Source organism: Parendozoicomonas sp. 2304DJ65-17, assembly GCF_058148445.1.
The window spans coordinates 170,314-212,940 of sequence record NZ_JBYVJV010000010.1 but is presented as its reverse complement, the minus strand read 5'-3'; the positions used below and the strand labels follow the sequence as shown (position 1 = coordinate 212,940).

Genomic DNA, 42,627 nt, shown 5'->3' with positions numbered 1-42,627 from the left:
AGAAGACTCGAACTTCCACGCCCTTACGGACACTAGCACCTGAAGCTAGCGCGTCTACCAATTCCGCCACCTGGGCAGTCTGTTTTTAAGCTTGTCAGTCAAGCTTGCTGAAAAGATGGTGCCCAGAAGAAGACTCGAACTTCCACGCCCTTACGGACACTAGCACCTGAAGCTAGCGCGTCTACCAATTCCGCCACCTGGGCATCTTTCAGCTGCTCAAATCAAGAAACGTTTCGAGTCGTCCCCTGCGAGCGAGGCGAATATTAGAGAGAATGGTTTTTGGTGTCAACAACTTACCGGCCTCATACCGGGGTGGTAATTACCGAAATGGGAACATCCATTGCAAAACGCGGACTTTTGAGATGGCTTCTAATAGCCAAGATCCTGCAATGAGGGAATAAATGGAGGGGGAGTATCCCGATATACTCCCGGGTGCTGAATTCTGTGGGCAAAGCCGGAGGTAGCAAACTTCTCAACCATATCGGAAGGTTTCCGCTCTCCTGCCAGCCGGGCTAATTTGCCAATCTGCTCATACTGCCTATCCCTGTATCGTTGTAAATCCCGTTCAGCTATACCGCTGTCTCGCCAGGTTTGTTCCTGCCACTTCGATGCCCTGAGCATATTCTCTGAAGTCGGAAGGCGGAGTTTTTCAGAGAAAACCTTGGCAATCCAGACGGCCTGATAATAAGCCATCCAGAAAATAATGGTGTAGGAAGGTAGCCCGATAAAAGCGAGCGAGGGGTACTTCGCACTAAAGGTATCCATATAAAGGGGAGAGAGAAAACGATCTCCCAGTTTTAAATCTACGGCTGATAGATCGGGCATGAAAGGAAACTCATAGTCGAAGCCTGTGGCATAAACCACAGTGTCTATATCTTGCAGGGTTGAGCCATCAGCCAGCGTAAGAGAACTCCCCTTTATACTTGTGATTTCCGGATGGAGAGAGATGTTTTGGCGACTCCCAAACAGCTTTTCAGGAGGAGAAAGCCTGTGGTTCCGGCCGCAAAAGAAGATAGTTTTCGCCTCAGGGCTGAGATTGAAACAGATATCATCGCCGGAGTTACTGGCTCCTAATACGGCTACATTCTGACCGGTAAAAGGCTCAGGTTCCCTGTAATACATGCTGTGAAGAATGGTACCGGTGAACGTTTCTGCACCGGGAATATTGGGAATTGAGGGTTTACTGTAATGGCCATTGCAGACAACAACCCGATCAAAAACCTGCTGATGGTGGCTTTGATTTTCATGGTTCAGCCAGTGAACTCTCCACTTCACCTCTTCACTGTCTTTGTTGTTCTGTTCCTCTTTTTCAAGAAGAGTGACTTCACAATGGAATTCAATAAATCGGTGAAGGTCGTACTCAAGAATGTACTGTTCAATATAACGAAACACCGTTTCCCGCGAGGGATAGAGTCTTACCGGTTTGCCATGCTCCTCCGGGTATGTGGTCATATCTCTGAACATCGTAAAGTGCACAGGAAAATTAGTTCGTAAATCCCGGTAAATGGCGCTTGTGGGGCGCTCAGGGTTATTTCGAATATCAGCAACCTGAGAGAGAGGCTGGTAGTTCCATTGACCGCCTATTCTCGGACCTTTTTCGAAACAGGTAACTTGTAAGCCAGCTTGGGAAAGTTGGCGAATGGCTGTGACCCCAGATATACCCGCCCCGATTACTGCCACTGAGATTTTGTTGTTTGAGTCCATAGAATCCAACAGTTTCTGATTTTGTAATCAAAGATAGGCAGGGGTTTGATAGCTGTCCTGTAGAAAAGGTCTTAACGGATTTTTGAAAAACGACTCCGGTAACAAAAAACGTACATAAATCACACAGCGACACATATAGACTCGCCGCGGTTACATACACTGAAAGTGAACGCCCTTCTCTCTCTTGTTCGCTTTGCCTCTTTTTAAATGGAATTCTTTCGGGGACGTCATGATTAACGCCGCTCGTCGACGTGGTCTGCTTGTTGTATCTTCGCTTGCAATCGCTGTTTCAGGTCAGGTTCTGGCCGGTGGTTATGAAAAAGCCACCATGTGGGATGCTAAATACAGTGCACTGGCTGGTGCCGCAACTTCATCGGTTGATAACTCCAGTGCGGTTTATTTCAATCCGGCGGGTTTGGCATTTGCTGATTCCAATGATTTTTCTCTTCATGCTTCTCCTACCTTTTCCCGGATTGATGGTCCGGTAAATGGTTCTGACACCTTTTCTAAAGGTGAAGACCTGTTCGCCATGAACGGTGGTTTTACCGGGCTCTATCAGTTAAATGAAAAGTTCACGCTGGGGTATGGTATTTATGGGGCTGGTGGTTCCATGTCTGAATATGGAGATATCACAACTGGTAAAGGACCATTTGCCCAAACCGGAGATGTTTTAACCAATATCAAAATCATTGAGGCTGGTCTGGCACTGGCTTATCGCATCAATAAAAACTGGTCTGTGGGTGGTACATATCGCCTGACTTACGCGGTGGCTGATATCAATATGGCTTCAGCAATGGGACCTGGTGATGCCGTTGGTGTGAATGTTCAGTACGAAGATATGGATGACTGGAACACCTTTGGTGTTCGTCTGGGAGCCATGTTCCGTTCTGATGATAATCGCTGGGGCTGGGGTATTAATTACCGCTCAGAAGTGGAAGCGGAAGCAGAAGGTGAAGCTGGTTTAGATGTTGGCGGGCAGAATCAATACAGCGGCAGAGATGTTACTGCGAAAACAACGCTGCCGTTCCAGATTTCTACTGGTGTCGATTACCAGCTTACAGATGATGTAACCCTGTTCGGTGAAGTGACCTACAGTAATTACAGTACTAACAAGAGCATTGAGTTCTCTTCTGATGACACGAATTTGCCCGTGAAAGAAGTTCATCAGGAGTGGGATGACCAGTACAACTACCGGGTAGCTGTTGAGTACACTGGCCTGGAAGACTGGGCACTGCGTGGTGGTTATATTTACACGACATCTATCGTGCCAGAAGAGTACGCTTCTCCAACGTTTTCAACCCCTAACTTTGCTCACACCATCACCTTTGGTGCCGGTAGAAGTTTTATGAATGGCAAGGTCGATCTGGATCTGGCGGCTGAATACAACATTGTTGAAAACGATGATGTAAAAGGCGGTGGAATGGCTACGACCTCTTCAGCTGCACCTTCCGGCAGATATGAGTCCAAGGCTTACGCTGTGCACATGTCCCTTCGCTATAACTACTAAGCGTAAACATTCAGGCTGAATAACTGTCAGCCTGAATCTCTTCCCTAATCCGCATACAATGACTGTTTTCAGAAAAAAGCATTCTTGGCAGGAAACAGTATGACTCCCGCAGTTCTGGCAGCCCGTAAAGCTAAAATTTCCCATAAGGTTCATGAGTATGGGCATGATTCGTCGTGTACCTCTTATGGCGAAGAAGCTGTGGCTGCGTTGGGTATTGAACCGGAGCGAGTGTTTAAAACTCTGTTGGTTTCCCTGAATGGTGATCCCAAAAAACTGGCAGTGGCTATTGTTCCTGTTCCCTGCAAACTTGATCTCAAAGCCTGTGCACGGGCATTAAAGGCCAAGAAGGCAGAGATGGCTGACCCGGCAATCGCAGAAAAAACTACAGGCTATGTTGTGGGGGGAATCAGCCCATTGGGGCAGAAGAAACGTTTACCGGCAGTTATTGATGAGAGCGCCAATAACTTTGAAACTATTCACGTGAGCGCTGGTAAAAGAGGTTTGGAAATAGAGCTTTCGATGAAAGACCTTTGCAAGCTGAACGGTGCGAGTTCAGCTTGCATAACACGCCAGGGTTAACCTGCTTTAGGCCATTCTCTGTGGTTGGTATCAATCACAAAATGATGACTGTGCTTTTCTAAAGTTTGACCATCTTTTGCAGTATGAAAGTGTTCCAAAACTTCAGGGTCAACTCTGGGATAGGTTATGCCTGTAACAACCAATCCGCAGAGGCTGAGCCCAGCCATAATCATAAACGATGTTGTTAATCCCAGTGTTGCACTGCTCCAGCCCGCCAGAAGATAAGTGAAGAACCAGCAAAGGTGAGACAGGGAAAAGTTAGCAGCAAAGAAAGCCGGAGAATCGCTCTCCTGACAGGAGCGGGTAATTAATGCCCCGGCCGGAGTTTGAATCATGGATGCACCCATTCCCAGCATCGCCCAGGAAAGCAGAAAGAGTGGCCATGAAGGCTGGGATATTCCTGTAAATAACGCCAACGTAATCACTGAACCGCCAATCAGGATTACTGGGCGAATTTCATACTTCTTCAGCAGGGCTGGCAGCTTCATGGCAACAATCATGGAACCAAATCCCATGGCAGACATAGCCAGTGCAGTTTCTGACTCTCCACCTTTCAACACCTCGTTTACATAAACGACAGTATTAACAATCGCCATGGCGCTGGCACTGGCAACGGCCAGATACGCTGCCCACAAAGCTCTCAGCCGAGGGGTTTTCAGGTAGGAACTGATACCAAACTGCAGATTATCAATAATGCCTTTCTTACGTTCAGGAATCAGTGCCTGTGGCACAACGCTGTAGAAGATCAGCAGGCCTGAAGCGATAAACGTAAGAGCATCGGCAATAAACAACCCTTGGAATGTCATAAATGTTAATAACAAACCTGCAACAGCCGGGCTGAGCAGCTGTTCCAGGTCGTAAGCCAAACGACTCCAGGAAAGAGCTTTCATATATTGGTTTTTATCGGGAAGAATCTGCGGTAACACCGATTGATAAACGGGAGTAAACCCGGCAGAGCAGGCATTAATGCAAAGTATCAGCACATAAACCTGCCATACCTGAGTCACGAAAGGCAGAAACAGAATCAGCCCGGCACGCGCAATATCTAAACCGGCCAGCCACTGTTTTCTGGGAAGTTTGTGAGCATAAGCCCCGATAATCGGAGCTAGCACTACATAAGCAAACATCTTCAGTGCCAGAGCTGTTCCAAGAACGAAGCCGGCCTGATCACCCGCAAGGCTGTATGCCAGCAGAGCAAGAGCAATGGTGCTTATGCCCGTTCCGGCCAGTGAAGTGATCTGAGCTAGAAACAGGTTTCGATAAGTTTTGTTGCGCAACAGAGTGTTCATTCAGGCGATCCTTTTCCCTGATGAATGGAATGCTGGCGTAGCAATACGCACAGCTTCCCTATCTCCAATGTATGGTTCCGGATTGTCCTTATCTGGCCCCATGTATTGATATTTCTCATGGCCTTTGCCACAGATTAGCAGTACATCATTGCTGGTTAGTTCTGCGACGGCTTTGCGAATGGCGAGGCCGCGATCTAATTCAACTTGATACTTCTGAGGAGGTGCTCTCCGCGCCATTGCCTGAATAATGACTACCGGTTTTACGCCCAGAGGGTTGTCGCAGGTAAACCAGGAAATATCAGAATGCTGGCAGCACAGTTCTCCAATATCTTCAGCCTCGGCAAGGCGATCGCCGGTCACCCCTAGTACTGTAATTATCCGGCCGAACGTGTGGCTGCGAGCATTGAGTAAAAGGTTTTCCAGACTGTCACGGTTGTGGGCGTAATCCACAATCACCGTTGCGCCGCTGTTAATACGAAATACTTCACTTCTACCTGGAGTAGGTTGCAGCTGTTTGAGCTGCTCAATCGAAGCATCAATATCCCCTGTGATGGATGAGAGTGCTGCCAGAACAGCCAGACTGTTCTCAATATTGAAAGTAAACGGCAGTTGTATTTCGACAGGATAAATACTGTGATCATGAAGAACCCGGTATTCACCATTGCTGCAGGATGATGAGATATCAAAAGCCGCAAAGTCAGCATTGCTGGATAGAGAGCCAAAGGTGATAACTTCGGCTTTGCCTCTGCAACGATCAATAATCGCAGGAGCTACTGGATCATCTATATTCACGATAGCTTTACCTCCGGGTTTCAGGCGATCAATCAACCTGAGTTTGGATTGGATGTATGCAGTGCGGCTACCGTGATAATCGAGATGATCTTCACCAAAGTTGGTGAAAATAATCATGTCGTAATTAATGACTGAAACCCGATCCTGATCCAGCGCATGGCTGCTGACTTCCATCACATGATGGGTAACACCTTTCTTCCACATCTGGTTAAAAAGATTTAGTAATGAAATAGCGTCAGGAGTCGTATTAATCAGGGGGTGGTGATAATCGGAAAACTCACAGCCGAGAGTGCCGGTATAAGCCGATGGAGACAGTTCATTAAGTAAGGTTTTCAGGCTGTGGGCAATGGTCGTTTTCCCATTGGTGCCGGTTACTCCAATGTTGAAGATTTTGTCCTGTGGGTGTTGATAAAACTGGCTGATCAGACTCACAGATACAGTTAAGTCCGGTGTTTCAATGCAGGGTATGGAGCTCTCAACGGCTTTATTGGTGATCAGGGCAGCTGCGCCCCGATGAATGGCATCTTCAACAAAGTCATGACTATCACTGACTAGCCCTTGCCGACATACGAAAACATCACCATTTGCAATGTTTCTGCTATTGGTTTCAAACTTCCCTTTGATGTGTTGGCGAAGAGTGTTGAGCTGGCTTTGGAACAGGTTTGTTCCGGCATTACTGATGCCCATAGGCAAAGAACCGAATCAGGTGGCTTATCTGAATGGGGAATTGTATGGTGCGCACTTTTATCAGTTAAATCGAACATATCGCTACTAACTATGAGTGATATCAATTGGAAGGGGGTGGATCTCAACCTGTTGCTGAGTTTTGAAGCGATCATGACTCACCGCAGTGTGTCCAGAGCCTCTGAACAGATGCATATTGGTCAGTCGGCCATGAGTTATAACCTTAACCGCTTGCGCAATTTGCTTGGTGATCCGCTGTTTGAACGACAGGGGCACGCTATGGTGCCAACACGCAGAGCAGAAGAGTTAGCGCCAAGGGTTGAACAGGTTCTGGCACTTATCCGGGATGATATTCTCCAACCGCAGGTTTTTGACCCGAGCAACAGCACAGAAAAAATTGTGTTGGGTTTGAATGACTACACCGAGCTGGTGTTTGGTCCGGCACTATTCGATGAACTGACCAGTGAAGCACCTGACTGTCAGATGGTGTTCCAGTCCATTGATTCCGGAAACTGCGAACAGGCTCTGGCAGATGGCAGTATTGATATTGCTATTGGCACGTTTAAAGAATTGCCTGAAAGTGTTGCCCGCTCAACACTTTATCAGGAACAGCACATCTGCCTGTTTGATAATTCCGTGTTGAGTGTTTCTCTTCCCATATCTCTGGATGATTATCTTGCTACACCGCAGGCTATGGTCACGGCTTCGGGCGAGTTGCATAGTCAGGTGGATGCGACTTTGGCTGATATGGAAAGGCAACGTCAGGTTATGCTTGGGTCGTCACGCTTCTTAACCTTGCGACATTTGTTGTCTGGTAGAAGACTGTTGTGTGTCATGGCTGAAATGATGGGACGAGCAGAGCTTTTCTCAGACAATTTAACAATGTCTCAGCCACCCATCGCCATTCCCGATTTTGATATTGAAATGATTTTTCGTAGAAGAGACCAGATGCACCCCCGAATGCAGTGGTTGAGTGCAAGGGTACAGCTGATTATTCAAAATCGAGTCAAGATGCTGCGAGAGCAATCTTAAGCCTATGGTTTGCTGAAGGACTTCTGATAAATATCTTCCAGCCACTGATGGATAAACTTAATAGACACCCTGTTTGCTGGATCTGGCCTGATAGCGGCCAGAGCAACAATTGCTAATTGAACATTCCATGGCGCTTCAGAGTGAGGATTGAACGCTGGTGGCAGAGAATTATCCCAGAGAAATCTGCCGTACCCATTGGCTATCTTCCTTGCCCAGTCACCAAGAGTTTTTCCAGCAACCAGTTTTCTATCGTACTGACTATAAAACTCCTGCAATGATGTATGAGAGTGCACCACACCATCAATATCTTTCCATGCAAGGCCATCTGCATCAGTCAAACCTGGTAGGGCAGTTTCAAGAAGAGCCATGCCTAAACTCCAGATGTCCGACTGTTCTGTATGCCCCTCTTCTTCTGCCCAGTCTCTGTCTACAAAATGACATTCAGGTGCTAAATAAGGATGAGAACCATGACACTGTTCAGATAGTGCGCCTACTCTGGCCGTACTGGCCAGATCGCATAAACGCCAGATGCCGTCTTCACCTAGAAGGAGGTTCTGGTTTTTTATGTCCCTGTGCAGAAGGCCTAATGTATGTAAATGATGAACAGCTCTTACAAGATGAACGGCCATGATCAGGTTAAAGCCAATTGTTCGAGGCTTATTGTGTTCGTAGTGAAGGTCTGCAATAAGGTCAAAAGCGTCTCCTTCCGCCTTATCCATAAGAATGAAGGGAATGTCCCTGATATGGCCTACAGCCCATGGTTTAACGATATTGGGGTGTTTGATAATTGAGTAATTTTTGATCTCTCTTTCTGCGTCGTCTTTCGCTCGTGCACATTGATCTTGGGTTCGGCCTGAGTCCCCTTGCCTTGCGATTTTCAGGAAAGCTGCCTGAGGGATTCCTTCCCACTTAACATGAAAACAAACGCTGTTTTGGCCGGGATAGCCTACAGGGGTGAATGTGGTTTTTGATCCAGGGATTTCTATCTCTTTTCCCAAAAAGTCTTCCCAATCGTCGCGGACTTCTATCTTCTTCCACTCACGCCAGAGGTTGAGAAGATTGTTGAGATGTTGCTGAGTGATGTCTTTTTTCCAAATTCCTTTCGCCCTTACCTGTGGTGGAGGTGGAGGAGGTACTTCCGAAGCAGTGTGTGAATCAATTGGAGTTTGTTTTGCTTGATTCGTCTGCCCGGATGAGAGTGATAATTCCGACAACGGTCCTGTTACTGCTGAAATTCCACCAGAAGAAGATGTGCCAGTAGATGCCTGTGAGTAAGGAGGAACCTGTTGTGCTGATGCGGCTGGATATGCGGGCGGCGTTTTGTCGGAATTCGTATACACGGGTTTTCCCCCAACTCTGTCTGGTAAACCAAAAAGTGTTTGAGGGAATGTTTTCAGAAATGTTCAAAGCAAAAGCTGAAAAGCCGTTGGCTTAGATAACTATGCAGTTACCTTTAATGTGAAGCGATAAAAATAGCTGCGCACTAAGCTTTTTTTGACAAAAAAAGCTGAAGCCTAATGGATAATTTAAAACAGAATGAAACATGCAGAAATGTATTAACTACACCAGAGGTTTAGCGCACGAGCAAGCATAGTATGGAGCATAAAGCCTACGCACTATAAAGGTTTTCAATAGAATTCGACTGATGGGTATAGAGTAGTGGCTAATCCCTTACGGCTGAAATATGACCACGAAATGTTTATCTTAGAAAAAGGTAATAAATCATGTGGAAGATCACTATATGCGCAACATTGCTTCCACGTCACTGTGCAGGGCATTGGGGCGGGTCTGTCAGTTACCCCACTTTCATGCATTGGAAATACCATCGCCTTTTGTGAGATAAGGGAGTATTCTTTGAGTCCATACTCGAATTGTAGAATATTATTCAATCTCCTTTCATCGTGGCTTTCTTCTTCCCTCGGCCACATATTTGTGTCGCATTTTAAACAGTTACCTAAAAGTAGGCTGATAAATTTTCTAGGCTGATCCTTTTCATAACAACCGCACCCGGAATAGTTGAGATCGGATAAGTAGGTACGATGTTTTGAACATAAAGTTACATTAGGTGCCATCCAAGATCTTTTATAGAAGGCCCATCCATGTGTTTTGAGTGAATCTCTCATGCAAGAACCACAAAACCTGTAATACGTCATTCTTCTCCTGCCGCGTCGCAATGTTTTGAAATAAAAGCTTTTCGCTGTAGTTTCGGATTTGAAGCTTCTAATCATCTTGTTGTCTGCTTTACACATTGCTGGTGATATAAGAAATAGTGGCAATAAAGAGTGCTCGTAAAGAAGCTTTTGCTTTGTGGCGTTGATAATTGAGTGGATGTCTAAGCCTATGTCATCAGGGTGAAATGTTTTAGGAGCATGTGAAATTGAATCTAAAAGCCTATTGCTCTTAACTTTCCACCAAGGGTAACCGTGTATGAGCATCTGACGGAAATAGTAAGATACGAAATGCTCCTCTTCGGCAGGCATAAAGCAGTTGATAAGCAATCTCCTTGCAAACTGTTATGGTTTTATTGACATGGACATAGTCGTACAGTCAAAGCAACTCTAGGACCTGCTGAAGTTTGAAGTGCAAGCCCTGAAAGGTAAATAGCATGTGGTATATGACCCATTGGTAGGGATGGAGGGTGCATATCACTAGTGGGAGAAATGATGGGGCGGTTGGTATTGTACGAGTGGGTGAAGTCGAAGCAGGCGTCAAGGATACGCGTCAGAAGAGTATGCACCTCGTCCCAAGTAGACAACACGTATGATTCAAATCACTTGAAAAGTTAGTTGGGCTTCATAGTGGCTAATGTAAATATGACCACGAACAGGTAAGAGCAACGCAAGTTTTTGCCCATTTACAGGCTAGGCAAGGAGATACCGATGTGCGAGGGGGGAGGCATTAGTAACTATTCTTTTTGAGAGTATGTCTCAGAAGAGTATAATTGCTAGATTTTATAAAAAGTATACTGAATGTCAGATAAGCTAACTGCAATTGATTTGTTTGCTGGTGCGGGAGGTTTTTCCCTTGCTGCCCATAATCTAGGAGTCGGCATCCTCGCCTCTGTTGAGTTGGATAGTAATGCAGCCCTTACATATGAAAAAAACTTAGTTGATCGTTTGGGCACTAATACGCAGGTCTTGCCTGAAGATATCAATACGATTGATATCGATGACCTGATGGATCGGGTTAATCTCAAGGCTGGAGAGCTGGATTTATTGCTTGGTGGCCCACCTTGCCAAGGTTTTTCTACTCATAGGATCAATGATGCTGGAGAACATGACCCAAGAAACCAGCTTCTTCTACGTTATTTTGATTTTGTAAAGAAATTAAAGCCAAGGGCATTTCTTGTAGAGAATGTCCCAGGTCTTCTCTGGAAGCGCCATGAAGAGTACCTGAATACGTTTATCAGCCTGTCTTCTGAATATAAATACCAAGTCGTATCAGGAGGCCCTCTGATAATTAATGCACGAGACTATGGGGTGCCACAAAATAGGAAAAGGGCTTTCATTTTAGCTTTTCGTGAGGATGTTAATATACGTAGTTTAAAGTGGCCTCCTACTCCTACCCACTCTAAAAATGGGTTACCTTGGAAAACTGCTTCAGTAGCATTTGAAAAGCCTGCTCAGGCTGTACTAAATAGGTTGGAAGAGAGACTGAAAGAAAAATTTCAGTACTCAGAAGAGCAAGCTAAGTCTTGTGTGGAGGCTTTAGTGTGGGGACAAAAGATTTCAGGTAGTGATCTGTGTAATATCCACATGCAACACTCTGACCTGCTAACACAGGTCTTCAGTAGTACCCCCATTATTGGGGATCGAAGAGAATCTGCGAGAGAGCTGGATTGCCATAAGAGTCATAGTGGGCACAAAGACGTTTATGGACGTGTATATCCTCATATTCCCTCGAATACGATAACGACAGGTTGTAACAATCCATCAAGAGGGAGATTTGTCCATCCGTGGGAAAATCATGGGATAACACTAAGGCATGCCGCTAGGCTACAGTCTTTTCCTGATGATTTCATTTTTTACGGAGGGTCTATGGCTGCAGCAAGGCAGATTGGAAATGCAGTACCCGTAAAGCTTGGGGAAGAGTTAATTTCACAAATTTGTGATCACTTGATTGCGATAAAAGGTTAGTATCTACACTAAGAAAAGAGTAGATATGTCTTAAATTTTCAGGATGAAGTGAGTGAAATATGATTGCTTCAGCAGCTTTCCAGACCCGAGCACGAACAATAGACCATTTGGGTAGGGAGCAGATTGCTGATATCCCTACAGCTGTTTCAGAGCTTTGGAAGAATGCTTACGATGCATATGCTAGGAATGTAGAACTTCACGTATTTGATGGCGATGTTCCCATTGCAGCTATTTTGGATAATGGCCATGGGATGAATCGGAGTGAGTTTGAAAATAAATGGCTAACAGTTGGAACTGAGTCGAAAACCCGTGGGTTTGAAGTCCCCTTAGAAGATAGAGATGGCTTGGCTTACCGCCCCAAACAGGGACAAAAAGGCATAGGTCGTTTATCGAGTGGGGCGTTAGGCCCTCTACTGTTACTTGTATCTAAAAGAAGAAATGATAACTTTATTGCAGCACTTATTGACTGGAGGCTTTTCGAAAACCCATACCTATTATTAAATGATATTAGAATTCCGATAGCAGAGTTTTCTTATAGTCATCAATTAGCTGATGAACTGCCGAATCTTTTTGATGTGATGTTAGGTAATGTTTGGGGCGATTCTGATGATGAAGCCAGAAACCATAGACTTTCTGTTGCTTGGGAGAAATTATCAGAACTCGAAATAGCAGAAGGTATACATGAAAACAGTACAACAAGAAAATCAATTGAAACTACATTAATTGAGGATGTTTTTGGCGAGAGACACTTTAAAGAGTGGTCTGTCTGGAATGGTAGTTCCCCAAAAGGAACTGCAATGTTTATTGCCGATATAAATTACAACTTGAAAGTCCTTCTTTCTAAAAAGCCTATAAGAGAAGCAGAGGATATAGAGGCTCGATCAAGAATTAAGTTCTTTGAAACCCTATCTAGTTTCGTCGATCCCTTTGCCAAGGAAAATGAGCCTAGGGTACTAGATTTCCAATATTTAGCACAGGCCTGGCATGGTGAAATTGCATCACCAATATTAGGAGAGTCTGAAAAGTATTCAGCTGGAAAAGATTTCGATTTGGCAGACTTCGAAGAACTTGAGCATATAGTGGACGGTTCAATTAATGAAGAAGGATACTTTTCAGGTCGCTTAAAAGTATATGGGGAATGGAAAGACTATCAGGTAAAGCCAAAACAGATATATAAATTAAGGAAAAATACAGGGTTTGGTGGATTCCATATACGTATAGGGTCTTTTGAGAAAGAAGTTATAAATACTTCATTAGAAAGTGAACAGTATTATAAGTTGGAAGAAAGTTCCGAGCTATATGGAGGGCTGAGGGTTTATCGTGATGCTTTAAAAGTCATGCCATACGGACGTGTAGATAATGATTTCTTTAGAATAGAAGAACGTAGGACAAAGCATGCGGGTAGGTATTTTTGGTCAAGCCGGAAAATGTTTGGTCGAATAGCTATTACTCGTGAAGGTAACCCCAATCTGAAAGACAAGGCTGGACGAGAAGGCTTTATTGATAATCGAGCAGCACAGATATTTAGGGAGATTGTCGAAAATATTCTTGTCGATTCTGCGTATAAACACTTTGGAACAAACTCCAAGGAAAAAGGTGTTAAAAAGGCAGATATTCGGGAGCAAAAGATTGCAGCTAAAGCTGAAGAAGATCGTAAAAAACTTCAAAAGAAAGAACGTAAGCGTATCCGGACAAGTATTCAGAAGAATATAGAGTCATTAGTTTCACATGTTGAAAGATTGTCAGAGTTAAAAGAAGAGCTAGAAAATAGGAGAGCTTTTGATGAAATAGATGAATTGCAAGCCATAAAGAAGGAGGTCGATAATTATTACAATGCTACTCAGAGTTACTCGCTTAGCCCTATACCAGCTAATTTGGGAACTTTAGAAGAAGATTACCGAAATTATAGAAGTTATGAGCGGTCGGCGAAGGAAATTGTCAAATCATTAACCTTATCCGTAAATAAAGCAATCTCAGAGTCAACTCAAAAGAGTGATTTTGAGAAAGCATATGAAGTATATAGAAGCAAGTTGTCAAGCATTAATAATGCTATTACACGCTATGCTTCTAGGGGCAAAGAAACATTATCAAAGCAAGTATTTGAATTTGAATCTTTAATAAAGCAGTGTCGTGATCAATATAAAATAGCAGTAGAAGATGATCTTCAGGATTTAAAGCTTGAAAAAAACGACCTTAATTATGTATTAGAAAAGCTCGATGAAGAGCATGAGAGAGTTGAAATAGAAAACTCACAAAAGCTCTCGCCCTATATTACTGCTCTTGAAAGTATCAATGATCAGATTGACCTCGAAGGACTTGCTATTCATAGTATGAATGAAGAGCGTAGAGTTCAAGCTGAGCTGAGCCGATTGCACAGTTTAGCGCAGTTAGGAATTACAGTAGAAATTGTCGGCCATGAACTCGTAAGCCTAGATAAAACAATTGGTCATGGGCTAAAAAATATTGCAAAAGGTCCTTTGACGGAATCACAAGCTATATCCCTAGATCATGCCGAGAGTGCTCACAAGACTCTAGTTGAGAAACTAAGTTTCTTATCACCTCTAAAACTATCAGGGGCGAAAGAAGTTAAGTTGATAACGGGATCAAGTATTTATGCCTATGTGCAGTCATATTTTTGTGAGCAGTTCGATAGGGCTGGGATAAACCTTAAAGCTTCTGAATCATTTTTATCATTACGCTTTATGGATATGGTCTCACGAATAAATCCTGTCTTTATTAATCTTGTAAATAATGCTCAATACTGGGTGCAACGGTCTATTGATAACCAAAAACTGATACTTCTAGATGTTCGTGATGGAGAAGTTATTGTGGCAGACGATGGACCGGGTGTGGATCAGGATGATGTTGAACAACTGTTTACACTATTTTTCACACGCAAGCAAAGCGGTGGTAGAGGTGTAGGGCTTTATCTTTCAAAGCAGAACCTCTTAGCTAGCAAGCATAAAATTAGATATGAAACGCGAGAAAGCAAAAAAGTTCTTCCTGGTGCAAACTTTGCGATTGAGTTGAAAGGAATGAAGCATGACTGATATGGTTGGCATGGATGTTAATACTGAAGTTACCTATGAAGATTTAATTCGTGAGGCTTTCATTGACCCAATCCGAAATGTCACAGTGATTGATGATGAATATCCAACCTTGAAGGATCTTCTTCAGGCACATAAAGATGGTGAAAGTGTTAATAGGGCCAAGTTACAGGATAATAATACGAATAGGCTCCTAAATATTATTTCTATGTGCCATGAAAAATACAATTGGAGTGTGGATGTTTTTGATGGAAGATCACCTCAGTTGGGTGGAGAAAACGATGTTCCGTTTCATTTGAATCATAGCGATTTGATCATATTGGATTACCATTTGGATAGTGAGCCACCATCAGATGATGGAGGTAGAGCTCGAAAAATTATTTCAGAGCTGGAAAGCAATAATCATTTTAATATTGTTTTGGTTCATACTAAAGGATTTAATGACAATATAAAATCTGTATATGATGATATTCTCAAGGATTTCTTTTATATTAAAGATGATCATCAGTTTGTGATTGAGAAAAATGTTAAAAAAAGCATAGATGAATGGATATATGATAATGATCCTGATGGCGAAGATTTCAGTTTTGTTAGAAATAATTATTCGGCAACAGACTTTTTGGAATTCTTAGATAATGCGGACAGTATTGGGCCATTTCAAACAAGAAGTACTCGACACCTATTGAGTGATTTTCATGCTGATATTGATGATTTGGCAAATAGCTCTAATTTTGAAAGAGATGAACTGATTAAGTGGATCTTAAGTAGGGAGATAGATCGAATAAAGCGGGGAGCTTTTACACAAAAAAATACAGATTTAACTTGGAAATGGAATGATGACATAAACTTTATCTCGACTGGTAGAGTTTTTCTTTCTGTTATTCGTAAAAACTCTGAAAACCCTGATTATGAGCTGATAGAAAAACTGTATGGGTCCTTATATAAGATGAGTGCATCACCTATGCACCTACTAATGGCAAAGATGCGCCATGAGCTGGATGAAAAAGGAATAGAACAAGCAAGTAACATTGTTAATAATCAATATGCACAGGCAGGATGGCTCTACAGCCTTCTCAAAGATTCTGAAAATAACCCTTTGGAGCATGATAAAGCTATTGATTTACATTGGGAGCAAATTTCTAGATGTACCAAAGATGATCTAAGGGAATTTTCCAAGAAGCTGGTGAAGGCGGTGAAACCAGATAATACTACGTCTAATAAAGAGTCTGTAGCTAAGTTTTTTGGGGGGAGTTTCTCAAATGAAGACCTAATTTGGGGGCATTTAAATGCTTATCGCTGCTCTATACCGATATCAGGTAATGGTTTGACTACAGGAACTATTCTAACCATAGGTGAAGAGTACTGGGTTTGTCTGTCTCCTGCATGTGACCTTGTACCCAATCAGAAGAACTCATGGGGGGAAAGGATTGGGAATGAAAATATTGCTTTTAAAGCTGTATTATTGAAGGAAGAGAAATTAAGCACGGCAAATAAATCTGCACATAAAGGTAAGCATTTATTCTTGAATAAAGGTGATGGAGTTATTGCTTTAAGTTTTAGTGAAGGGGAGAATCCGAAGTGGGATACCTTCTATGCGCGTGGTAAAGGATTATTTTCCGAAGAAAAAGCTTTGGATTTATTTTATCTTCGGAAACAAGTTAAAAGCGAAACAAACCTCAGTTTACAATGCACAAATGCAAAAGCTGTAGCAGAGCTTCGATATGAATATGCGCTGAATTTATTACAACGATTAGGTTCAAGTCAAACTAGAGTCGGCTTGGACTTTAAAAGTAAAGTAGATTTTTCTTAGCTAATAAATAACAGTCTGACTTGATATGTTGGGTTATTCATCAGGTCAGATTGTTCTCAAATGATTGGGTATATATAACATTGATGGAGAATGAATAGGCTTACAAATAATTCATATCCGGTTAAAGTGAGCTCTAGTTTTCTCGAAAGCTGTAAGAGTGAGAGGAAGTTTATCTTTTCTTTTAGTTAACCATCCATGATTACCTAAGAGTTTATCCAAAGCTGTCCGAGATAGCTTCCCATTATGTTTACGCATTAGCGAGTGAACTTGACTGACTAGCTTATTGTCCAAGGCTTGCCAGTCCAGTTTTGGAGGTGGAACTGACTTTGTTGGCTCTGGCAGTATCTGTTCGAACAAAGTTCGCTCATTGAGGTAAAGCCATGCATACGCAGCAGAACAGCTTCTACGGACGTCTCTACGTAAAGCATAAGGGTTTTGACGAAGATAGCGATGTATTTGAGCGGTGTGTTTTCGCCGAGTGGATTCATATCGACATTTTTTTCTATGCTTAACTAGCCCAGAGCATGATGATATTGCCAACTCCACAGTGCCGCTTGAGAGATTTACTCGTCTTGCAATTGCTTTCCTATGGAATCCCCTCCACGCCATTGTGAGTAGTATCTTTTCAAGTTCGAGGGTAAGTTTGGAGTGAGGTGCTCCTGTAGGTATACCATTCTTATTGGCCAGTAATTTAAGGTAGCTACAACTTTTTTTGGTCTTTCTGCTCACCTCTGCCAAAGAAAGCCCACGCTGCAGAAGGTGTAGACATTCACTTGTCACTGAAGGAGAAATGGTCTTTGACCTTAAAGCTTTTGTAGAGACTCTTTTAGGTGTTTCTATGACTTTTTTTGCACTCCCAAAGAGCCAGAAACTAAACAACAAATGCATAAATGGATGTTTGTTATATTTGCCATCAAGTAAACCACTTACGTAAGAAAAATGCCTTACATCATTTGGTAGTATGGTTGTGTTTTGATAACCCAACTGCTGACTGAATTCATAGAGTGAGAGACAGATGTCTTTCCTAGAAAATCTACCATTTGAAGAAACTAGTCCGCGTCTTCTAAGTTCATGAAGGTAGATGTCATTTTTGAAAGTTAAATTCTTTTGGGACACTTGAAGCAAAAAATCCTGAGAGAACTGTGAAAATTTTTTAGAGATATCATTCATAACTGGCGTTTTCACAATACTATGAGGTAGAAAGTTACTTTCAAGTCTATGGCGAAAAGAGATTTCCTGACTTATCAGTTTGGTTCCGTGTATATGGCAAGCTTCAAGGCCTGGAATTTGGTGTGCCCTATGCCAATAAGCAACACCATGCTTATATATGTCTTCCTTGGTACAGTTGCTACACAACTTCAGGTTCATTGCCTCTCGAAAATTATAGCTAGGAATTTGACAGGCTCTAAGAGCAGTAGAACTGTTACCGTTTAAGAGAGATTTCCTAATTAACTTTGCTTGTCTTGGTAAGAAAAAAATAAAAAGTGGGCCCAATGTCTGTTGTAATAAGAGTTGAGAAGGACTCTCTGCTACAAGGGGACTGAGGGCTTTAAGGCCAGCAGTGAGAGTTGGATGTATTGAGGTTTTCCGTGAACCAAAGTAGTCGGTGACGAAATCTGTCGTATGGACTCCAGAGATAGATATGTAACGAACTAGGCGACTAAATAGTAGTTCATCCTTGAATGGGGGAGGTATCAACATAGTTTTCGTTAGCTAAAGTGATATTGTAATAATAGCTGATACCAATATGGATGAAGTGTAAACCTCTGAAAGAGTCAGAGGTTTGGATAATAAATCTATCTTGAGAAATGATTTAATGGGTCATAACAAATAACGCCTTGTTTTTTTAAATAAATCAATGGTTTTTTTTCATTGAGAGAGCGTTGAAATAAATCTGGATCTTTGATTAGTTTTGAGAGATTGACACAATTCTTCAGATCAACTAATGCATCATAAAATTCAGGATGGTGTGGTCTTGTTAAGTCTCCTAATATTATTTCATATGAATAACTGTCAAAATTATTTTTATTTTTAGTGGTCGTTATCTTGGGAGTTTCATTTTTTGATTTACGCTTCGATCGCCTCTGTCTGATGAGATCAAGTTTATCATCTGTCAGTTGACAAGTTGATACATATGCTCGTTCAAGGACGTCTACCGTTATAGTTTCATCACCACTACCTATAACAAGATCCTGAGCCTTTCTGAAGATTCTTGTTGCTATATCCAGAACTCCTGTTGAAAGGTGGTAGAGCTTTTCACTTAGCTTGTCAGAGAGAAGAGTCTTTGTCGAAGTCCATTGTAAGTCCCAAAGTTCTTCGACATAGAAATTCCAAACTTCTGAGAAGGGTAAGCTTTGCATATGCACAAATCCTCCACTCTCAGCACGCCTTGCAACCCTGAACCTTGACTGGAGAATCTCAGCAACTTCAGGATTGCCAGAAAAAATTATGGGTACACCACATCGATTAATGAGGTGCAATAAGAAGCTTAATAAATTATTTGCCCCTCCTGACTTTGCAATACTAATAGCCTGGATTTCATCTATAACCAATATTCCAAGAAAACTAGATTTGAAACGCCTTTCTATTTGATCAAGCAAGGTAGATATATTCTTTTCTGGTTTTGTAACTGTGTTAAGCGCGCGATCCAAGCTGTTTAGAATGTCATGGCAAAGCCCTCTAAGTGTTGAATCATGAGAGCATTCAACATATAGCCAAACAACCTGCTTTAGAGGTAAGGGGGTACCCTGATAGGAAGTGTGCTTTATTACTTGAGGAAAAAAACTAAGAGCCCGAAATATCATTCGACTTTTCCCAACACCACTCTCACCAAGCACAGTTATTGCTGTTCCTTTAGGCTCAAAAATACCTGTTGATGGTTTAATGTCTGGGGCAGACGAGCAAGGGTATGTTAGGTAATATGATGTTGTTGGACTAAACGGGTTCTTAGTTGAGTATCCATCCCTGATTGCAGTTTCAAGCATACGAAAAAAGTCAATGTACTCGGGCAAAGGCTGAGTCAACTGCTTCAATCTAGTTAGAAAACCTTTACGATTTTCTGGTGCAAGCAAGCGCTCATTATCATTACAGTCTGGGTAATGCTCTAGTATCTGAATAACCTGTAAATCAGGGCTTTTGGGAGGTAAAGCTTCAATTAGAGGATTACCCTGATACTCTGACAAGTATGCTGTTGTGTATTCTGCGTCCTGAACAAGCATTTTAGTTCTCTCTTCGCCTACGACTTAAAATAGAATATCTTTCATAAGACTCCTTCCTTTCTAAAACTTCTTCATTGTTATTGTCTTCTCTACTAAATGCATTAGCTATGTTTTCAGCCCTTTTTATCTTTTCGGAAGTAATAGAAGCATCTCTTCGAGATTTTAAATTTGAAAATCTTTCAATCTTTGTTTTATTTTTAGGTGAGACATCTTGCTCTTTCTTTGCATTTAAATTTATTTCTTTTCTCTCGTTATGATCAAAAATATCTTGATTCAAAAAAGAGTTTTTTTGTTCTTTACTCTTTTTCCAGTCCAGCAGATATAAAAACTCTGCTTTTGGTAAATTTTCCAGTATCTTACTTCTTTCTAAAATTCTACATTTTTTATAGCCATCTTTTTCTGATAGCTTTACATATATGAAAGAACTGTTGTCCGCGTCTGCTCTTGCTTCCATTTTCCAACGTCCATTACTCCTTGCAATAGATGCCCAATCTCTCTCACAAACTTCCTCGCATGCGTAATATGCATCGTTATATAAGATTCCGTTGCGGGTCATTGAAACTTCTATTGGGGGAGAAAGCTTTGCTCTAATAAAATTTTCATCCTCAACTCTGAGCGCATGTCGATGCTTTTCTATATGTATTTTCCAGAAATTTAAAGGGCTATGTGGAAGGTCGCCTTGGTGTAATAAAGGGCTTGAAAATGCTAACTCGTCAATAATAGTTCTGTTGATTTTTAATACTGTGCGGATCAGCATTCGAGTTATTTCATCAATAGTATATCGAGCTCTTGCTCTAGGGTCTGGCTCGCCACGTACATAGGCTTTACCTTTGGTAGTCCCTATCAGTTCATGGAGGAGTTCATCATTCAGGGTTTTAAAGCATCGCTCTACTATGCCCTTCAAATCTGGACGGTATGATTCTGGAAATTGTAAGTTAGTTAAGGGGACAACCTTTTCTTCTGGGTTAGAACATACCATTTCACCTCTATCGCAAAGTAAATTAGCGGGTATATGATAACAGGGCCATTCGGCGTCTGTAATTTTCACACCAAATCGTTCACAAAACATTTTCTTTTTAGTAAAAGCATTTACTAAGGCTTGTCTACCTGCTTCCCATGAGGCGTATTCCATCGAAACGTGAAGCCCTACAATCATTCTACTAGCCTTATCTCGCACTATATAAATTATAGGGCGTCCGAGGCAATGATTTCTGTTATATGGCAATACAACGTGGACATCTGCAACAGTTGCATCAATCTCGAAACAACTACCAGGGATTTTGGAATCTTGGGTAGCACTACCAAGAAGCCCTCTGCGTTTAAGTTGCAGCTCCCTTTTGGTACTTCTACTTTTTATGTCGTTTGCAAATAATTTTTTCGTCCAATATAGAAACTGATTGTATGTCGGTATCTTAGGGTAGCTATGTTCAATTTCTGCCTGCTCAACCTCCTTACTATAGAATTCATAGATTGTTTTCTTATAGGCCTTAGCTATTGTAGGCTTGTCTTTTTTTAAATAAAATTTCTTTAATCCTTTTGTTATCTTCTCTCTATGATAATCGGTAATGTTTATTCCTTCGTAAAGGTCAACTGTACCTGATCTTGACGAAACTGGTATGCCTCTTTTCTTTCTATCTGAAGATTTTTTTATTTTCCCCTTGCCGCCTTTATTCTTATGTGCAGGAAGTAGTGAGTTTTTGTCTTGGCCATATTTCCAATAAAGGTTGAGCATCCTATAGATTGTTGACTTTGAGATGTTTAATTTCTTTGCATGATCTGATATTTTTTTGATCCTTTTTTTTGTTGATATTTCAAATAAAAAAATATCATCGTTGACCAAGTCTTTTATTATGTCATAGCGCTGATCTATTTGTGTTTTTTGGTTTTCTGATAATTGTTCTTCTGAATATATAAGATAATCTGGTTTTTTAAACTTAACTCGCTTAGATGATTTATCTTTAACAGAATTTTTGAACTGTGTAATACTAGTAGCTATTGGTTTTTTCTGATTTAAATTATCTTCAATTTTAAATAAAATGACTGTGTCAATGTTAGGTAATAATTTTATAATTCGATATGTTCCAACAGCTACTCCATCTACTTCTGATATTTTCCAGACACTATCTATTTCAATGGACATAGATTGAATTCTCCCGACTTTCTTGGGAAAGTACTTCAATAAATCCAGAACTTTTCATAGGAAATTCGAGATTTACCTTTATGCTTTTTTCCGCAATTAGTGTTTTTAATAAATTCAAACTTTCTTCATGGGTAACTTGAGTTTTGTTAATGAATTTTTCGCAAATAAGCTCCTGAGGTTGCTTCCCTGGTTCTAATAGAGATATTGCAGTGTTCTTAACTTTTTCACTGAATTTCGAATTGAAACCGTGTCGTACTGGATCAGTAGCCCATGCAATATTTTGACTTTGTATTCGCGTTTTATCAGAAGATATGAACTCTGTGAACTTAACTCCCAGCAGCTCCCACCAGACTCTCTCAATATCAATTTTTTCCAATACTCTAATTTTGTTTAGTTCATCTTCTGGTTTTATATTTATGGCTTCATACCAAATACTTCCATTATGAGAACATGTTAAAAGGAAATCTGTCGTCATAACATTCAATGCTCGAGAGGAAGGTACTCGAGGGTGAGCGATACCTAGCTCTTTAGAAATTTTCATTGACAGATCAAGAGGAACCAAGGGAAATTGCTCCCGTATGTCTACAACAGTGTCAGAGAATTCTGCTAAATAGAAAAATTCAGTTTCAAAATCTGAAAGAGTGTGATGCTCTCTACCGGACTTAATACCATTAATCTTGGAAGATCGTCCACGTGAATTTACATCCTGAACTCTGTACCATGGTTTGTAGTCATTCCCTTCACCTAGTCCATACTTTTGCTTTAATGCTCTTTTGAAATCATCATGACTCTGAAGTCTCCGCCCTCGCGCCATACCCTACTACTCCATTCTGTAGGCAGTTTTGCTCTTTATATCTGGTTAGGTTGGTAGAAAGCTACTGAGAGATGGACTACGGAGATCTTTTAGAAAACTAAATGAGGTACTCGTAGTCCAATTGAAAAATAAGTCTGTCGAGCTTTCTACCCTGAAAGCCTCTAAATCATTGAAATAAAAGTGTTTTCTTTTTGAGGCTATCTCTTTAAGAGTATAGATTCACCGAGTTAGGGAGCAACAACTTTTCTCAAAAAACGCATTAAGGTGCCGTTTATTTGACTAGTGTTCAGCTTTTTTTATCGCTACACATTTAAACGTAAAGCCCTGCACAGTGCCCGGATGCCCACGCCCATTGGAAGTTAAAGCCTCCCAGGTGCCCGGTTACATCAACAACCTCACCAATAAAATAAAGGTTATTCTTCAGACGGCTGGCCATGGTTTTGGAAGAAAGCTGGTCGGTATCTACACCGCCAATGGTAACTTCTGCCTTTTTATAGCCTTCTGTACCGCTGGGTTTAATACGGCACTCGGTGAGAACCTGCTCCATACGTTGCATACTCTCCCGGCGCCACTGGCTGGCTTCTTTTTCTTCGCCAATCCAGCCTGCCAGAGCTGTGGCTAAACGTTTTGGCAGGTGCTCACAGAGAATACTTGTGAGAGAAGCTTTCGGGCGGGCAACCTTTTGTTCTTCCAGCCACTGGGCAACATCCACATCCGGCAGCCAGTTGATGGTGATTTCATCACCCGGATTCCAATAGCTGGAAACCTGCAGAATAGACGGGCCACTCAAACCTTTGTGGGTAAACAGTAAAGCTTCCCGAAAGCTGGTGCCGTTACATTCGGTTACCACTTCTGTACTGATGCCGGACAAACCATCAAAGATGGCAAGTTCTTTGGGATCAAGAGTAAAAGGAACCAGAGCCGGACGAACCGGAACAACCTTGTGGTTAAACTGCTTGGCAATCTGGTAACCAAAGTCTGTGGAGCCCATTGTCGGGAAGGAAAGGCCGCCAGTGGCAATAACAAGAGAGTTCGCTTCAACGGCTCCCTGGCTGGTGGCGATGGAAAAACGTTCGCCTTCCAAAGTTTCTACCGATTGGATGTCAACTTTGGTTTCAATGGTGACCGAAGGCAGATCGCATTCGGCTATCAGCATATCGAGAATATCTTTGGAGCTGTTGTCGCAAAATAGCTGACCCAGAGTTTTCTCATGCCAGGCAATACCGTGTTTATCCACCAGTGCCTGAAAATCCCACTGGCTGAACCGGCTTAGGGCCGATTTGCAGTAGTGGGTATTGCTGGAAAGATAGTTGGAAGCTTCAGTATACATATTGGTGTAATTACACCGCCCGCCACCGGAGAGCAGAATCTTGCGGCCGGGTTTCTTGCCATGATCCAGAACCAGAACATTACGCCCCCGCTGGCCTGCAGTCAGCGCGCACATCAGACCTGCGGCACCAGCACCGATAATGACAACATCGCAGGATTGAGGCAGAGACATAACTTCGGATTCCGGAATAGCAAAAGCGGCGAACTATAAGGGCATATGCCTTTCTCTTCTACCGGTAATTCTATCGCCTGAGTACTGCTATCCACCGGCCAAGATTGAGAAGGCTGGCGAGAGCTGCGGCAACATAAGTAAGAGCTGCGGCTTTCAGTACCTGACGGGCAGCAGGTTGGTCGCTGATCATCAGGTAGCCTTCTTCAAGAATCGGCATGGCCTTATTGAAGCTCGCATCGTTCTCTACGGGTAAATTCAGGAATTGCACCCAGACCACAGCAAGCATTCCGATGGCTCCAATAACGACTGTGAGCGCTGTACTTTGAGGAACACGTGTTAACAGGAAAACAGCAGGGCTGATCATCAGGGCAATGGCACTGAAGCGCTCAATAGCCATTGCGGTACGAATTCGTCTTAGTCGGCGCATAAAGCCGGGATGCTGTTCTTTATGCTGCAGAGCGTGCCCAACTTCATGGGTGGCGACAGCCACGGCGGTAATGGATTTGCCTTCGTAGTGCTCAGGAGACAGGGAAACTATGCGTTCTTCCGGGTCATAATAATCTTCGCCAGAAGTTCCCATGCGAACCTTTGCGTCAAGTTCAAAACGCTTAATAAGGTGCTCTGCGAGTTCGCCGCCTGTTCCCTGTAAATCTGATCTGTGGCGACCATGACGCTTCAGTACGTAACGAATCCAGAGCTGTGGGCCAAACACCAAGGCGAGAATAAGTAGCGCTGGTATTGCCAGAACCATCTTTATTTCCTGTTATTGATTCTGTTATGCACCTTAACGCTGGTTGGGTTGTCAGTACAGAGTTTGTCGAAGTCTGAGCAGTCTCCGACAAACCCAAGGTTTGCTGAGAGTGCTAGTTGTCGGTTTCTCTCAAATAGAGCATGCCACTGCCTTTGGTTCCAGTTGTAGCACTCTGCTCATTGAAAATACCTGTCACTTCTGCGGTTCCAGGATCACGCTGGGTTTTTGAATATAGGATGAGTGAAGGCAGGGTCACACCTTCTACAGATGGCTGGAAAGTGTAAGGGTAGTATTCAACGAAGGTGCCATTGTCACGGAAAGTCTTCTGAGGAATCTGCTGCATGGGGGGAACCTGACTGAGTTCACCGGATAGTTTTACAGTTTTGCCGTGCAGGTGATCAACAAGCAGGCTGGTTACGTCCTGTTGTGTATGAAGGGCTATCAGATCATTGCTTTCTACACTTTCTACCGGTGCTGAAAGATTATCGGCCAGTGATAGCCCTGATGTCGTCAATGCTGTGCCAAGAAATAATGCGAGAACCGTTTTTCTGTAAACCATGACAAACCTCATATACTTCAAGGATATTAGCGCTTAGGCTCTGGGACTATCCCAAAACCGAAATACAGCATTGAAGGGGTTTGCAGAACTGTCAAATTCGGCAGCACCAAACCCCAGCAGCCCTTAAAGTCAGGACAGGAATCCATGAAAAAGCCGGGTCGAAAATGGTGGAGTGTACATCTGGTTGCCTGTTGGCTGCTTGTTGCAGCTGCAATGGGTATCGCTGCTGAGCGAAGCGTTGTTGTTCTGCCGCTGAAACACACTGTTCCTGATCAGGTATTACCAACGGTGCAGGCCATTTTGCCAGAAGGAGCAACGGCTACAGCTTATAACAATCAGTTAATTCTTAATGTTTCCGCAAAAGAATTATCAACCGTTGAAAGCCTCCTGCAACAGATTGATAAAGCTGCCCAGCAGTTATTGATTTCAGTGCGAACGCCTAAGAATCAGGGAACTGTTAATGAAGGTATTTCCGTAAATGGCACATTTTCTGATGGTCGAGTGCAGATTGGTGACAGCAGCCAACCTGGCCGGGTAATTATTCGCAGCGACAGCGCATCGGCAAAGCAGAATGGATTACAAAATGTCAGGGCAACGGAAGGTTTGCCTGCTTATATTGCCGTGGGTACATCAAAACCAATAACTACCTATCGAACAGACAGCTTTGGTAATAGACAAGCAGTAACGGAATATAAAGCGGCGGATCAGGGCTTTTATGTGACGGCGCGCATTATTGGTGACAGTGTTCAGCTGAATATTAACCAAACCGATGATGAACATGAAAACCGTTCTATTAATACTCGCCACCTTTCTACAACTGTTTCCGGAAAGCTGGGTGAGTGGATCACTATTGGTGGTTCGGGAGTGAACTCATTCAATAATAACAGTGGGCTGGTGGTTCGAAGCTCTTCATCAAAAAACAGTTCAAGTTCTATTCAACTGAAAGTTGATGCTATTGGGAACTAGGCATGATTCTCTATATAACAGCTTTGTTATGTAGAGAAAGGATAAAAAAGTTTGTTCAAGACTCTGAAGACTTCTTTACGGGATATTCAGAGGCATGGGCAAATGGCAGTACAACAGAAAAGACGTTTTTCAGAAGGGCCTGGAGATTACTCAGATTCTTCAACTTCTTCCACCGAGTTATCGCCTAAACGTTCCAAGATGGGAGCCACATCTGTGGAAACGGTCGACGTCAGTACAGGTATCTTTAATATCCCACCAGAAATGCAGGCACATGTGATGAACTTTCTTCCCGTGCGAGACATGTGTGTGGCAGCTCGTACGAGTGTAGTGCTGGCTGAAGCTGCTGATATGCATCATACGGTGGAGAAAGCCATGCCTTCACCAATGAAAGAGAGTTTTCCTCTTTTCACACCAACTAAATATAAAGCGAGCTTTCGCCCATGGTTAAAAACCTTTCAGGAAAGCCCAGATGATATTCTCGATTTCCTTACGGGTTATAATTTTTTCCCGGGCGCATTATGCAGCACTGTAAATAGGATTGTTGAAGATAGTGAAAAACTTGAACTAAAACCTCGTTCATTCACCATGATGCCACACGCGACTAATCGTATCTGTTCAAGTTTAAATGGAAAATATCTCATTGCTTTGTCAGAGAACGCCACTGTACAGGCACTCTCTGTGGGACGTGATTTCAAGTTAACTCGTCATGGGAAAGTCACTCCTGATGATTACCGCCCTCGTAAAGCTGATATCAGCCCTAACGGCCAGTTTGTGGTGACAACATCTTTTTCTGATGAGAATCAATTTGATATCTGGACCCGAGAGGATGAAGACCTGTGGCAGTGGAAACAGTGCACCATAATCTGCAAGGGGCACGATAATAACGTTATTAAAATCAACAGTGTTTGTTTTGGTGCTGATAACAGAACACTGGTTGTCAGCTCTGAAGAAGGCTATGTGAAGATTTTTACATTAAGTGAAAGAGGTGAATGGAAAGAGGCTTGTTCATTGTCGCATCCAGGTTCTCCCCGTTATGCCTGTCTGAGCCCTGATAAAAAGCGGTTAGCAATTTCTACTCTCAATGGTGTTGAATTCTGGAAATCTGATGATGACAAAACATGGACGCTAGATGAGAACTTTAAAACAACGAATGCGGCCAAAACTCTACACTGGAGTCCTGATTGTCAGTACCTGGTGTCCCGATCTATTTCAGGCTTACCGCAGAAGTGGAAATGGAACCGAGGAAAGAAAGTATTTGAAGATCAGGGATTGATTCGATTTGAGTCACCAACATCCTCTATGAGTAAAGGTGTTCAGTTTAATCCGGGCGGCAAGCTACTTGTCGTATCGAACGGTGATAAGTTGGAATTGCAGAGAACCAGCCCATTGAAAGAGGGAGACAAGCCTACAAAGGTCACCCAGAATCTGAGGAGTGAGATCACTGATGGGTGTATTCTTCCAACAGGTAATCAGCTGATTACAGCTTCCAAAGATACAAAGTTAGCAATTTGGGCTATTGGACCTAAAACTGAAGCGGCTGCGGGGCCAAGTGTCCCCGCAGGTTCACAAGGAACATCAGCGAAAAGAAAGCTGACTTTTTGATTTAGGCTTTGATTAAAATCACAAATGCCACCCGGTATTTGTTCTTGGGATATCGCAGTTTTTCAACACTGCGCTATTCGTACGGCAATTTGTACAGGTTAATCCGGCCAGGCTTGCTTCGAAATCCAGGATCCCACAATGCTCTGTATTCAGCGAAAACAAATTAATAGCTGATACAGGGCCGTCTGGGTTTATTTTATCTCTTATCAACATGCCAGAAACGGCTGCTCCACTGTTGTGGATAACATTCTTGATTTCAGAACCATTAATCTCCTCAGCCTGTATTGGTGCACAGAGAGTGAGAATGGCAAAAGATATGGCACCGAGCAGTGAGCCAAAGCTTTTAAAGGTTTTATTTACTTGCATTGCTGACTCCTTCCCAATGGTATGACAGTTATTTGGTAATCAGGCTGGCTTAAGCGTGTGTTGTAAGAATAGCTTCCTTAAGAAATATACATCATCGTTACCGCAGGCTTTTAAACTGTTACCGCTCAGGGCCTTAAGAGTAACGTTACTAGCTCGCATGGTAACGTTTACCACAAATTTTTATTAAGCCAACTCACTTAAGAAGCTATTAAGTTTTTGTTAAATAACAATTTTTCCTTTATGGCACAGCATGTGCTCTATCTAGGGCAAGAGCAAGGGCATAACAATAATAATAAAATGTCAGCTCCAGTGGCCCAATAATAAAAATAATAAGGGCTGCAAATGGATCAGTTTGGTGGTTGATCTTCCTGAAAAGGAAGATGTGATAAATAACAGGGATGACCGCAAATAAAGGAATAAATAATTGCAGAGTCACATAGCCGGTAAATTAATCTGTTTGTGAAGAACCTCAAAGCGCAGCTTGTTCAAGCTGCGCTTTTTTCTCCTCAATAGAGTGATTTTTGCCTGTGTATATTTAAGGAAAAAACTGTGTTCCTTCACGAATAACTTGTGGATGAGCTCTTTTTTCCCGTGCCTGCGTTTCGAGAATATCCACTACTTCGTGTTAATAACTTCCCTGGTGCCTTTCATATCAGCGTTTGAAGGCAGTTTTCTCATTGTTGGTAACTCTTCTCTAATAAATTTTCGGTCATTCTGTCAGGGTGCGTGTTTCTCACGATGTGAAATTTCCAGCAAATTTTCATGAAAAATTGCTGTATGTTTTTTATACATTTTTGCCTTTCATAGCTCTCCAGAGACTTATCTTACCCATTTACACAGGATGTAAACGCTTTAACACAACCTATCCACGTATTTGCTCACATATTCTGTGAATAAAATTTAGCTAGAAAGTTATCCACAGGAAACTGTTTGTTTCCAGTAGACAATAAGTTAGTAACAGGGGAATAGCTTGTAGATTGGTTGTTGTGGACAAAAAAAGGCTCCCTGACGGAGCCTTCCATGGATGTGTGGATAACAGCGCTTTTTCAAGAGGGTGATCTGCCAGAGTCAATCCTGATCTTCATGCTTCCAGGCAGCAATCAATTCTTTCTGAGTCGTAGCGGGAACAGCTTCATAGTGGCTGAAGCTGAATGAGTACTGGCCTTCTCCTCCGGTTAGTGCTTTCAACCGGTTACTGTAATTGCTGACGCTGGAAAGTGGTGCGCTGGCCAGAATGGTCAGATCATTATTATTTCCAGCTTCGGTGCCGGTCACCATTCCACGAGAACTGGCGAGATCACCGGTTATATCGCCCATACATTGTTGTGGAGAACGAATCTCCATCGCAACGTGGGGTTCAAGAATCACAGGAGCGGCCTGTTTTACTGCTTCAATAAATGATTTTTTGCCCGCAGTGGCGAAAGCAATCTCTTTGGAATCAACCGGATGGTGTTTGCCATCGTAAACAATGACTCGGACATCATGCAGGGCATAACCAGCAATGGCTCCTTGCTTGAGAACTTCCCGAACGCCTTTTTCTACCGCAGGAATAAATTGTCCGGGAATAACACCGCCTACAATTTCGTCAACAAATTCAAACCCGGCACCACGCTCCAGTGGCTCTATACGCAGGAAGACTTCGCCAAACTGCCCGGAGCCGCCATTCTGTTTCTTGTGACGATGATGGCCTTCAGCCTTTTTAGTGATGGTTTCACGATAAGCAATGCTGGGTTCCGAGGTGGTAACTTCCATATTGTAAACAGCAGCCATCTTGTCCATGACGGCTTTGAGGTGAAGTTCACCAAGGCCAAGAAGGACTGTTTCGTTCTGGCGTTCTCGGAACTCGATGCGCAGACCTGGATCTTCTGATGCCATACGCTGAAGAACATCAGACATCTTTTGTTCATCACCCTGATGAGCGGGGGCAACAGCAATACTTGCCATTGGTGTTGGGAAGTTCAGAGGACGCAGATGGAAATGATCTTCTTCGTGGGAATCATGCAGTACTGCGTCGTAGAACAGAGAATCTGCTTTGGCGATTGCGCAGATATCTCCAGGACCAGCTTCATCAATAGATAAATGTTCACTGCCTTGAAGTTTAACCAGATGAGTGATGCGCAGAGGTTTTCGTCCATCACCAACGAAAAGCTGGCTACCATTGCGAACCTGACCCTGATGAATTCTGAAGATGCCCAGTTTGCCCATGAAAGGATCCATGGTTAGTTTAAATACATGGGCAACAACATGATCGTCGGCAACGGGACGAATCGTAATCTCTTCTGCCTCTTCCCCTTCGCCTTTTATAAATAGTGGAGGGTTGCCTTCCAGAGGTGTTGGCATAAGTTCTGACATGACGCGCAGCAGAAGATCTATACCTGCACCGGTTTCTGCGGAAGTAAAGCAGACAGGAACCAGATGGTTCTGGCAAAGAGCTATTTCAAAGGGGTGATGGAGCTGTTCAACGGTGATGTTCTCGCCCTGCTCTAGGTAGAGTTCCATCAGTTCATCATCAACTTCTACAACCTGGTCAACGAGATTGCTGTGTGCTTCTTCGATGGATGAAAAGCTTGTATCGATAGTTTCATCAGGATTGAAATAGCAATCAGTTACCAGCCCGGCTTCTGTGGGCAGGTTAACAGGTAAACACTCAGAGCCTAGAGATTCCTGAACATCCATCAGAACAGATTCAAGATCATCGGCTTCGTCGACGTGATTGATAATCACCAGTCCACACTTATGGCGCTCTTTTAATTTCTCCCAAGCTTGTCGGGTAACAGGTTCAACACCATTCTTTGCGTTAATAACCAGAGCTACTGTTTCCACGGCAGGCAATGCCGTCATAGCTCTACCAAAAAGATCGGGATATCCGGGAGTATCAAGCAGGTTAATACAGCAGGTGGAATTGGGTATGTAAATCAGGGAGGTTTCTAGGGAGTGTCCAGCTTGTTTTTCTAGTTCGGAATAATCTGATACTGTGTTGCGCCCTTGTATTGTCCCGGGCGCTGATATGCTGCCGTTGTCGTGAAGCAAAGCCTCGCAAAGTGTGGTTTTACCACTACCCGCATGGCCAAGCAGAGCAATATTACGAATCTGGTCGCTTGTGTAGCCGGCCATCACCTTCCCTCCTGTTCGAGTGAATTATGTGAGTTGTGACAGGTAACGCTGATGATTCGGAAATTACTAAGGTCAGTATATGGAGGGCGAAGTGTTGAAAACTTGTTCCCGGTCAATGGAATGGATTAATTCAGGAGGGCACGCCTTCATAAATGAAGGCGTGATAAAGTGAACAGCAGAAAGTAATTAAGGTGCGAGACGTTCAATGTCCCAATCATTATTATCTGTTTTCTTGTAGCAGAAACGGTCGTGTAATCGGCTCGGGCGCCCCTGCCAAAACTCAATTTGCTCAGGTTTCACTCTATAGCCACCCCAGAAAGAGGGAACAGGGACCTCTCCCTGTTTAAACTTGCGCTTCATCTCATCCATCTTTAATTCCAGCATTTTACGGCCGGTAATCACGCTGCTTTGGTGAGAAACCCAGGCTCCGAGTTGGCTGCCATGGGGGCGGCTAAGAAAATATTTCATGGTTTCAGCCTTGCCGATTTTTTCAGCCTGGCCGCGAATAACAACCTGTCGCTCAAGCCCCAGCCAGAGAAACATCAAAGCAACATTGGGGTTGCTCTCAATATGCTGTGATTTATTGCTGGTGTAGTTGGTGAAGAAAACAAAGCCTTTGTCGTCGTAGTACTTCAGAAGAACTGTACGCAGGCTTGGTTGTCCGTCGGCGGATACCGTAGCAAGGCTCATGGCATTCGGTTCTGCAATCTGCATAGCCTGGGCCTGCTCAAACCATTTGGTGAATTGCAGTGTAGGGGTAGGAGCAAGAGACTCTCGGCTTAATCCGTCTCGGGTGTACTCTTCACGCAGGGCGCTAAGGTCCATAGCAATGGTATCCAGTCCAACTTCTGATTTTCAGATGATGGCACTGTTACTGGTTTTTATAAAGAACAGTCACCGCAGATGTTACCGGGTGTTACCTTGCTTGTGGTGAGTGTTACCTATAACTGGGGGTAATGTGTAACTGCGAACAATTTTCGAAGTGAGAAAAAATTAAGTGTTTGGTTAACTGTTTGATTTTAAAGGTTTTATAGAAGTTGGCATGCAGGCTGCTATTACTCAGGCACAATAAAAATAAGAAGTTCGACTAATAATAAAAATAATAAAGTCAGTTCTTGCCGTAAAATAAAAATAATAACGGCGTACGAACGGATTGTTTTGGAAGATGCTTTTTTGTGGCAAAGCGGAAGCAGCAACCAGGTGTTTTAAGAGAGATCGTTTAAACGATCCGGAAAATGCAGGGAGCAGGGAGGCAGGCAAGCCATTAACCGCACATCTTATAAAGCAATCCGCTTGAGGGAACGTTAAAACGGAGCCAATAGGCTCCGTTTTTTTATGTCTGAGTTTTATAGCTCCACATCGATAAGAACAGGGTCGTGGTCACTGCAGCTGAATGGCCCTGGTGACTTTGGCAGTGTTCCAGAGTATTGAGAGCTGTATTCAAACAATGAGTTCTCCAGCGAGTTGATATGCCAGTCGATCACATTTTTGGTTTTGGCCGCCAGTGAGGGGCTACCCAGCGCGTGGTCCAGACTGCCAAGCTCGCCATCGTAAACATAGCTGTAGGCTTTATCTCCATGAAGCTTGCGGGGCAGTGAAACATACTTGTAACCCTGAGTTATGGCATCGCCAGGGTTGGGGAATGTTTCCCCTGCCACGGGGGTTGGGAATGCTGCAGCGGAAGACGTTTTTACAGTGCCTTCTACTTTGTCGGCTTCAAGAATGTATACAGGATCTTCCAGTCCATAGGCGTTGTAGTCACCAAGAAGGATGACATCTTCATCGCCGTAAGTTGCCTTAATGTGTTCACCCAGTCTCACTGCGGCAGAAACCCTCAGGTTGTTACAGCAACCCTGAACGCCAACATCATCTTCATCGGCAGGGTCATCTTTGCAGCCACTGCAGCGCTTGGACTTAAAGTGATTTACGACTGCGGTTAAACATTTTTCAGCATTATCCTTCATGCAGAACTTCTGCACGATGGAGTCACGTTGCCCGATAATCGTTCCATCTGTTTTTGTTTCTCTGGGCATTTCCAGAACAGTCAGTTCTCCAGAGGGAGTAAAAACAGCTGGGCGATAAATCAGTCCAACGGAGATAGCATCTGTGCCGATATGTGATCCGCTGGAAGGATAAACAAAGGCATAGTGTTTGCTGGAATCTTCTTCCTCATAGTTGAGGCTGGTGACAAGGTTACCAAGTGCAGACAAAACCTCTTTGCCATTGTTGCCTACTTCCAACAGTCCGATGAGATCTGAGTCCATCCTTCGAATGGCCAGAACAGTTTTATGGCGTTGCAGGGCAAAATCGTTGGAGGAATCTGCTCCCCTGCTGTCCATGCCGGAAGGGAGAGCTGGCGCTCCTTCTACAACATCGTTGGTGAAGAAGTTGAGAAGGTTCAGCCCTGCTATGCGTGTTAAACCCGGCGCACGGGTTGCCGGAGCATTGATTCTTATAAACTCTTCATCTGTAGAGGGAACAACCTGATCATCCGACCAGGGAGCAGTTGGGTAGAAGAAGTAGTCACCATAGCCGTACCCAATAACAACAGGAATATCCTTAACCTGAGTACCAACTCTCAGGGGGTGCTTGTAAGGATCAAATTGAGGGTAATACTCAATTTCTCCATTGGTTTGGCTGAGAACCGATTTCAGAACAATACGGTTGTCCTGATTCTGGGTGACCAAATTGGAGCACTCTGTTGTGCCAGGGCGATAGATTTGCGAAGGCTTGTACTGAACGGTTTTGGAGAGAAATAAGTCGTTCTGGCGGCTGTCATAGTTATAGCTGTAGGACTTGCTGATTGTGCCGGAGAACTTCACTTTCATCCCTTCATAAGGTTCCATGCTGCCAGTGCTGGATTGCCATTTTTGCAGGACTATATCTGCAGGAAGAGTTCTCTCTTTTATAGCAAGATTGTGTGAACCGGCAGCCTTGCAAACTTTACCGTTTTCCAGCTCTTGAATACGTGTTTCGTTGTAGGCCTCAGCAACTTTTCCCCGGATTCTTACCAGATCATTAACTGCAATACCGGCAACGGCCCCATTAACAAAAATGCCTTCCGATGTGGCTTCATTGTTGTCTTCACGATCCGCTGGTTCCTGAATAAAGAAACCATTATTGGCAACCAGAGTCACGAGGCCTTCCATGGTTACAATGTTGCCAGCTTCAGGGCTTGCTGATCCAGTGCCTTGAACGGTATGAATGGCAGTAAGAGTGTTACTTGAGCAGTCAACAGGAGGAATCGGGTTTATAGGACTGAAGCTGCCGAACTGACTGATAAGGTCTGCTGGAGGTGGTGATACAGTGATTTCTATAGATTCCCACTCAGCAGGATCATAGGATGTACTCGGTTGAGGCTGTCTGCGGCGCAGCAAGCGGTCTTTGGCAAAGTCAGTACCACCGGTTGTGCCAATCATGTCGATGAGAGTGGTTCCTTTAAGGATTTGAACTGGATCATTACCGTTGAAATTGGTTAGTTTGGTTTCCGTTACATTGGCTTTGTCTTTTACCTCCTGCTTAGCACTGTTATGAACGAATACCAGTGCTTTGTTTGGACCAAGGGTTCTGAGGCTCTCACTAATGGTTGTCCAATCGAAAATACCACTTGTAGAACTGCAGTCACCGTTATTGCAGCGCTTAAGGGTGTATTGCGTCAAATCCAGATTTTCAGTACCCGTATTATAGATTTCCAATGCCTTGTCGTAGCTTTTACCTTCGAGATATTCGCTGATGATCAGTTCGGCCTGTACTTGGCAAGTAAAAGCGAAAAGCAGAAAAATAGTTGCGCAATATTTGGCGCAGGTGTGAATGGTTTTCATGATCTGCACCTCTTAAAACTCATAACGAACCCGGCCAAAAAAGCCGACATCGGTGAAACCGTCCCGCCAGATACCAGTCACATCAGCGGTGTAGGTCAAATCGTTGTGCAGGTAATCAAGTCCGACCTGACCAGTCAGGGTGAAGCGTTCTTTATCGGGAGCTTTCACCTTGATAGTCGGGCTGGCACCGATGGTATAGCGGGTATCAAGCTTGTCATCTTTTAAGTCATACCAGCCCATAACACTGGCGTGGGGTTGTATATGATTCGGTAGAACTTCAGAGACATATTCAACGCCGGCTCCAAGCTCAAAGGCGGTGGCATCAGTATCTTTGATTCTTTCATCCAGGTATGGACCTTTAAACTTGTAGCTTTCGGTATCGGCGTAGGTCAGGTTGATACCACCAACAATAGCCAGAGGAACAGTGTTGCGAAGCAGTTCGGAGTTTTTCAGTAAAACCTGGAGGTTGAGCAGGCTCGAATCGTATTTGGCTTTGTGTTTAACACCGTTTACGTAGCGCTGAGCTTCGTTATTGGCAAAGCCATAACTGAACTGGCCTCTCAGCTCACCATACTCTGTAAACATATTGCGGTAGAACGTGAGCATGTACAGGTCAGAGTTCAGCTTGTTACTGCTCTTCTTGTACTTAACTTCTGAGTCTACAGCGGTGAAGGCAATACCTGCTGTTTCATCAGAATCTCTTAGATGTGTATCAAAGCCGATAGTAATTCCCTTTTGATCACCATCGTAACCAAGGTCGTCTTTGTCTTTATCTTGGTCACTGTCATCCGCATGAAGTTGTACCCAGAACCCCTGAACAGTGTCTGCACCATCACCTGTACTTACACCGGTAGACGACAGCCGAGTGTTAACGCGGGTGGCAACATTCTGGGCACTGTTCTGCAGCGTTGCTGAACTTGTTTGTGTGGCCGGGGTCAGCTCACGGGATAAGGCCTGCATAGCTGCCGGATCATCCCCCGCCTTCATAACCAACTCCAGTGTCGCTGTAGGAGCGTACTTAATAGAGTTCACCACAGCCGTGCTCTGGTTACCTGAAAGGCCGGATTTTCTTAATTGCTGGTCAAGTTCCTGGTCTGATTTCAGGGAAAAGGTCGCTGCGTACTGGTTCTCTACAGGTTTCGAAGTTGAGGTATTCACCATCATATTGTTGCTGGTGAGTGTTGCTGGCTCGCCACTGAGAGTACCAGCTGTAAACAGGGTATAGGGTGTATCCATCTTTGGATTGGACACAGAAAGGGCAACTTCGCTTTCTGTCCCAAGGGTGAGGCTTCCAGAAGCTGTTACATAACCTGCTGATGGTGATGTGGCCGTGTCCAGATTCAGACCTATCTTGCCATCAACTGATACTGTGGTTGCCGATAGTGGATGAGTGAGGTTCAGCTCAGCCCCTTTGGCAACAGAAGCGCTATCAATGTTTGCTAAGCGACCGTGAACTGTACCGCCAGTAATATCAACAACGGCTTTACTGTCTGCATTACCAATAATTCCGCCGAGAGTTGAGCCTTTTTCCTGTATATAGGTCAGAGCATTGGTTGCTTGTGAGAAGTCGATAGCAACCGCTGATGATGATTTAGCAGATACAGTTCCCTGGTTAACTAATTTTGCAGTGATGTCTCCAGCACCAAATATTGCTGTTTTGCCACCTTCGACTGTTCCCTGAATGGTTATTTTTCCATCGAATTTCGCATAGCTTGTGCCATCAACAACTTTACCGAGTCGTATACCAGTATCCTGACCAGTAATACGGCTGTTTTCTAGAAGTCCAATGCTTAGCTTGCCACCTGAATCTGACGACGTTAGCTCACCATGAGCCAGCGCGATGCCGGTTTTGCCACCGGTGATAGTTCCATCAATAACAATTGAATTGAATTGATATTTAGGCAGTGCTGAAGCGATATTAATATTGGTTGGTGAACCAAAACTGATTGCGCCATCAAAAAGGTCTGTTGCTGTTGTTGAAACAGTACTGTTCTTGCTGATTACTAGGGCGTGGCTACCGGGAGCGTCGCTTTTTAATAAATCTGGTGTTGAGGTGTAAAGAATTGCACCACCCTGTTGGCCAGAAACCGTCCCATTTATGCTGAGAATGCCAGAGGAGTTCCCATCAATACTGATAGCTGGAAGAAACTCTGACTGGGTTTGGACTGTCCCGTTAACAGTGAAGGTATATGTGGCTTTAGCTGATACTCTTGCAGCATGTTCAAACTCTGACGACAGTGTACCAAGTACATTAACAGCTCCCACAGAGGAATCTGGCTGCAAGTGCAGCGCTGTATACTCCGCACTAACAGTTCCGCCTTCCTTTATATCAAGGTTAAAAGCAGGGCTCTTTCCACTTATTCGAAAAGCTTCGTTTCGGGTCTCAGCACTGACTGAGCTGGTGATATCTACAGTTCCAGATGTACTGGCGGGAACTGTATAGAGAGGACCTTTGCCTGACTTGGGGGTAGTAATAGAACAACTGCCGTTTATCGTGCTCTGGCATTCTTCAGCCAGTGCACCTGATGCCTGAATGGCAGCGCAAAGCGGCAACATGCAGGACACAAATGATCTGTTCATTGGGGTTACTGCAGCTAATTGCTAAGGAAAAACAGCAGACAGAATAGACATAACCCGCAGGTGTGGTGGGGAAAAAGAGGAAACCTGCTGATAAATCGAAGTGTTTATGTCAGCAGGTTATTTATAAGTCTTTGGTTATGTAATTTAGAGCCAGTCGGTGAGCATTATCCCAAGGCTGAAACGGCTGACACTGGCGTTATAGTCAATCAGGCTTTCACCATAACCATTAAAGTACTGAACATAGCCCCGTAGTTTGTTCTTGCTGCTTAATGGGAAAGACCAGCCTAGCTGTACAGCCCCTTTATTGTCTGAACGCAGATTGTTGCGCAGCATCATACTGATGTTGTGCTCGCCCAACTTGTAGAACATGCTGGCTTCACCATAGCCCAGGTATTTGGTGATATCCGGGTTGTCATCACCATCGGCATCGTTAGGTGATTTCTTCTTGTCTTCGGGAATACGCCACCAGGGTTTCAGGTGGAGGTAGAAGTTATCTTTCTCGAGCAGTACGGATGCAAATACGCGGTTCCAGCTTCGTGACAGTTCATCACTGCGACCGTTAGACTGATGGTTAAGGCCAAACTGAATGTTGCGAACCTTCATGCCAAACAGATCGAAATCCGTTGCCTGCGTGTAGAAAACTTCCGGTTCATGGTTGGTTTCACGGAAGGGGCTGGAAACATCTTTGTTGTAGGCCTGCCACCAGGATTGGTTGGTGTAGGCAACGTAGATATCTCCTTTATTTGAAAAAACACCTTTGGCAACAGCCGCTTTCAGGCTCAGTTGGAATTTGACTTCCATCTTGTCGTAGTTAGCGGTTCTATTTCTGAAAGGTTTCCAGTTTGGTTTGTCATTGTAAGACAGTGGAAGAACATAGTTCTGTCTGTGTGGCGAGATGACAAACAACTCGTCCCGGGTTTTCCTTTCAACGGCAATTCGGTTTTCAAAAGGAGTTGGCTCGTCATCATCATCATCTTCTGCTTGCGAGACAAGCTCAGAGTGAGAGCTTTGTGCAGAAGAGCAGATAGATTTTATTGTGGCTACAGTTGTTTCAGACGTCGCCTGTTCAAACTGTTTCAGAAGACAATCCTGATAGCTGTCTGCGAACGCTCCTTGAGCGGGTAGAAGTGTCAGGCCGCTAAAAACAAACACGAAATACCGGATGGCTTTGCTTGTAGTCATTGGTGTTTATTTGTTTATTGTTAATGCGCCGGATTATTGCAGCCTTTAATCGTGGGAATCCAGCTATTCAGTCAACTCTTGAGCAATTAGTCCCATAAACTCTTGAACCAGTCTACAGCCCCTTTGACCGGTGACTTTACGGCGCAGGGCGCACTTTCAAGAGGTTGGGAACCTTTAATAAATGGCAGCGAAATATCATCGTTGCAACCTTCACCACCCAGCAGACCGGTTGTACGGTCAATGCTATAGAAAGAGACGTCAGGTGATACTGGCGGCGTTAAAGACTGTAATGGACGTTTATTCATGAAATCAGTCCATACCCGCAACGCTCCACTGCTTCCACTGTATTTGGTTGGGCCATTATCATCTCTTCCCATCCATACAACAGCCAGAGTGTCGCCGGAGTAACCTGAGAACCAGCTGTCCCGGCGATCATCGGTTGTTCCAGTTTTACCTGCGATTCTGAGAGAGGAACGCAATACACGGTAAGCACTTCTACCTGTCCCTTCGCGCATGGTTCTTTGCAGGGCAAAGTCTATCAATTCCACTTGGGCTTTAGGGAAGGCTTCTTCAACAGAAAGGCTGTATTGACTTAATGGTTGACCATAAGCATCCAGAACAGCATCAATGGAGCGCAGCGGAAGACGATAACCACCGGATGCCAGAGTCTGATACATAGCGGCAACTTCTACCGGGCTTAAATCCAGAGAACCAAGTAAAAGTGATGGATAGGGTTGAATAGAACGGCTCAGCCCCATGGTTTCCAGAGTATCAATAACCGCAGGCAAGCCAACATCCATCCCCAGTCGTGCAGTGGCCTGGTTATAGGATTTCGCAAGTGCCAGGTAGAGCGGCACATCTCCGTGGGAACGTTTGTCATAGTTCTTGGGTGTCCATTCCCGGCCACTTTTCTCTGTCAGGGTAATTGGTTCATCTTTTATTGGAGTGGCGAGGGTGTAGCGTGATGGTTTTGAAAGTGCTGCCAGATATACAGCAGGTTTGATCAATGACCCTATTGGGCGGCGGGCATCAAGGGCGCGGTTAAAGCCAGCAAAGCCTGCATCACGACCACCAACAATCGCCTGTACTTCACCAGTTCGGGAAGACGTAACAACCATTGCTGCTTCCAGTTCATCATCTTTCCCATCCAGAGTGCGAGTCAGCTTTTCAACGCTTTCCTGAGCCTGCTGCTGAATAATCGGATCCATATTGGTAAATATGCGAAGACCTTCGCTGGTTAGGTCGGCATTTTTATAATCCTGCCGCAGCTGGCGTTTCACTAAATCGATATAGGCTGGGAAAGCATTAGCCTGCAAACGTTCTTTGGAAACCACACCCAAAGAACGTTTTTTCGCACGAGCGACTTCTGACTCAGATGCGATCCCATATTCTGCGAACATATCCAGCACCAAGTTACGGCGGGCTTTGGCTCGTTCGGGGTAACGTCTTGGGTTGTAGTAGGAAGGCCCTTTCACTATGGCAACCAGTAAGGCCTGTTTGGAAAGGTCAAGCTCACTGAGAGGACGGGCGAAATAGAACTGGCTGGCAAGAGCAAAGCCATGAACCGAACGCTGACCTTGCTGGCCCAGATACACTTCGTTCAGGTACGTCTCAAGAATCTGGTCTTTGCTGTAATGAAATTCCAGCAATAGAGACATAAAGGCTTCTTCGATCTTCCGGGTAAAGGTTCGCTGGTTAGAGAGATAGAAGTTCTTCACCAGCTGCTGGGTCAAAGTACTTCCGCCCTGAACAATGCCTCCGGCCTTAACATTGGCAACCATTGCCCGGGCAATACCTTTGGGAGAAACGCCCCAGTGTTCATAGAAGTCCCGGTCTTCAACGGTGACCAGACCTTTGGTCAGGGCTGCAGGAACTTCTGCCAGACGAACAAGAACCCTGTCTTCATAACTGGCGGGGTAAATCCCTCCCATAACCTGCGGATCAAGGCGAAGTACCGGGATTTGCTGGCCGCCAAGGTTTGTCAGGCTGGAAAGAGTATTCCCTGAGATCGAAATACGAACTTTCTGAGCATCACGAGTACCATCAGGAAACAGAAAACCACGAACATAAATTTCAAAAGTATTTCCGGCACGGGAGAATGTGCCTGGGCGGCTGATCCTTTCTACCGGTTGATAACCCTGCCGCCGCAACTGAGATTGCAAAGTTTCGGGTCGAATAGTCAGGCCGCTATAAAGTTCTACCGGGCGGGCGTATACCTTGGCGGGAATGGCCCACTTCTTACCATCAAAGGTCTGGGTGATAACGCCATCGAGATAAACCAGCCATGATGCCAGTATCACAAATCCACACAGCATTAATTTGAAAATCAGGCTCCATGAAGGAAGCCAGCGTTTTATGCCGGTTTGACTCTTTTTCGCCTTTCTGGATTTGCGCTTGGGAGAGGTCGATTTTCTGGTAGAAGGTCGTTTTGCCATTGCCGGATTATATGTATCCCTGTTGCGCTCTGGAACAACTCATGTCAATTCAGCCAACTCTTTATATTCTTCGTCTATCATTACAGTGTTAATAATGACTAACTGTTCTATCTGTATGCAAAAGGATTTGCCTTGATGGAGCTGATCGAGATGAAAAACCTCGGCAAGACCTCGGTTCAGTGGTTGAATGCCGTGGGTATTCACAGCCCCGAACAATTAAAAGCTGCCGGAGCCGCAGAAGCCTACCGTAAGGTGAAAGCGCGTGGATTCAGAGTATCCAAAGTTCTGCTGTATGCACTGGAAGGTGCCTTGCTGGATTCCCACTGGAGTGAACTCAGCCAGGAACATAAAGATCGCTTGCTACAAGCCGTCGAAGGACCTGCTGAACCCTCAATGTAAAATTTCTTGAAAAAATCCCAAAAAAGATTTGCGAATGCAAATGAGAATGATTATTATTTGCCGCAGCTGACTGACTATCAGCTGCTGATATTTACCGGCGATGGTACCCCAAGGCCAAAGCAGGCAAATATCTCCTCATCAGGCAATTCACGGCATTCTCCCCGGTCTCCACCGGGGATTTTTTTGTTCTGGCGTTTTTGTTTTGAGCCTGCAGGAAGGGTTACTGAAACATTGCCCACCAGATCACTAGCACAACCAGCCCTGGTACAAAGAAGCCCACAAGAGCCCCTGACTCTCTGTCTCCCCCACGTTTTTCGGTCACTTCACCTAACCACCAGGTGAGCCCGAGCCAGCCCACAACAGCGGCAAAGATTCCTACCCACTGTAACAGTGATAATTCAGAAAAAAGTGCCAGCAAGTCCATAGAACCTTACTCCTCCCCATAATTCGAATATTTCTGTGGGATACCAAAAAGCCCCTCCAAGTATGGCAAACACGTGCCATATCGCTGGAAGTTCGACTAAAAGAGAAGAAAAGGGTTCAAAAGAGTGGAATGAAAGGATGGATTCTGCCGAAAAAATGTCAACAGAATCCGGAAG

29 protein-coding genes, 1 tRNA gene and 1 pseudogene are annotated in these 42,627 nt (G+C 44.0%); 9 read left to right on the top strand and 22 right to left on the bottom strand.

Going from position 1 to position 42,627, the window contains the following annotated elements; genetic code table 11:
* Window positions 1-116: 116 nt before the first annotated feature.
* Both ACY2RR_RS20975 and ACY2RR_RS20970 read right to left on the bottom strand, forming a co-directional pair.
* Window positions 117-203 (bottom strand) — tRNA-Leu (locus tag ACY2RR_RS20975).
* A 166-nt stretch (window positions 204-369) separates the two neighbouring features.
* Window positions 370-1,680 (bottom strand): NAD(P)-binding domain-containing protein, encoded by a 1,311-nt coding sequence (locus tag ACY2RR_RS20970; protein WP_490110141.1) that lies wholly within the window; start codon window positions 1,678-1,680, stop codon window positions 370-372.
* A gap of 253 nt (window positions 1,681-1,933) precedes the next feature.
* Here ACY2RR_RS20970 and ACY2RR_RS20965 point away from each other — a divergent pair, with 253 nt between their 5' ends.
* Together ACY2RR_RS20965 and ybaK are read left to right on the top strand one after the other, a co-directional pair.
* The gene (locus tag ACY2RR_RS20965; protein WP_490110140.1) at window positions 1,934-3,211 is read left to right on the top strand and encodes an OmpP1/FadL family transporter; all 1,278 of its coding nucleotides are present in this window, start codon (window positions 1,934-1,936) and stop codon (window positions 3,209-3,211) included.
* 99 nt (window positions 3,212-3,310) lie between these two features.
* Window positions 3,311-3,790 carry a Cys-tRNA(Pro) deacylase gene (gene ybaK / locus ACY2RR_RS20960; RefSeq protein WP_490110139.1) on the top strand — a complete coding sequence of 160 codons (480 nt, stop codon included), beginning with the start codon at window positions 3,311-3,313 and terminating at the stop codon, window positions 3,788-3,790.
* Here ybaK and ACY2RR_RS20955 read toward each other — a convergent pair.
* Entirely contained in the window at window positions 3,787-5,079 is a 1,293-nt protein-coding gene (locus ACY2RR_RS20955) for an MFS transporter (RefSeq protein ID WP_490110138.1), read from the bottom strand. The two genes, ybaK and ACY2RR_RS20955, sit on opposite strands and share 4 nt — an antisense overlap.
* Complete coding sequence (locus ACY2RR_RS20950) at window positions 5,080-6,558, bottom strand: UDP-N-acetylmuramoyl-L-alanyl-D-glutamate--2,6-diaminopimelate ligase (protein WP_490110137.1); 1,479 nt, start codon at window positions 6,556-6,558, stop codon at window positions 5,080-5,082.
* A gap of 90 nt (window positions 6,559-6,648) precedes the next feature.
* Between ACY2RR_RS20950 and ACY2RR_RS20945 the strand changes: the two genes are divergently transcribed.
* A complete protein-coding gene (locus ACY2RR_RS20945) occupies window positions 6,649-7,587 on the top strand; it encodes a LysR substrate-binding domain-containing protein (RefSeq protein WP_490110136.1) in 939 nt (312 codons plus the stop codon).
* 2 nt (window positions 7,588-7,589) lie between these two features.
* Here ACY2RR_RS20945 and ACY2RR_RS20940 read toward each other — a convergent pair whose 3' ends face one another.
* Together ACY2RR_RS20940 and ACY2RR_RS20935 are read right to left on the bottom strand one after the other, a co-directional pair.
* Window positions 7,590-8,927 carry a protein kinase domain-containing protein gene (locus tag ACY2RR_RS20940; RefSeq protein WP_490110135.1) on the bottom strand — a complete coding sequence of 446 codons (1,338 nt, stop codon included), beginning with the start codon at window positions 8,925-8,927 and terminating at the stop codon, window positions 7,590-7,592.
* 288 nt (window positions 8,928-9,215) lie between these two features.
* Window positions 9,216-10,067, bottom strand: a complete 852-nt coding sequence (locus ACY2RR_RS20935) for a TniQ family protein (protein WP_490110134.1) — start codon at window positions 10,065-10,067, stop codon at window positions 9,216-9,218.
* Between the two features lie 489 nt (window positions 10,068-10,556).
* On the opposite strand from ACY2RR_RS20935, the gene ACY2RR_RS20930 reads away from it, so the two are divergent.
* Genes ACY2RR_RS20930 through ACY2RR_RS20920 form a run of 3 tightly spaced genes read left to right on the top strand, consistent with a single transcriptional unit; the run spans window position 10,557 to window position 16,580 of the window.
* Window positions 10,557-11,723, top strand: a complete 1,167-nt coding sequence (locus ACY2RR_RS20930; RefSeq protein WP_490110133.1) for a DNA cytosine methyltransferase — start codon at window positions 10,557-10,559, stop codon at window positions 11,721-11,723.
* Window positions 11,724-11,782: 59 nt separating this feature from the next.
* A complete protein-coding gene (locus tag ACY2RR_RS20925) occupies window positions 11,783-14,773 on the top strand; it encodes an ATP-binding protein (protein ID WP_490110132.1) in 2,991 nt (996 codons plus the stop codon).
* The gene (locus tag ACY2RR_RS20920; protein WP_490110131.1) at window positions 14,766-16,580 is read left to right on the top strand and encodes a response regulator receiver domain; all 1,815 of its coding nucleotides are present in this window, start codon (window positions 14,766-14,768) and stop codon (window positions 16,578-16,580) included. Before ACY2RR_RS20925 ends, ACY2RR_RS20920 begins: the two co-directional genes overlap by 8 nt.
* 111 nt (window positions 16,581-16,691) lie before the next feature.
* On the opposite strand, the gene ACY2RR_RS20915 is transcribed toward ACY2RR_RS20920, so the two are convergent.
* From ACY2RR_RS20915 to ACY2RR_RS20880, 8 genes and pseudogenes are all read right to left on the bottom strand, one after another.
* On the bottom strand, window positions 16,692-17,750 hold the full coding sequence (locus ACY2RR_RS20915) for a TnsD family Tn7-like transposition protein (RefSeq protein ID WP_490110143.1): 1,059 nt from the start codon (window positions 17,748-17,750) through the stop codon (window positions 16,692-16,694).
* Window positions 17,751-17,837: 87 nt separating this feature from the next.
* A pseudogene (locus ACY2RR_RS20910) lies at window positions 17,838-18,281 on the bottom strand (TniQ family protein); the annotation flags it as partial.
* A 95-nt stretch (window positions 18,282-18,376) separates the two neighbouring features.
* Complete coding sequence (locus ACY2RR_RS20905; protein WP_490110130.1) at window positions 18,377-19,798, bottom strand: AAA family ATPase; 1,422 nt, start codon at window positions 19,796-19,798, stop codon at window positions 18,377-18,379.
* A 1-nt stretch (window position 19,799) separates the two neighbouring features.
* Window positions 19,800-21,938: a TnsB C-terminal domain-containing protein gene (locus tag ACY2RR_RS20900; protein ID WP_490110129.1), complete on the bottom strand. Its 2,139-nt coding sequence runs from the start codon at window positions 21,936-21,938 to the stop codon at window positions 19,800-19,802.
* Window positions 21,928-22,752, bottom strand: a complete 825-nt coding sequence (locus tag ACY2RR_RS20895; RefSeq protein ID WP_490110128.1) for a TnsA endonuclease N-terminal domain-containing protein — start codon at window positions 22,750-22,752, stop codon at window positions 21,928-21,930. Before ACY2RR_RS20895 ends, ACY2RR_RS20900 begins: the two co-directional genes overlap by 11 nt.
* 310 nt (window positions 22,753-23,062) lie before the next feature.
* Entirely contained in the window at window positions 23,063-24,253 is a 1,191-nt protein-coding gene (locus ACY2RR_RS20890; protein WP_490110127.1) for a BaiN/RdsA family NAD(P)/FAD-dependent oxidoreductase, read from the bottom strand.
* A 70-nt stretch (window positions 24,254-24,323) separates the two neighbouring features.
* Window positions 24,324-25,004 carry a zinc metallopeptidase gene (locus tag ACY2RR_RS20885; RefSeq protein ID WP_490110126.1) on the bottom strand — a complete coding sequence of 227 codons (681 nt, stop codon included), beginning with the start codon at window positions 25,002-25,004 and terminating at the stop codon, window positions 24,324-24,326.
* Window positions 25,005-25,116: 112 nt separating this feature from the next.
* Window positions 25,117-25,563 carry a hypothetical protein gene (locus ACY2RR_RS20880; protein WP_490110125.1) on the bottom strand — a complete coding sequence of 149 codons (447 nt, stop codon included), beginning with the start codon at window positions 25,561-25,563 and terminating at the stop codon, window positions 25,117-25,119.
* Between the two features lie 144 nt (window positions 25,564-25,707).
* Here ACY2RR_RS20880 and ACY2RR_RS20875 point away from each other — a divergent pair, with 144 nt between their 5' ends.
* Complete coding sequence (locus ACY2RR_RS20875) at window positions 25,708-26,529, top strand: secretin N-terminal domain-containing protein (RefSeq protein WP_490110124.1); 822 nt, start codon at window positions 25,708-25,710, stop codon at window positions 26,527-26,529.
* 276 nt (window positions 26,530-26,805) lie between these two features.
* A complete protein-coding gene (locus tag ACY2RR_RS20870; protein ID WP_490110142.1) occupies window positions 26,806-28,131 on the top strand; it encodes a WD40 repeat domain-containing protein in 1,326 nt (441 codons plus the stop codon).
* Between the two features lie 18 nt (window positions 28,132-28,149).
* On the opposite strand, the gene ACY2RR_RS20865 is transcribed toward ACY2RR_RS20870, so the two are convergent.
* From ACY2RR_RS20865 to mrcB, 7 genes are all read right to left on the bottom strand, one after another.
* A complete protein-coding gene (locus ACY2RR_RS20865) occupies window positions 28,150-28,497 on the bottom strand; it encodes a hypothetical protein (protein WP_490110123.1) in 348 nt (115 codons plus the stop codon).
* 1,068 nt (window positions 28,498-29,565) lie between these two features.
* Window positions 29,566-31,611: an elongation factor G gene (gene fusA / locus ACY2RR_RS20860; protein WP_490110122.1), complete on the bottom strand. Its 2,046-nt coding sequence runs from the start codon at window positions 31,609-31,611 to the stop codon at window positions 29,566-29,568.
* 186 nt (window positions 31,612-31,797) lie between these two features.
* The gene (gene pdxH / locus ACY2RR_RS20855; protein WP_490110121.1) at window positions 31,798-32,436 is read right to left on the bottom strand and encodes a pyridoxamine 5'-phosphate oxidase; all 639 of its coding nucleotides are present in this window, start codon (window positions 32,434-32,436) and stop codon (window positions 31,798-31,800) included.
* A 521-nt stretch (window positions 32,437-32,957) separates the two neighbouring features.
* On the bottom strand, window positions 32,958-35,432 hold the full coding sequence (locus ACY2RR_RS20850; RefSeq protein ID WP_490110120.1) for an ExeM/NucH family extracellular endonuclease: 2,475 nt from the start codon (window positions 35,430-35,432) through the stop codon (window positions 32,958-32,960).
* A gap of 12 nt (window positions 35,433-35,444) precedes the next feature.
* The gene (locus ACY2RR_RS20845) at window positions 35,445-38,012 is read right to left on the bottom strand and encodes an autotransporter outer membrane beta-barrel domain-containing protein (protein ID WP_490110119.1); all 2,568 of its coding nucleotides are present in this window, start codon (window positions 38,010-38,012) and stop codon (window positions 35,445-35,447) included.
* 144 nt (window positions 38,013-38,156) lie between these two features.
* Window positions 38,157-39,194, bottom strand: coding sequence for a phospholipase A (locus tag ACY2RR_RS20840; protein ID WP_490110118.1), 1,038 nt, complete (start codon window positions 39,192-39,194; stop codon window positions 38,157-38,159).
* An 86-nt stretch (window positions 39,195-39,280) separates the two neighbouring features.
* Entirely contained in the window at window positions 39,281-41,629 is a 2,349-nt protein-coding gene (gene mrcB, locus ACY2RR_RS20835; protein ID WP_490110117.1) for a penicillin-binding protein 1B, read from the bottom strand.
* A gap of 135 nt (window positions 41,630-41,764) precedes the next feature.
* Here mrcB and ACY2RR_RS20830 point away from each other — a divergent pair, with 135 nt between their 5' ends.
* The gene (locus ACY2RR_RS20830) at window positions 41,765-42,028 is read left to right on the top strand and encodes a TfoX/Sxy family protein (RefSeq protein ID WP_490110116.1); all 264 of its coding nucleotides are present in this window, start codon (window positions 41,765-41,767) and stop codon (window positions 42,026-42,028) included.
* Between the two features lie 220 nt (window positions 42,029-42,248).
* Here the strand turns inward: ACY2RR_RS20830 and ACY2RR_RS20825 are convergent, their stop codons facing one another.
* A complete protein-coding gene (locus ACY2RR_RS20825; RefSeq protein WP_490110115.1) occupies window positions 42,249-42,452 on the bottom strand; it encodes a hypothetical protein in 204 nt (67 codons plus the stop codon).
* Between the last annotated feature and the right edge of the window lie 175 nt (window positions 42,453-42,627).

Bases quoted from the DNA above. Each gene is read 5' to 3' on its own strand.
- ACY2RR_RS20950 (WP_490110137.1), bottom strand. From the start codon at position 6,558: ATGGGCATCAGTAATGCCGGAACAAACCTGTTCCAAAGCCAGCTCAAC.
- ACY2RR_RS20830 (WP_490110116.1), top strand. From the start codon at position 41,765: ATGGAGCTGATCGAGATGAAAAACCTCGGCAAGACCTCGGTTCAGTGG.
- ACY2RR_RS20850 (WP_490110120.1), bottom strand. From the start codon at position 35,432: ATGAAAACCATTCACACCTGCGCCAAATATTGCGCAACTATTTTTCTG.
- ACY2RR_RS20865 (WP_490110123.1), bottom strand. From the start codon at position 28,497: ATGCAAGTAAATAAAACCTTTAAAAGCTTTGGCTCACTGCTCGGTGCC.
- ACY2RR_RS20945 (WP_490110136.1), top strand. From the start codon at position 6,649: ATGAGTGATATCAATTGGAAGGGGGTGGATCTCAACCTGTTGCTGAGT.
- ACY2RR_RS20840 (WP_490110118.1), bottom strand. From the start codon at position 39,194: ATGACTACAAGCAAAGCCATCCGGTATTTCGTGTTTGTTTTTAGCGGC.
- ACY2RR_RS20845 (WP_490110119.1), bottom strand. From the start codon at position 38,012: ATGAACAGATCATTTGTGTCCTGCATGTTGCCGCTTTGCGCTGCCATT.
- ACY2RR_RS20955 (WP_490110138.1), bottom strand. From the start codon at position 5,079: ATGAACACTCTGTTGCGCAACAAAACTTATCGAAACCTGTTTCTAGCT.
- mrcB (WP_490110117.1), bottom strand. From the start codon at position 41,629: ATGGCAAAACGACCTTCTACCAGAAAATCGACCTCTCCCAAGCGCAAA.
- ACY2RR_RS20920 (WP_490110131.1), top strand. From the start codon at position 14,766: ATGACTGATATGGTTGGCATGGATGTTAATACTGAAGTTACCTATGAA.
- ACY2RR_RS20825 (WP_490110115.1), bottom strand. From the start codon at position 42,452: ATGGACTTGCTGGCACTTTTTTCTGAATTATCACTGTTACAGTGGGTA.
- ACY2RR_RS20965 (WP_490110140.1), top strand. From the start codon at position 1,934: ATGATTAACGCCGCTCGTCGACGTGGTCTGCTTGTTGTATCTTCGCTT.
- ybaK (WP_490110139.1), top strand. From the start codon at position 3,311: ATGACTCCCGCAGTTCTGGCAGCCCGTAAAGCTAAAATTTCCCATAAG.
- ACY2RR_RS20870 (WP_490110142.1), top strand. From the start codon at position 26,806: ATGAACTTTCTTCCCGTGCGAGACATGTGTGTGGCAGCTCGTACGAGT.
- ACY2RR_RS20930 (WP_490110133.1), top strand. From the start codon at position 10,557: ATGTCAGATAAGCTAACTGCAATTGATTTGTTTGCTGGTGCGGGAGGT.
- fusA (WP_490110122.1), bottom strand. From the start codon at position 31,611: ATGGCCGGCTACACAAGCGACCAGATTCGTAATATTGCTCTGCTTGGC.
- ACY2RR_RS20905 (WP_490110130.1), bottom strand. From the start codon at position 19,798: ATGCTTGTTCAGGACGCAGAATACACAACAGCATACTTGTCAGAGTAT.
- ACY2RR_RS20925 (WP_490110132.1), top strand. From the start codon at position 11,783: ATGATTGCTTCAGCAGCTTTCCAGACCCGAGCACGAACAATAGACCAT.
- ACY2RR_RS20890 (WP_490110127.1), bottom strand. From the start codon at position 24,253: ATGTCTCTGCCTCAATCCTGCGATGTTGTCATTATCGGTGCTGGTGCC.
- ACY2RR_RS20900 (WP_490110129.1), bottom strand. From the start codon at position 21,938: ATGTCCATTGAAATAGATAGTGTCTGGAAAATATCAGAAGTAGATGGA.
- ACY2RR_RS20875 (WP_490110124.1), top strand. From the start codon at position 25,708: ATGAAAAAGCCGGGTCGAAAATGGTGGAGTGTACATCTGGTTGCCTGT.
- ACY2RR_RS20935 (WP_490110134.1), bottom strand. From the start codon at position 10,067: ATGCCTGCCGAAGAGGAGCATTTCGTATCTTACTATTTCCGTCAGATG.
- ACY2RR_RS20880 (WP_490110125.1), bottom strand. From the start codon at position 25,563: ATGGTTTACAGAAAAACGGTTCTCGCATTATTTCTTGGCACAGCATTG.
- ACY2RR_RS20895 (WP_490110128.1), bottom strand. From the start codon at position 22,752: ATGGCGCGAGGGCGGAGACTTCAGAGTCATGATGATTTCAAAAGAGCA.
- ACY2RR_RS20915 (WP_490110143.1), bottom strand. From the start codon at position 17,750: ATGAATGATATCTCTAAAAAATTTTCACAGTTCTCTCAGGATTTTTTG.
- pdxH (WP_490110121.1), bottom strand. From the start codon at position 32,436: ATGGACCTTAGCGCCCTGCGTGAAGAGTACACCCGAGACGGATTAAGC.
- ACY2RR_RS20885 (WP_490110126.1), bottom strand. From the start codon at position 25,004: ATGGTTCTGGCAATACCAGCGCTACTTATTCTCGCCTTGGTGTTTGGC.